The organism is Paenibacillus sp. 7541, assembly GCF_002276395.1.
In the GTDB taxonomy this organism is placed as follows: Bacteria; Bacillota; Bacilli; order Paenibacillales; family Paenibacillaceae; genus Paenibacillus_AQ; species Paenibacillus_AQ campinasensis.
On the sequence record NZ_NQLZ01000005.1, the window covers coordinates 173,015 to 230,685 of the forward strand.

Below are 57,671 nucleotides of genomic sequence, written 5' to 3' on the forward strand. Positions count from 1 at the left end.
TAACGATGTCTGAAAAACAGTGTCCAGCCTTCGCTGGGCGCTGTTTTGTTGTATGCGGCTACCGGCTATGGGGAGACGCGCTAACACCGGGCGATTTCAGGCCGTTTAAATGGACAAGCTTATCGAACAGGCGGTAGGGAGCGCCTATTATAAACCGCCAGTTTGTGCCAAAACGGGAATGAATATTGGCAAGCAAGGACCATTTTCCAAACATAAAGGAAGATCATTCAAAGCATAATGATGACTAGGATATCCTAGCTATTTCGCCGGATCCTTTCGTGCGAATCAAATCACATACCGGAGGTGCGTTCATAATGTCTGACTCCAATCAAGCATCCCAGTCAAGCTTAAGCCAGATGAGCTCGGATGAATATAAAGCCATTGCCAAAAAACACGAACCTTCCCGACCGGTCATTCGAAACTGCATTCGGGCGTTTCTGGTCGGAGGTCTTATTTGCTTGATTGGTCAATGCATTCAGGAGTTTTTTATGTCGGTGTTTGACATGACCACCAAAGAGGCAGCCAGTCCGACCGTGGCGGTTCTTATTATTATCTCCGTCATTCTGACCTGCTTTGGCGTGTATGACAAAATCGCCCAGTGGGCGGGTGCAGGCAGCGCTGTGCCCGTGACCGGGTTTGCGAATTCCATGTGTTCCGCCGCTTTGGAACATCGTTCGGAAGGGCTGGTTCTGGGTGTGGGGGCCAAAATGTTTAAACTGGCTGGTTCCGTTATTGTATTCGGTACAGTGGCTGCTTTCATTATCGGCATCATCTATGCCCTGCTGGGCTTCGGTGGAAGGGGGTAAGCGGACATGAAGGTAACCGGACAGACATGGGAATATGAGAACAAACCGGTCATTATCGGAACAGGCACCATTGTAGGTCCTGAGGAAGGGGAGGGGCCGCTGGCCGAAGATTTTGATTATGTCTACGATAACATTCGGATCAATGAGAAGACTTGGGAGAAGGCCGAGCGGAGACTGCTGGAAGAAGCCGCCCGAAAGGCTGCCGAGAACGCTGGAATCACGGAAGACGAAGTTCAGTTTTTTGTTGGCGGAGACCTGATGAACCAGATTATTAGCAGTTCATTTGCCGCCAGACAGATGGGCGTGCCTTATCTGGGCGTGTTCGGCGCATGTTCGACCTCGATGGAAAGCCTGGCCGTTGCGTCCATGATCGTGGATTCGGGCGGGGCGAAATATGTTATGGCCGGCACGGCAAGTCATAACTGTACGGTTGAGAAGCAGTTCCGATATCCGACGGAGTACGGTTCCCAGAAGCCGCCCTATGCGCAGTACACCATTACCGGCGCAGGCTGCTCCGTGGTATCTGATCAGGGCGACGGTCCCTCCATAACGCATGCGACGATCGGCAAGGTGATGGACCTTGGCATCAAGGATCCGTTTAACATGGGTTCGGCCATGGCCCCGGCGGCAGCGGATACCATTACGAAGCACTTTAAGGACACAGGGCGCAAAGCCTCCGATTATGATCTGATTGTAACCGGTGACCTGGCTTCGGTTGGCTTGCCGATTGCCAAGGATCTGCTGAAGCAGAACAACGTTGTGATGGACGGAACGATATTTGATGACTGCGGCCTGATGATCTATGACTTGACCAAGCAGAAATTCGTTAACGCCGGCGGCAGTGGCTGCGGCTGCTCAGCCGTGGTTACGTATGGTCATATTCTGAAGCGCATGCGAAAAGGGGAGCTGAAAAGAGTGCTTGTCGTGGCTACGGGAGCGCTTCTGTCGCCGCTTTCTTATCAGCAGGGGGAGACGATTCCTTGTATCGCGCACGCAGTAGCATTAGAGATGGGAGGTTAACGAGATGCAATTTTTATGGGCCTTTATTGTCGGCGGCCTCATCTGCGTTATCGGGCAGCTCATGATGGACCTTATCAAGCTGACGCCGGCGCATACGATGAGCACGCTGGTCGTTGTCGGAGCGATTGCCGATGGCCTCGGCTTGTACGATCCGCTCGTGAAATTTGCGGGAGCCGGCGCATCGGTACCCATCACCAGCTTCGGCAACTCGCTTGTCCATGGCGCGCTGACCGAGCTGGAGAGGGACGGATGGATCGGTGTTGTCACAGGGATATTTGAGGTGACTAGCGCGGGGATATCCTCCGCGATTATCTTCTCCTTTATTGCCGCCCTTCTGTTTCGCCCAAAAGGTTAAGAACTTTTCCTTGAAGCTTTCGGGAAGCCGATTTGCCAAACATGATCCGGCCAACATATCGTTCAAAACTGAATTGCCGAACATAGCACGAAAGCCCTGGTATGTTAAACCAGGGTTTTTTGCTGTGTATTAAAGGAATTTGGCTGTGGACGGCGATAAATAACGCACTTGAATGTACTCCGGCATCCCAATCATGTACAATAGTACTAAACCATCTATTTATTCCCTACAGGAGGTTAGTCATACATGCCCGTAAGCCAAGAATCCATGAAAATCATTTCCTCGGTGCGATCCAATCTGGAGTCGTGCCTGCTAGGCAAAGAATTTGAGATACAGCTGCTCCTCACAGCGCTGCTGGCTGGCGGCCATGTTCTGATCGAGGATGTACCTGGAACCGGCAAAACCCAGCTCATCAAAGGGCTTGCCAAATCGATGCAAGGGGATTACAGAAGAATCCAGTGCAACCCGGATATTCTTCCTAGTGATATTACAGGGGTGTCCGTGTTTCATCCGCGGGATGAACGCTTTTATTTCCGGCCGGGACCCGTGATGACCAACATTCTTCTGGCCGATGAAATCAATCGTGCCACCACGAAAACCCAATCCGCTTTGCTGGAAGTCATGGAAGAGCGCAGCGTAACTGTTGATGGCGAAACCCATGCGCTTCCGCATCCGTTTATGCTATGTGCAACCCAGAATCCGATTGACTTTGAAGGTACGTACATGCTGCCAGAAGCGCAGCTGGACCGCTTCATGCTGAAGCTGAGTCTTGGCTATCCTGATGCCGCAACCGAGAAGGAGCTGATGGTTCGCTCGCGTGAAGGACAGCTGACGGACAAGCTTGCACCGGTCACTCATATGGAAATAATCGCGGCCATTCAGCATGAGATTCGTGAGGTATACCTCGGAGATCCTGTGGCTGATTATTTGTTGAATATAACCCGCGCTACCCGTGAACATCCGGCTGTGCTGCTCGGGGCCAGCCCGAGAGCTACGCTATCGTTCATGAACGCGGCCAGAGCTTATGCTTTCCTGCAGGAGCGCGATTACGTGCTTCCTGATGACGTCAAGACCCTTGCCCCTTACGTCCTTTCGCACCGGATTATGCTGCGTCCGGAGTCCAGGCTAGATAACACCAATGCCGAATCGGTGCTTCAATATATTTTGCGTCAGGTGAAAGTGCCTGTACAGATGGGGAAATAGCATGCGTCGTGCGGTTTTCTTATTACTGAAAGGGATGCAGCCGTCCAAACTGGCAGCGGTGTTGGCGGTATGGGGCATTTGTTTGCTGTATGTGCTCTTTCAAGGCGGCAAAACCTCGCTCATGCTGTTCTCTATGGTAAGTCTGCTTGCGATTTATATTATCGGTGCCGGGTTCGGCGGAGTTAATCGCGTGAAAGCCTCGCGCAGCGTATCCGGCACAGGCAACCGGGAGACGCTGCGCGCCGGGGAGCAGGTGCGCATTCAACTGAACGTGAACGTGCCGGGCCTGCTGCCGATGCCCTACCTCATTATCCGCGAAGTGCTCAAACGACATAATGGCGACACCTGGTCCTTTGAGGACAGTGTCATTCCCAACTTTCGCGGTGAAGGGCGTCTTACATTTCAGACTCCCTCTCTGGAGCGGGGGAGATATGCCTTCTCCAATACCGAATGTATCAGTGAAGATATTTTCGGACTGATGGAACACCGGGGGCGTATCGAGGTGGCTACCGAATTCCGCGTTCTGCCGCGGACGATCCATATTCCGGATTGGCAGCGCAGCATTCGCAACTCCAGGCTTGGTGGCACACAGACGACGATCTCGTCTTCACGCCGGGAGACGACACAGATCAACGGCGTCCGGGATTATGTATACGGCGATCGGATCTCGCGGATCCACTGGAATGCAACTGCCAAGACAGGATCGTGGAAGTCGAAGGAGTTCGAGCATGAGTCTTTTCCGAAAACGATGATCGTTCTGGACTGTACCGCCTCGAGCTATGAGCATTCGCAGCAATTCGAACTGGCGGTATCCGCTGCAGCCTCTCTGATCGAATATACGGGCCGCGAGCATACAGGAACAGGCTTGTTCACGGCGGGCCAGGAGCCGAAGCTGTTTCCGCCAACCGATAACAAGGGCGACCGGATGCGCATGATCCAGCATTTGGTGGACGTAGATAAAGACCGTAAGGGCGATCTTATTACCGCTTTGGAGAAATCATATCGTCATTTTCCTAAAGGCGCCCTGTTTATGCTGATCAGTCCGATGACAGGCCGGGAAGCTGTAGAGGTGCTGCGCTGGGCCGAGACGAGGGGCATGAACCCTTGTTTCTTGCGAATCGAAAGCGCGAATCAGGCGTCTGCGCCGGATGAAACGCTGCAGCTGCTGAAGACGCGGGGGATATCCAGCTACGCCACTTCGACACTGGAGGGGCTTCCTGCCGCACTAGGAGGTGGTGTCACGTGAAGCTATGGGTGGACAAGCTGTCGTCAGTATTCTTTCAGGGGCTGACCATGCTGTGGATATGGATCATTGGCATGCAGTGGGTATCCTTTACGGAAACGATCTGGCTGGATGAGACGACAGCAGTCGTTATTGCAGCGTTGTCCATTACAGCGATCATTGAAGCTTTGATACCGGCAACGTTCGTTTTAAGGATGCTGCTGCAGGTGGCACTCATCGCTTTCTCCGTCCACAGAATTCTGGATGCTCACGGGTTGCCTGTGCCAACGGACATGGTGAGGGGCCTGCTGTCGGACGAAGCATCGTATCTGTTGCCTTACTTGTGGTTTGCGCTGGCGGCGTGGGCGATCGTCTTGCTCATCGTTAGGCTGTCGGACAGCAGAAGAAAGATTCTAATGATCATTGCGATCAACGTCATCAGCTTTACGATACTCGATTCTTTCACCCATCTTGAGCTGTGGGATGAAACGGCATGGATTGCCGCTGCCGGCATGGGCTGGCTGGTGACAAGCCATTTCAATAAATTCAGGGCGCGGTTTCCGCAAGGTTGGCGTCATCTTTCCAAGTCTCCGTTCAAGATTATCGCCAACATCCTGGTTATCTTTTCGTTAATTATATTGGCCGGGGTGAACATGCCCTATGTTCAGCCAACACTGACAGACCCGTATACGGCGTGGAGGGAACTGAGCGGATCACCGCTGTCGGGTACTTCTACAACAGGCACCGGATCTTTGCTCGAAGTGCCGACGGAAAGCACGTCCGGGTATGGCCGGGAGGACAATAACCTCGGGGCTGGATTCAACTTCGACTACTCACCTGTTATGACAGTGAGCTCTGATGAGCGGAGCTATTGGCGAGGAGAGGTCAGAACGCAATACTCAGGGACCGGTTGGGCAGACGGAGGCGGGCGCAGAGGCGGTTCGGATGTCCGCCTGAACGATGACCTGCAAGGCGATTTGTCCACGACGGTATCAACGAAGAGCGTTCAGCAAACAATAACGATGCTGAGCGATGATGTCTATCCCGTATTATTTGGGGCCTACGCCGTTTCTCGCATCGACAGCATGGATGCCGATATCGACCCTGACTTGCTGCGCTGGGTGCCTGAAGGATCGGAGCTTCACATGAGGAGCCAGCAGCGTTATCCGAAGAGCTACACCGTGACATCGGAAATTCCGGTAATTCCTGTGGAAGAGCTAAGTAAACGAACTTATGAAGAGCTGTACTCAAGCTCGGTGGACGATGCTTATTTGCAAATCCCGAGGAATTTTCCGGACCGGGTAGAGCTGCTCGCGGAAGAGGTAACCGCTGCGGGGCAGACGCCTTATGAGAAAGTGGTGCTGCTGCAGGAGTATTTGCAATCGAATTATACCTACACCAACTCGCCGGATCTGTCCCGCAAGCAAAGTCCCGACTTTGTGGAAGGGTTTCTGTTTGAAATCCGGGAAGGCTATTGCGACTACTTCTCAACCTCGATGGTCATGATGGCCAGATCGCTGGATATTCCTGCACGCTGGGTGAAAGGCTACGCACCGGGAAGCGTGTCCATTCAAGAGTTCATGCCGATGGATGGGATGGTCAGCATGGATCCTGGCATGTACACGGTCACCAATGCCGATGCGCATTCCTGGGTGGAAGTGTACTTCGGGGAGTACGGCTGGATTCCAATTGAGGCTACGCCAGGTTTCAGCATGCCGATTCTGACTAGCATGGAGGAATCCGAGCCGGTCATTTCGGAGGAGCTGCTGGAAGAGGAGGAGGCTCTGGAAGAGTCTGCACCGGCTGCGGCACCAGAGCAGGCATCCTCCGGCCTTATGAAATGGATTGTGATGATCGCAGCGGCAATTATCGCCCTGTGGGGGGCCTACATTCTGTGGAGAATGAAGCTCGATCTGCGTTTCGCAGGCGCACGCCTGAAAGCAGGCAAGCCGCTGACACCAGCGGACAAGGTGATTGCCGAGACGGAACGCTGGCTGCGCTTTGTCCATCGGAGAGGGCTTGTGCGCGAGTCACATGAAACTTTGCGGGAATCCATCATGCGCTGGGCGGATACGTATCCGACACTTCGGACTGAACTGCATCCGCTGTTGCGGAAGTTTGAGTCCGCCCGTTACAGCCCTGCCCAGGTGCAGGAGGACGAGTGGCGCGCCGTCCAGGAGCAGGCTGATCTGCTCAAGAAATCGATGAAGAAAGTCAAACTTATTTAAATAAGACCGCCCGGGTTTCCGAAACTGTCGGAATGCCGGGTGGTCTTTTGCTCGAATACAGCGCCTGGGGTTGAAATGAGCCAAGATGTTTTTTTACTAAGGAACCGGAATATGGTATAGTTTTTCGTATGAAATTGAGGTGACGTATCTTGTTTGAAATGCTTGTGCCCAAGCTCCGCGTAAACACCGTGTTTGATATTGATCTGGAGAAGCTCTATCAGCAGGGTTACCGCGGCATCATTACGGATTTGGATAATACGCTTGTCGGTGCGAAGGCGCCGCTGGCTACACCTGAACTGGTTGAATGGTTCAAGAAGGTGAAGGAGATCGGATTCCAGCTGATTATTGTGTCCAATAACCAACTGGAGCGCGTGTCGAAGTTTGCGACGCCGCTGGATATTGAATTTGTTCACCAAGCGCGCAAGCCGACCAATGCGCCGTTCCGCAAAGCGATGACGATGATGGACCTGCCTGCGGACCAGACGGTGGTGGTCGGAGACCAGATGCTGACGGACGTTTATGGCGGCAATCGATTGGGATTGTTTACGATTCTCGTCATGCCGATTGCCATTGGTGACGAAGGCTGGTTCACACGCCTGATCAATCGCCGGATCGAGCGGATCGCATTGACGCGGCTCCGCAAAAAGGGATTATGGTTTGAGGAGGAAAAGAATACATGACAGAGCCTTGGAGCGGACAAGACATCAAGAAATGCAGCGGCTGCGGCATTCGTCTTCAAAGTACAGCGCAGGGCGAGCCGGGATATTTGCCGGATAAGGCCTGGGAGCGGGAGCCGGTCATCTGTCAGCGATGTTTCCGGATTAAAAACTACAACGAGGCATCTTCCGTCGCGGTGGATCAGGATGAATTTTTGCGGCTGCTGGGACAGATCGGCGGCAAGAATGCGCTCGTTATTCATATTGTGGACCTGTTTGATTTTGAGGGGAGCCTGATATCGGGGTTGCAGCGGTTTGTTGGCAATAACCCGGTCATTCTGGCTGTTAACAAAACAGACCTTCTTCCGAAGGTGACCAACTGGAACAAGGTGCTCAACTGGGTACAAAAGAGCTGCAAGGAGCATGGCCTGAGAACGGTTGATATCGTGCTGTGCAGCGCCAAGAAGAACCAGGGCTTTGATCGGCTGCTGGAGTCGGTCGCAGCCCGCAGAGGAGACCGGGATGTCTATGTCGTGGGGGCTACCAATGTAGGCAAATCCACGCTGATCAACCGGCTGATCCGGGATTACAGCGATCTGGATCAGGAGCTTACGACATCGCGTTATCCAGGGACGACGCTCGATATGGTCAACATCCCGCTGGATGACGGAAAATTCATCATTGATACACCGGGGATCGTATACCCGTGGAGATATAGCGAATTGGTGAGCCGTGAGGATCTGGGCGCGATCATGCCAGGGAATCCGCTCAAGCCGATGGTTTATCAGCTCAATGAAGGGCAGACGCTGTTCTTTGGCGGGCTCGGACGGTTTGATTTTGTACAGGGGGAACATCAATCGTTCACCTGCTTTGTGAGCGGAAGGCTGAAGATTCATCGCACTAAGCTGGAGCGGGCGGATGAGCTGTTCGAAGAACATGCGGGTGAGCTTCTGTCTCCGCCGACGAGAGAGCGGCTGGCCGAGATGCCGGAATGGACCCGACACGAGCTTCGGATTCCGAAGGGATCCCGTCTTGATGTGTTCATGTCCGGTCTTGGCTGGGTTAAGGTGAACAGCGATCAAGGCGCGCTCGTAGCGGTTCATGTGCCGCGAGGCGTCAAGGTGCTGCTGCGCCCGTCCTTGATCTGACAGCAGGATGGAGACGGTTATTGATGGAGGCGGAGAAATGAACGGTAATATTATGCACGGCACTGTAGACGGCAGCAGTTGGCTGCTGCTCGGTGTCATGGGCGATCCGATCGCTCACTCCAAATCGCCGGTCATGCATCAGGCGGCGTTAGCCGAGCTTGGCCTGCAAGGCGCTTACGTCCCGCTTCACATACGTCCGAAAGGGCTTGCGGATGCAATTTCGGCCGTGCGTTCCTTACATTTTCGCGGTGTGAACGTGACAATTCCGCACAAGGTTGAGGTCATGAAGTACTTGGATGAAGTGGATGAAGGCGCAGCCCAGATCGGGGCGGTGAACACGATTGTGAATGACAATGGCAGGCTGAAGGGATATAATACGGACGGCATCGGATACGTCCGTTCCCTTAAGGACGAGGCGTGCCCGGATCTGTCCGGCAAGCGGATCGCGGTTCTCGGAGCCGGGGGCGCAGCCCGCGCTATTGTCTACGCGTTGATCGCCGAGCAGCCTGCAGTGATTTCGATTCTGAACCGGACGGAAGCCAAAGCGCGGGAGCTGGCCGAGGAATGGAGCAAGCTCGCGGACATCCGGGGGTTTGGCGAGGAGGCAAGCTGCGAAGTTCTGGCTGCTGCAGATGTCGTCATTAATACGACCTCGGTCGGCATGCATCCGAACATTGGAGATGTTCCCGTCAATCCGGACTTCATTCGCGAGGGGGCTGTCGTCAGTGACCTGATCTACAATCCGCTGAAGACGTCCCTGCTGCGCGAAAGCGAGCGAAGACAGTGCACCGTTCACGGCGGGCTTGGCATGTTTGTCAACCAGGGCGCTTACGCATTTGAATTCTGGACTGGGCTGGATGCCCCGGTGACGGCCATGCGGGAAGCGGTGCTTAACAGCTTTCGCTCAGGGTAAACTAGGGTTAAAATAAATAAAGACACTTGGATTTCAATAGATGAATCATTAAGGAGCACGTATATACATGTTAACTGGAAAGCAAAAGCGATTTTTACGGTCTCAGGCCCACCATCTGGATCCGATCTTTCAGGTCGGCAAAGGAGGAAGCAATGAGCATTTGATCAGACATGTGTCTGAGGCGCTTGAGAAGCGGGAGCTGATCAAGGTATCGGTTCTTAACAACTGCCTGGAGGATCCGCGTGATATTGCCGAGGAGATTTCGGCTGGCGCACATGCGGAACTGGTTCAGGTTATTGGCAAAACGATTGTGCTGTACAAGGAATCGAAGGATCACAAAACGATCGAGCTTCCTTGACGCATAAAAGCCACCTTGGTGCATAAGGGGATTCGTGATGAAGATAGGTATTATGGGAGGCACCTTTGATCCGATTCATATCGGACATCTGCTGGCCGCCGAAGCTGCCCGCGATGCCCACGCCCTGGATGAAGTATGGTTCATGCCGAGCCACATCCCTCCGCACAAGGAGGACGCAGGCATGACCGGCCGCGTGCGGCTTGCGATGGCCGCTGAAGCGATAGCCGGTCATCCGTCCTTTCGCCTGCTCGATTGGGAAGTGAAGCGGGGCGGGATTTCCTACACCGTTGATACGGTGAAGGAGCTGAAGGAGGTATATCCCGATCACAGCTTTGCTTTCATTATCGGGGCCGATATGGTCAATTATCTCCCAAAGTGGAACCGGATTGAGGAGCTTGCCGGGATGCTGACTTTTATTGGCGTCAACCGTCCGGGTTCGAAGCTTGCGGTTGATCAGCTGCCAGACTTCCTGCAGAAGGCGGTAGTGACGGCGGATATGCCGCTTGTCGATATTTCGTCCACGACGATTCGCGAGCGGGCGGCAGCGGGTAAATCCATTCGTTTTATGGTGCCGGACCGGGTATATGATTATATTGTTAGGAGCGGTATTTATGGTGTACAGCCGTGAGCAGTTGATGGAGGCGGTATCTGCCCAGATGCCAGCCAAACGATGGGCGCATACCCTTGGGGTTATGGAGACGGCAGTCCGGCTGGCGGAACAATACGGCGCGGACCCCGTCAAGGCGGATCTGGCGGCGATTTTGCACGATGTTGCGAAGTATTGGCCGGTACAGAAGCTGGAGCAGATGATCAAGGATCACGGCTTGTCTTCAGAGCTGCTGGATTATGACAAACAGCTGTGGCATGCCGAGGTGGGCGCTTTTGTAGCCAGGCAGGAATACGGTGTGGAGGATCAGGAAGTGCTGGATGCGATCCGATATCACACCTCTGGCCGCGTCGGCATGACCCTGCTTGACAAAGTGGTCTGTCTGGCCGACTACATCGAGCCGGGACGCGATTTTCCCGGGGTGAATAATATTCGCGATCTGGCCAACCATAGCCTTGAGGAGGCGCTGGTTGCCGGATTCGAGTCAACAATACAATTTCTTCTGTCGAGAAGGCAGATCATTTTTCCATTAACGTTTATGGCACGCAATGATCTTATTAAGCAATTGGAGGCGAATTCATGACATTAGGTCCAAATGAATTGTTACAAGTGGCCGTTCAGGCTGCAGAAGACAAAAAAGCAATGGATATCGTAGTTCTCGATCTAAAAGGGATTTCGCTGGTGGCTGACTATTTTGTCATCTGTCACGGTAACTCGGACACCCAGGTACAGGCGATTGCAACTGAAATTCGCAAGCGGGTGCATGAGGTTGGAGCTTCCCTGCGCGGTCTTGAGGGAATGGATGCCGCGCGCTGGGTGCTGATGGATATCGGAGATGTGGTCGTTCATATCTTCCACCGGGACGAGCGCGAGTATTACAACATCGAGCGTCTGTGGTCTGACGCCAAAGTGGTGGAGAAAGTATGAGCCTGCTCGCAGGGACCATCGTTGAGCTTGAAGTATCCCGAGAGGTATCTCCGTATGGATACTTTCTGAATGCCGGGGATCGGGATGTTCTGCTTCATTACTCGGAGATTATCGGGAAAATTCAGCCTGGCGACAAGGTTGAGGTGTTTATTTTCTTCGATACCGAGGACCGGCTCGCAGCTACGATGAAAAAACCATACTTGACTCTCGGCGAGACAGCCAAGCTGATGGTGGCTGACGTTCACCCGAGACTGGGCTGCTTTCTGGAGATGGGACTTGGCAGACAGCTGCTGCTTCCGATTCGGGAGCTTCCGGAGCTGCGCGAGCTCCATCCGCAGGTTGGCGACCATGTGTTTGTTACGATGGAGCATGACAAGCAGGGCCGTCTTCGGGCCAAGCTGGCCGGAGAAGAGCAACTGGCTCCGCTTGCGTTCCATGCACCTGACTCCTGGAAGGGAGAATGGTTCAATGCGCTGGTGTACAAGCCGCTTCAGATGGGAACGTTTGTCATCGTGGATGGCGGGGTCATCGGATTTGGCGTAATCGGCATGATTCACTCCTCGGAACGGACGCGCCTTCTTCGCCTTGGTGAGGAGGTCCGTGTGCGGGTAAGTCATATTCGTGAGGATGGCCGGGTTAATCTGTCGATGGTGCCGCGCAAGGAAGTCAGCCGTAACGATGATGCGGATCGGCTGCTTGCTTTTCTGAAGGAGCGTCCGGGGCATGCGATGCCTTATTCCGATGAAACACCGCCAGATATTATCAAACAGCGGTTTGGGATCAGTAAATCGGCTTTCAAGCGGGCGCTTGGGAAACTGATGAAGGACGGTCTCGTTACCCAGAAGGAAAGCTGGACCTACCTTGTGAATAAAGACGAGCCTGAGTCCCCAGATACAGCCAAACCGACGAAATAATTAAGCAAAGTTTCAGAAAGTGGTGCCGTCATGATGTCTTATCGCAAGTTCGCCTACGTATATGACCAACTTATGGAGGATATGCCCTACCCGGACTGGATCAGGTTTGCCAGAACGGCATGGGAGAAGCACGGGATGCCGAAAAGCGTTGCGGAGCTGGGCTGCGGCACCGGCAGCATTACAATTCCGCTGGTCAACTCCGGATTCGAGGTTACCGGGATCGACTTGTCTGCCGACATGCTGTCCGTTGCCCGTCGCAAGCTGGAGGACACTGCGGGCGGAAGCCGGCTGTACCGGGAAGGCAGCATCCGCTGGATTCAGCAGGATATGCGCTCCTGGGAGCTGCCGGAGCAGGTGGACTCCGTCATCTCCTTCTGTGACTGCTTCAACTATTTGCTGGAAGAGGACGATATCCGCTCCGCATTCGACAGAACCTATGCCGGTCTTAAGGAAGGCGGCACGTTTCTGTTTGATGTTCATCATCCGAACACATTTGTCCGCTACGATGAAGAGCAGCCGTTTGTGCTGGATGAGCGGGGCGTTTCCTACATATGGACCTGCGCACTGGATGAAGCCCGCTGCGAAATCGAGCATCATCTCTCGATTTTTGCGCGCGATGAGAAAGATCCATCCATCTATCGCCGGTTTGAAGAGACACATGTCCAGCGGGGTTACGACCCTGAATGGATGAGAACCGAGCTGGTCAAGGCCGGGTTTCGCGACGTGCAATGCTACGCGGACTTCGAATGGATCGAAGCCGGGCCGGATGCGAGCCGGCTGTTCTATGTTGCGATCAAGTAATGCGGCGGCATGCACGCGTTCTTAAATGAAATCGATGGGCATAAAATACACCTTCGTATAGCGTTCCAGCGCTGTGTGAAGGTGTTTTTGTATGCAGCCGGATTAATTGAAAGATGCGAATGCGCATGTTTATTTGACTGTGGTTAAGATGGAGCGGAAACGGTATAGGTTTGGCGATGGGACTGTGATAGGATGATCAAAAAATCAACGCACCTGTCATTGTCACGGATCTGTTGATGATGGATCACCGACGGGAAAGGATGGTATACGAGCATGAAGCTATCTGTTTTTACCGTAGCAACCCCGGACTTGACGCCGGAAGAGCTGGCCAAGGCAGCCATGGATGCCGGGATTGAAGGCATTGAATGGAGATTCAAGGAGGTGCCGCCGGAGGCTGCCGATGAGAGCCCATCCTTCTGGCGGAATAATCGCTGTTCCATCGACCCCGGGGGCTCCGAGGAGGAATGGCTTCGATTCAAGCGAGCAGCAGAGTTATATGGACGTAAAAGTCTGGCGGTGGTCCCTTATTTGACATGCGGGGATCTGGAAGCGACGGACAGCGTTATGAAAGCGGCTGCATTACTGGACGCCTCCTTCATTCGTATCGGGATTCCAGGTTATGACCGGACGTCCAATTACAATGAGCTGTATGCCCAAACGGTGGCCTATTTAACTGAAGTGGAGCAGATGGCTTCCTCTTACCGGCTGAAGGCGCTGGTGGAGACGCATCATCAGACGATTGCCCCGAGCGCCAGCTTGGCGTACCGGCTTGTCCGGCATTTTCACCCCGACCACATCGGCGTGCTCTACGATCCAGGTAATATGGTGCATGAAGGATATGAGAATTACAGGATGGGGCTGGAGCTGCTGGGGCCTTACCTGGCCCATGTTCATGTCAAGAATGGAGGTTACCACCGAGCGACCGCAGGCGGTCCGGGCAAAGCGGTCTGGGGTACGTCATGGTCTCCGCTCGATGAAGGTGCTGTTCCATGGGCACAGGTGATTGCGGATCTGCAAGCGGTGGGATACGACGGGTATTTCGGAATTGAGGATTTCAGCGGCACTCATGCATCCCGAGAGATGCTGATTCAATTTGCAGAGAAAATGGGGTTATGGACCAGCCTCAAAACGGTATAAGCAGCTTTTAGATAAAGAGGAGGAATGCACATGAAACAGGTCAGAATCGGTGTCATTGGACTTGGAATGGGATTCTCGCATGCGAAATCGCTGGCTTCCGGAGCCATAGCCGGGGCGAAGCTGACTGCAGTATGCGATATTAATCCGGCGAAGCAGCAGGCGGCTGCAGAGACGCTGCCAGCCGATGTAAAGGTGTGGAGCGATGCGGAAGCGATGGCGGCCTCGGGCGAGGTTGATGCTGTCGTGATCGCGACGCCGCATTACGGACATCCGCAGGAAGCGATCCGGTGTCTGAACAAAGGGCTGCACGTGCTGATCGAAAAGCCGGCCGGCGTATATACGAAGCAGGTGCGGGAGCTTAACAAGGTCGCTGCGGACAGCGGCAAGGTGTTCTCGATTATGTACAATCAGCGCTGCAATCCGCTGTATAAAAAGCTGCGCGAGCTGATCGCTGCCGGAGAGCTGGGGGAAATCCGCCGCACCAACTGGATTATCACCAATTGGTACCGCTCCCAGAGCTATTACGATTCCGGAGGATGGCGGGCAACCTGGGCCGGCGAAGGCGGCGGCGTGCTTATCAACCAATCCCCGCATCAGCTTGACTTATGGCAGTGGACGACCGGCATGATGCCTGTCCGGGTTCGCGCCTTCTGCGCCTTCGGAAAGTATCGCAACATTGAGGTTGAGGATGATGTAACGGCCTATGTGGAGTATGAAAACGGGGCGACGGGGGTCTTTATTACGACCACGGGCGAAGCGCCGGGGACGAATCGGTATGAGGTGAACGGGGACCGCGGCAAAATCGTAATTGAGGACGGCAAACTGACATTTTGGCGGCTTCGTGTTCCGGAGCCTGAATTCAATCAAACCTATAAGGGCGGCTTCGGCGAACCCGAATGCTGGAAATGCGACGTTCCGGTAGATCCGCATCATCCTCAGCATAACGGAATTTTACAAAATTTCACCGACGCGATTCTGAAAGGCACTCCGCTGATTGCTCCCGGAGAAGAGGGAATTCATGGCCTGACCCTGTCCAATGCGATGCATCTGTCCACCTGGACGGACAACTGGGTTGAGCTCCCGCTGGATGAGGAACTGTATCATAGCATGCTGCAGGAGCGGGCAGCGAACTCGGTCAAGCGCAAGCCGGTTCAGGAGATTGAATCTGTGGATATGAGCTCAACGTTCGGCTCTTATTGATGCTGAAGCAAGGGAGGAGGAAAGGTGATGGATCGCAGCAACGGAATGATGTATGCGCCCGAGGGCAAGCCGCAGCCGGTATGCAAGCCAGGCGAGTTTGTAATCGCGGCGATGGCGTTGGAGCACGGGCATATATACGGCATGTGCAACGGATTGATCGAGGCGGGTGCTGTGTTGAAATGGGTGTATGATGCGGACCCGGCCAAGGTGCAAAGCTTTTGTGATAAATATCCCGGTGTGAAAGCGGCATCCTCGGAGGCGCAAATCCTGGAGGACCCTGAAGTTGCGCTTGTGGCAGCGGCTGCTATTCCTTCGGAACGCTGTGCGCTGGGCCTCAAGGTGATGTCCCATGGAAAGGACTATTTTACAGACAAGACGCCATTCACAACGCTGGAGCAGGTAGCTGCTGCGCGTGCGAAGGCGGCAGAGACCGGAAGGAAGTACATGGTCTACTACAGCGAGCGCCTTCATGTGGAGAGCGCGGTTCATGCGGGGAAGCTCATTCACGACGGGGCGATCGGCAAGGTCGTCCAGGTGATCGGCACGGGACCGCATCGCTTGAACGCCGGGTCCAGGCCGGACTGGTTCTTCAAGCATGAGCAGTATGGCGGAATCTTATGTGATATCGGTTCTCACCAGATTGAGCAGTTTCTTTATTATACAGGCAACAAGAATGCGAGAATTGCCGGCAGCAAAGTGGCTAATTACGCCAACCCGCAATATCCGGAGCTGGAGGATTTCGGTGACGCTTCCCTGATCGGCGACAACGGAGCAACGGGCTACTTCCGCGTCGATTGGCTGACTCCCGCCGGACTTGGCACTTGGGGGGACGGGCGAACGATCATTCTCGGCACAGCAGGGTATATCGAGCTTCGCAAATATATTGATGTGGCCCGGCATCCGTATGGGGATCAGCTGTATCTCGTAAACGGCGAGGGCGAGTTCCATATGGATCTGCGGGGGAAGGTAGGTTATCCGTTTTTCGGGGAGCTTATTCTCGACTGTCTGAACCGTACGGAACACGCGATGACGCAGGAGCATGCATTTAAAGCCGGGGAGTTATGTGTACTCGCGCAAAAAGAAGCCGTGCGAATTCAATAATTGCTATATAATGAAGATCATGGAGAGCCCGCTCAGGCAAGAGGGGCAGCGGTGGTATAAGGAGGGTTGCTCATGACTTCATCATCCGATTCCGGGCGCATCTCGCTCTTCGATCCTATGGGGCAGCAGGAGCCGTTCGATTTCGGTTACCATGTGGATTCCCCGATGACCGGAGGCCAGTTTCATTCCCATTCTCTGTATGAAATCTATTATTTTCACGAAGGGCGCTGCACATATCTGATCGGGGATTCGATCTTTGTGCTGAAGCCTGGCGACCTGCTGCTGATGAACGGACTGACGCTTCATTGTCCGAAGGTTGAGCCGGGCACGCCTTACATAAGAAGCATCATCCATTTTGATCCCGCTTGGGTGTGCAGGGATATGCCCGAGTCTGTAAGAAGCGCTTTGCTTGAACCCTTTGCTTCCCTGCTTAATTACCGAATGACGCTGGAGGGAGCAAGGAAGGCTGAATTCGAGAGCATGCTGGCTGGCATGCATCGGCTTGGACTGTCGAAGAACAGGTTCGTTCGGGAGCGTATGGCGCTGAGGCTGCAAGAGATGATGTACATGATATCAGACTGGTGTCAGGGCGCGGTTCAGGACCAGGAAGCCGTTTCGGATAAGGAGCGGCATGTGCAGCATGTTATTTCATTTGTAGAGCAAAACTATATGTATGATTTGACCCTGGACCAAATCGCCAGGGAGGCGCATGTGACCAAGCATTATCTGTCCTCCCTCTTTAAAGAGATTACGGGCACGAGCGTGTTCAAATATGTATACAATCGCAGGATCAACCAGGCCAAAATTTTGCTGAGACTGAATCCCGATCTGAGCATTACGGAAGTCAGTCAGGCTGCAGGGTTCAAACATCTGGCTCACTTCAGCCGGATGTTTAAAGAGATGGTAGGCGCAACGCCGGAGCATTACCGCAAAAGCGGGGTCGACATTCATTGACTTCACCTTGCATTTTGGTTATAATAGCCACATTAAAATGATACACATGGAATGCGATGATGAGGACCAGTAATTCTGCATTGATCATCCAGAGAGCCGGCGCTTTAGGTGGAAGCCGGTTGACGATGGGAATGAAACTCACCTCGGAGCAGCGGTGTCAACCGGTGTCAGCAGCGCTAGTCTCGCTGAAGTGACCGACGAAGCATTGCCGTCTCATCCGCGCTAAGGATGCAAAAGTGAGTGAAAGGCGAAGCATGCCTTTGACTAACTAGGGTGGTACCACGGGAATCTAACCTCCCGTCCCTAGCGATCGACGCTATGGACGGGAGGTTTTTTGGTTTTAACCCTATCATCAAGCTGCCATCAAGACGCTGTTGGCTAGCTTGAGGATAGCGAAAGCAAGAGACCGCGTCTATGATGCGGTCCGGTTTCAGCAACCTGCGTCGATCGGCGCAGGTTGCAATGGCACGGCGCAGGCGCGCGTGCCCGACTGTGAAGGAGGAGCAGGAAGTATGACGGATCATCAGCAATCAGGATACGGCTACCAGCCGACGCAAATCGAGCCCAAGTGGCAGAAGTATTGGGACGAGCACAAAACCTTTAAAACCGAAGAGCAATCTTCCAAACCGAAATTTTATGCACTGGATATGTTCCCGTATCCATCGGGTTCAGGCCTCCATGTAGGGCATCCCGAGGGTTATACGGCAACTGATATCGTATCCCGCTACAAGCGTATGCGCGGATACAATGTGCTTCATCCGATGGGCTGGGATGCATTCGGTTTGCCTGCCGAGCAGTATGCGATGGATACGGGCAAGCATCCGCGCGATTTCACACTGCAGAACATCGATAATTTCCGCAGACAGATTAAGTCGCTGGGCTTTTCGTATGACTGGGATCGGGAGATCAGCACCACCGACCCGGACTATTATAAATGGACCCAGTGGATTTTTATACAGCTTTACAAGCGGGGTCTTGCCTATGTGGCCGAAGTTCCGGTGAACTGGTGCGAAGCACTCGGCACGGTTCTCGCGAATGAAGAGGTCATCGACGGCAAGAGTGAACGCGGCGGCCATCCGGTTGTGCGCAAGCCGATGCGTCAGTGGATTCTGCGCATTACGGCATACGCTGATCGCCTGCTTGAGGATCTGGATGAGCTGGACTGGAGCGACAGCCTGAAGGAGATGCAGCGCAACTGGATCGGCAAGTCGACCGGTGCGGAAGTCCGGTTTGACATCGAGGGCCATGACAGCCAGCTCGAAGTATTCACGACTCGCCCGGACACCCTGTTTGGAGCGAGCTACTGCGTACTGGCTCCGGAGCATGAACTGGTCGAACGGATTACAACCGAAGAGCAGCGCGAGGCGGTTAAAGCTTACCAAGAGGTGGCTGCTCGCAAGAGCGACCTGGAGCGGACAGATCTTGCCAAGGACAAAACCGGCGTATTCACGGGCGCTTATGCCATCAATCCGGCGAACGGTGCCAGAATGCCGATCTGGATTGCCGATTATGTGCTCGCAGGCTACGGCACAGGCGCGATTATGGCCGTACCGGGCCATGATACCCGCGACTGGGAGTTTGCCAAGCAGTTTGGCCTGGACATCATTGAGGTGGTGAAGGGCGGCAATGTGGAGGAAGAGGCCTATACGGGCGATGGAGAGCATGTCAACTCCGACTTCCTGAACGGATTGAACAACGAAGCGGCCATCAACGAAATGATCGCCTGGCTGGAGAAGAACGGCAAAGGTCAGAAGAAAGTGACCTATCGCCTTCGCGACTGGCTGTTCAGCCGCCAGCGTTACTGGGGAGAGCCGATACCGATTCTCCATCTCGAAGACGGATCGATGAAGCCGGTTCCTGAGGATCAGCTTCCGCTTCTGCTTCCGGATGTCGATCAGATCAAGCCGTCCGGCACCGGTGAATCTCCGCTTGCGAACGTGACGGAATGGGTGGAGACAGTGGATCCGGAGACCGGCATGAAGGCGCGGCGCGAGACCAATACGATGCCGCAATGGGCCGGCAGCTGCTGGTACTATCTGCGATACATCGACCCGAAGAACAACGAAGAACTGTGCTCGAAGGAGAAGCAGAAGGAATGGTTGCCGGTTGACCTGTACATCGGCGGTGCGGAGCATGCGGTGCTGCATTTGCTGTACGCCCGTTTCTGGCATAAGGTGCTGTATGATCTGGGTGTGGTCGACACCAAGGAGCCGTTCCAGAAACTGGTGAACCAGGGGATGATCCTGGGGACCAACAATGAGAAGATGAGTAAATCCCGCGGCAACGTCATCAATCCGGATGATATTGTAAAGGAATACGGTGCTGACACCTTGCGTGTATACGAGATGTTCATGGGGCCGCTGGAAGCGACCAAGCCATGGAATACGAACGGAGTGGAAGGCACGTACCGCTTCCTCTCGCGCGTATGGCGCCTGTTCATCGGAGAAGATGGCAGCCTCAATCCTAGAATTGTGGACGCTGAGGGTACCGACGAGTTCAAGCGTATGCTGCACAAAACGATTAAAAAAGTAACCGACGATTTCGAGCATCTGCGCTTCAACACGGCGATCAGCCAGCTGATGATCTTCATTAATGAAGCCTACAAAACCGATGTGCTTCCGCGCAAGGCGATGGAGAACTTCGTACAGATGCTGTCCCCGCTTGCGCCTCACTTGGCTGAGGAGCTGTGGAGCCGACTTGGTTACAGCGGCAGCATTACCTATGTATCCTGGCCGGAATATGACGAGGCTTGGACCGTGGAAGCTGAAGTCGAAATCGTCGTTCAGGTTAACGGCAAAATTGTGGAGCGCACCAAGGTTGCGCCGGACATGAATCAAGAAGCCATGCAAGAACATAGCCTCTCCCTTCCAAATGTCAAGCAGGCGCTGGAAGGGAAGAGTATTCGCAAAGTAATCGCTGTACCGGGTAAACTGGTCAATATCGTGGCCGGTTAATTGTAAAACCAAAGGCGGCGTCGAGTTTTACCAAATCCTCATCATATTTGTCATGTGTCGTTTGGATTAATTGGTAAAACAGCCCGTTCAGATGACCGTTAAGCAGGCGCAGCGCCTGAGCGGTGATGCCGCCTGGAACCGCTACACGTTCCTGAAGCTGCTCAGGGGAGAAACCTTCTTCCGTGAGCAGCTTGCCGGTGCCAAGCAGCATTTCACCGGCCAGCGTGTTCAGCGTTCCGCGGTCAGCCCCGGTTAGTTCGACGGCAGCGTCGATCCATTTTTCCACAAACAAACTCAAAAAAGCAGGCCCGCAGCTGGAGAAATCGGAAGTGATTCGCGTGTGCGATTCCAGTATCTCAACGGGCCTGCTGATATAAGACAGGAGGCTTTCAATAAGCTGCCTGTCTTCTTCTTTTATTCGGGAGCCATACATGCATAACGTCGCTCCGCCTCCCGTTTTGTTGGTGATGCTGGGTATAATTTTAGCCACCTTGCATGGCAGCGACGATTCCAGGTGGATCAGCTGGACCGGGCTGGTGATCGAAATCGCGATCTGCTCGGGCCTGAGCGAGGACTGGATTTCATCAATGACAGCCTTAAATTCCAACGGTTTGATACATAAGAAGATGAGGTCGCTTTCCGAGGCGGTTTCCGAATTACAGCTGCAAACGCTTAAGCCGGGATGCCGCTCCGCCAGCAACAACGCTTTTTCAGGGCTCCGATTGCTGACAAGAATTTGCTTAGGCTGGAGTGCACCCAAGTGGATGAAGGAATCGATCAGCAGGCTTCCCATACTGCCCGTACCGATAAAACCGACCTTCATGGTTACTTCCCTCCTTTCGCGCGTTACGGCAGAAATGTACCGTTCTTACGTCTAATGTATGTGAGAGTCGGCGAATCATGACCAATTTCGCAGCATTTAGATTACAGGATTTGCGTTAGCAAGGAAGTTCTTTCAGTGAAGTTGAATTGAAGAACAGGAGTGGTGTAAATGAGACGAATATCTCACGGGTTCATGATGGCAGCAGGCATTGTCGGCTGTGGACTTATTTTGTTTGCCGGAACGCCTTCCAAAGGGATGGAGGGCTGGGAACCGCTTAATGACCGGTTAGAGCAGACGCTGCTGGAGCTGGAGCAGCCGGCCCCTGTAGTTGAAGCGAGCGGAGACGCTGGGCTGCCTGCTTCGATGGCTGCGGCGGATACGAATGCGAAGGCGCCGCAGAACAATAGCGGTGAAGCAGCTTTGGCCCAGCATCAGGGAGCCGCTTCACAAGAGCAGGAGATGCCTGGTCCGGATGAAGCGGGCGGGCAGCCAGCGCCCGCTGGTGCGATCCCGAGCACAGTCCCGCCAGCTGAAGCCCTTTCCCAGGCTGAAGGGAGTACTGGTTCGCCGCCGGTCGCCGCCGCTCCATCTGTTCAGCCCGCTGACCTGGCTTCGAGTTCGTCCGGCATAATCAACATCAATACCGCATCCGCGGCACAGCTGATGGAACTGCCAGGCATCGGCGAGAAGAAAGCCCAAGCGATCATCGAATACCGCAACCGGTCCGGACCTTTCCGGAATGCCACCGATCTGATGAATGTCAAAGGCATCGGACCGAAAATGATGGAGAAGATGATGCCTTACGTTGGACTTTAGCTGTGTGCTACAATAAAGGCAAGACAGATTACTGATAAGGGAACAGGTGACATTACAATGAGTACGGATCAACGTAAAGATTGGGATACCTATTTTATGGATATCGCCTACATGGTATCGACCCGCTCCCAGTGCCCCCGTCGTCATGTGGGCGCCGTGCTGGTACAGGGCAAGAAGCTGCTGGGCACTGCCTATAACGGGGCGCCAATGGGTGTGCCGGACTGCTCGGAGGCAGGCTGCATGATTTCGGAGGAATATGAGGTTGTGAACCAGGACGGGCAGGAGTTCATGGTGAAAAAACAGCGCTGTATCCGCACGATTCATGCGGAGCAGAATCTGCTGCTGTTTACCGATCGGATCGACAGGGAGGGCAGCACCGTCTATGTGACGGATGAGCCCTGCTGGACATGTGCCAATATGCTAGCGAACAGCGGCATCGTTGAAATTGTGTATCATCGCCCGTATCCTAAGGATACGGAAAAGGTATCGCGGATGATGGAGCAGAAGGGGATTCAATTCCGCCAGTTCCTGCAATATGAACCTCCGCGCGAGACGTTGATGAGTGTGGTCGAATGAGACTGCTTTAATAGATCATTCATACAGTTTGGGGAAGTACCCTGGTCTGCTTTTTTTAAAGCGGATCAGGGTTTTTTAGTGAGCTGGGACAGGAAAGGTGGGTGGAATGATATGAAACGAAGACCTCTTCTGGCGTTTACCGTGATGTGGGTCATCGGAAGCGGGGCGGCAAGCATGTGGTCGGGCTCCCGGCTTATGCTCGTGCTGGCAGGCATGCTGATGCTGGTCCTCGTCCTTTGCTGCCTGGAAGAGGCAGGGCGAGGAATAATGCTGTGTATGCTATTGTCACTGTCTCTGGGGACTCTGTATTGGGAGATGCATGATGCGGCCAATGTGAGCCAGCTATCGTCCAGCGCAGCGTCCGGGGATGAGATGGTGACGATTACCGGCTCGGGTACGATTGCATCTCCGGTTGAGATGGACGGAGATCGGGCCAGTTTTAGAGTTATGCTGCGTGAAGCAGATATCGGCGAGAGTGACGGCAGCGTCTTGGCAGCCGCAGACCCGCAAATGGATGCCGGGGTTGATGAAGCTGCCGATGTACAAGGGGGCGGAGCGGACACATCAGGACGATCCGTCAAGGAAACGGTGATGGTTCAGGTCAAACTGCTGAGCGTTGATGAAGTCCAGGTGGTCCGAGCTTGGCAGCGAGGGGATACGATTTGGCTTCAAGGAGAACTACAGCAGCCGGGGGAGGCGCGTAATTTTGACGGTTTTGATTACCGGGCGTATTTGCGGACCGAGAAGATCCATTGGATCGTTCGGATGAATGGTGTGAGCCAGGCTGAGGTGGCGGCACCAAAGTCATGGCGTCCTGGTCATATATTAAGATGGAATGATTCGATCAGGCAGAGGCTCGGAGACAAGCTGGACCAGCTGTATGACGGCGTGCATGCGGGCTTTATGAAAGGCTTGGTCATCGGCAACCGCGATGATCTGGACCCGGAGACGTTTCGCGAGTTTTCACGTCTGGGGTTGACCCATATATTAGCGATATCCGGAATGCATGTCGCGGTAGTGACAGGATGTTTGCTGTTCATCTTGTCTGCCATGAAGCTGACCCGGGAAACTTCATTGACGGTTGCCATGTGGCTGCTTCCCTTGTACGTGTTGTTGACAGGAGCCAGTCCATCTGTGGTGCGGGCTGGCATGATGGGGGTCATCGGGCTGTATGCAGCCAAGCGACGATTGCTGAAGGACGGATTGAACATTTTAAGTGCGGCCGCGCTCATAATGCTGATCTGGAATCCGTATTATTTGCTGAATGTCAGCTTTCAGCTCTCGTTTATTGTCACCGCAGGGCTGATGATTTTTGTTCCGATGATGATGAGACTGTTCTCGAAATTACCGGCATGGCTGGCAGGATCGGCAAGTGTAACGGTGGTCGCCCAGCTGGTCTCTTTTCCGCTCACGATCTATTATTTCAACCAGTTTTCGCTGCTGTCGGTGGCGGCCAATCTGGTTCTGGTTCCGCTCATCAGCATGGTCGTGCTGCCGCTGGGGATGATCTCGCTGCTCCTGGGCTGGCTATGGATGGAGGGGGCAGGATGGGTGGCACGGGCGGCAGAGCTGATCAATGGACTCACGTTTGGCATTGTAGAATGGATGAATGCGCCTCTAAGCTTCAGGACGATTTGGGCATCTCCTTCATTCTTATGGATTGTCGGATATTTCGGTCTGCTGTACGGCTTGCTTTATTTGTTGAAAAAGAGAGCCGAGGATTTGGCGCCGGGCAGCCAACCTTCGGATGACACGGTCCCTCTCCTCGTCCCTGCGTCGAGAAGGGGGGATACAGGAGCGACAGGCTATGCGCCGGGGACGCGCGGACTTGCCCCGCCGGCGGGCGCCGGGCTGCCGCCCGTTATAGGCAGGCTTATCTCCAGCCTGATGCTTGGCAGGTTCTACGCTGCGGGGCAGCTGCTGGAGCGTTATGGATACCGGGTGCTGACAACGTGCTGTGCAGGCGGCTTGCTGCTGCTTTTGTACAGCGGATATCAGTCGCCATCCACTCACGGAGCTGGAGTGGTGCAGTTTCTGGACGTGGGACAGGGCGATTCGATTCTGGTGAGCACCCCGGAAGGGAAGTTTATTCTTATCGATGGCGGCGGGACACTGAACTTTCGCAAGGAGAGCGATGCGTGGAAAGAAAGAAAGGACCCTTTTGAAGTGGGGAAAAATGTGGTCGTGCCGCTATTGAAGAAGCGCGGTGTTCATCAGCTGGAGGCCGTGCTTGCAACCCATTTTGATCAGGATCATGTGGGCGGTTTGCTGGCGGTGATCGAGGAAATTCCGGTGAAGTCGATATGGATCAACGGAACGGCCGCGGATTCCAGTGCCTTTACAGCGTTCATGGCGTCCGCCGTGTCAAAGAGAATTCCGGTATATCCCGGAAAGGCCGAGTCAGGGGCATGGAGGATCGACAAGGATACCGAGGTGCGGTTTCTTGCGCCCAGCCTGCCGGAGGGAACAGGAAATCATAGCCTGCTGCCGTTGATTAAGGAACAGAATCATGCTTCACTAGTATTTGAGATGGAGATGAGCGGAGGACGATTTCTTTTTACCGGTGATACAGATGCGGCCGCAGAGCAGAAATTATTGCTTCAGCAAGGACGCGACCGTGTGATGGCAAAGGGGCCGGTCGATGTTATGAAGGTTGCGCATCACGGGAGCAAAACATCCACTTCGGATGCCTGGCTGAGCGCCTGGCGGCCCAAGGTGTCGGTCATCTCGGCAGGCGTTAACAACCGGTACGGCCATCCCCATCCGGATGTGGTCCATCGGCTTGAAAAGAGCGGAACGCTCATATATCAGACCAATCTTCACGGGGAAATTCAGTTGAGAATAAAGGATGGTTTGTTCGAGGCTAGAACGAGATTGACAGCCTCCGACGAATCGTGACATGTTTGTATTAGCCGCGTTACAGGAATTGGTCGAAGGCAGCCTGATGACGTTGCCTTTGATATTTGGTATAGTTAGATGAAGTTTCCTGAAAATAATAGGTTACATAACGCAACATTTTTGTCATCATATCCGTCTGTATGTATGCAGGGAGAGGGGGATCCACTGTGGTGGAGCAGGGACTCATCAGAGCCGCTCAATCGGGCGATCGCGACGCTCTAATCACCCTATTGCGAGAAATTGAACATCATGTTTACCGAACGGCCTACTATATTTTAAACAATGAACAGGATGCGTTGGATGCGGCGCAGGAAGCGCTGATACGCGTGTACACCAAGATCAACTCCTATGAGGAGAAAGCGCAGTTCAAAACCTGGGTGCAGCGTATTGTCACCAATATATGCATCGACAAGTTCCGCAGAACGAAGCCGACGGTGTCCATCGAGGAGCATGAGATGGTGTTCCAGGATCAGACCGATGTGGAGAGGGAAGTGCTCTCCGGTTATTTGGCCCAGGACATCCACGAGGCCATCAACAAGCTGCCGGATCATCATCGGACCGTCATCGTTCTAAGGTATTTGCAGGACTTATCCTACAACGAAATTGCTGCTTGTCTGAACCTTCCGCTGAATACGGTGAAATCGTATTTATTCAGAGCCAGACAGCAGCTGCAGAATATGCTCCATGAGCATCAGAAAGGTGGTGTATCAGGATGAATTGTCAAGAGGTGGTGGAGAGCATGCATCGGTATCTGGACCGGGACTTGAGCTCGGATGAGACCGCGCTGATGTATCAGCATATTGCTGTGTGCCCATCATGTGCGGAGACGTTTCAGTTATTGAAGTCCTTATCCAAAGAGCTTGAAGAACTTCCGGCCGTGACGCCGCCCATCAGCCTGGTGGATGCCATTATGCCCCGTCTGGATGCGATTGACCGTGAACGTGGCGAGAGCCCTGCTCCTTCCAAGGAAATCAGCAGCGAGCCCGCCGAGATGACGCCTGAGATTCGGCGCCCGAGACGCCAAGCCAACTGGTGGAGCACGATTGGCGGAAGAACAGCGATCGGCGCGGCCGCTGCTGCTGTCATTCTCGGTGTGGCGATCTTTAGCTTTGAGCCGAAGGTTATCTCCGAGGCTGAGCTTCCGTATGAGGAGGCTGAGACGCTTACCAATGAGACCAGCGCTGCCGGGGAAAATCATGATGCGGAGCAACCGGAAGCAAGCATGATGATGGATGATGCTCCGGCGGGCAGCGTGATGGATTCAGGGGATGATGGAGACGCTGCCGGTGCTGCCGATGCCCACATCTACACGGCTCCGTCCACGACAAGCCAGGATGATGCTCCGGGGCTAACCCCGGATTCGAAACCGGATCATCAGCCCGAAGAGCCTTCAGAGAAAGTTTCCGAGAAGCTGGGACCGCAAGAGTCTGCGCCAAACGATTCAAGCACGCCGAGTGCTTCGAATGATCCACAGGGCACTAACAGCACCCGGAATTCGCAGACCCCAGGGAGCAATAACCCTTCCGAGGGGAGCGAGTCGACGCCGCCGACGGCAGCCGTTCCGCCGCATGCCGCCGAGAGTCTGCCGCCTGAATTTGACGGCAGGGGAGAAGGGCCTTCGAATCAAGCGGAAGTGAACCCTCCGGAAGCGGGCGCGCTGGAGAGCTCCCAGCCCGAAGGCGGGAGGCTCGATATGGGACTGATGGCTACGGTGCCTGCTGCAGTCTGGGCATCTCCGGATGGCAGATATATGATCCAGCTCGAAGCAAATGATTTTATCGTATACAGTGTACCCACAGATTCGAATGTACCGGCAGAGATTGTAGAATCGGTGCCTTTGAAAGGGGAGTGGGTGGCTGGAGAATGGGCTGACAATCAGACGTTCAGGTACCGAGTGAAGGTCGAGGAGCAGACGGTAGAGTCCGTATATACCGTTAAGAAGTCTTCGTCTTCACAGGAGACGTCCGGAACCGGAACAAGTGGTTCTTCCGGAGGACAGAACACGCCTGCCAGACCGTAAGCATCCGAAGCTGTATAAGCCCAATTTTATGTAGAGATATAAGAAATAGCGCACATTATCTGGAGATATGAATACGATATACTAGAGAGAGACACAAGACCAACGTAGCGTCGTATGACCGCCTCGGGGGATGATTCTAGAGCATCCTCTTCGGCGTTTATATAGATGTGTTGGGACAAAGGGACCTTGCTGCTGATAAAGCCGAGGTCCCTTTGTTTTATACAAGCCTCGGACATCGTATCGCCCCGGACCGAGTTTTTTGGTATAGTGTTACACAGAAGGAAAGGGGGAGCGCCGATGGATGCCAAGACGGCGGCCAAGGCGGTCAAGCAGGGAGAAGCCGCATCGGTGTATCTGCTGTATGGCAGCGAGAAGTATCAGATGAATGAATTTGCAGCTTTGTTGGAGGAACAGCTTATTCCGAAGGAAGAGCGGGACTTTGCGATCGTCCGTCTCGATTTGGCCGATACTTCGATTCAAAGTGTGGTAGAGGAGGCGGAGACCGTTCCATTTATGGTGCCGAAGAAGCTGATTTTTGTTCGGGACACCTCGTTTTTCACTGCCGCCAAGGACAATGGGAAGGTTGAGCATCGCCCCGAGGCGTTGCTGGATTATATGAATAATCCTGCTGATTACAGCATCATCGTATTTATGGTGCAGCAGGATAAGCTGGATGAACGCAAGAAAGTGGTTAAAGCGGTCAAAAAAGGCGGAGTTGCCCTTTCGTTTGCGCCGCTCGGTGGCGAGGAACTGCTCGGTTGGGTGGACAAGCAGGCACGCCAGCAGGGCTGTACGCTGGCCGATGGGGCCGCGGATGTCCTTGTGCGAAATGCCGGCACGAACCTTCAATCATTGTCGGCCGAAGTAGAGAAGCTGTGCCTGTATGCAGGTGAAGGGGGCGTCATTGATGTTGACACCGTCAATATGCTGGTTGCGCGCAGCACGGAACAGAACGTATTTGCGCTGGTCGAGGATATTGCGAATCTCCGGCTGGACAAGGCGCTGGCTATTTTTTATGAGCTGCTGAAGCAGCGCGAGGAACCGATCAAAATTGCAGCGCTTATTACGCGGCAGTTCCGAATCATATTGCAGGTGAAGACCTTGTCTTCGCAAGGGTACACCCAGCAGCAAATTGCATCGCAGATCGGACTGCATCCCTATGCGGTGAAAATCGCAGGGGAGCAGGCACGGAAATTTGAAACGGTGCGGCTTGAGCGGATTCTGAACCGGCTTGCACAGCTGGACTATGAGATGAAGACCGGGGCTGTGGACAAGGTGCTCGGTCTAGAGCTGTTCCTGCTCCGGCTGGGTGCGTAAATCGGAAGGTGAGATGGCTCATGTGATCAACTAACCGCCATCACGCAGCGGAACACCCGCGGTGAGAGAGTTTGCAGCATCGTGCGAACAGGCGTCAGTGAAGGGAGCGGCGGATGAGGATAGGATGCCGCCAGCCCTCTGCTGGCGCCTGAGCTTTATACCTTGAGCCCACTGAACTCAAAAAAACCTGAGCGACATAGGTCAGCCCAGGTTTTTTTCAATAATCATATTCAATTAAACGGCTATTACGCTTGGGACGTAAGAGCGTTCAGTCTTTTCGCCAGACGGGATTTCTTGCGGGCAGCTGCGTTTTTATGGATCAGGCCCTTGGTTACGGCTTTGTCAAGCTTTTTGGAAGCGGCTTGGAAAGCAGCTTTAGCAGCTTCGATTTCAGTACCGTTCAGCGCAACGTCAGCGTTCTTTACAGCTGTGCGGAGCGCGGATTTTTGAGAAATGTTAAGCGCGTGGCGTTTGTCACTTGTTTTAACACGTTTAATCGCGGATTTGATGTTTGGCATTACATTCACCTCCTGTAAGGCATTTCAATAGAGCGAAATGATTCACAACTTAAAATATTTTAGCACGAGGGTGGACAAAAAGCAATACTCTATAAGACTTCTGTATAATCCGCTGCATAGTCCCGCACACTATCCTTATCGATGAGGAGGAGTGTGATTGTTTATGGAACTGGATCTTCAAAAATATTCTGTCCGTACTGACCTCGCCGTAGAATCAAGGGAGCTGGCGGGAAATGGAAGTGAGCAGCCGATTGCGGGCGTGCTGGAGGATGTGGTTCAGGAGGACGGCATCAAAATTACGCGCCTTGATGTTCAGGACGATGCGGCTTCTCAGCGAATCGGCAGAGTGAAAGGACATTACGTGACGCTGGAAGTACCTGATCTTCGCAAGGGAGACACCGGACTGCAGGATCAAGTGTCGATGGTGTTCGCGCGCGAGTTCGAGGCATTCATGCAGCGGATCGGGATTGGTCCTAAAGCGACTGTGCTGATTGTCGGATTGGGGAACTGGAATGTAACCCCGGACTCCCTCGGGCCGATTGTTGTAGAGAATGTGATGGTTACACGCCAATACTTTGAGCTGATGCCGGAGCGGGTCGCCCCGGGTTACCGGCAGGTCAGCGCCGTGGCTCCGGGCGTGCTGGGAATGACGGGCATTGAGTCCAGCGAGATTGTGCAGGGCATTGTGGAGCGCACACGGCCTGATCTGATCATTGCCATTGATGCGCTGGCATCCCGGTCGCTGGAGCGCGTAAATACGACGATCCAGATTGCCGATATCGGCATTCATCCCGGCTCGGGCATCGGCAATAAACGCAAAGGGCTCACACAGGAAATTTTGGGCGTGCCTTGCGTCGCCATCGGTGTGCCAACGGTCTGCTATGCGTCTACCATTGTGAACAATGCGATTGAGATGATGAAGTCGCATCTTGGCAGTGAAACGAAGGAAACGGGCAAAATTATGGGCATGCTGCACGATCTTCCCGAGCAGGAGCGCCTGGCGCTGGTAAAGGAAGTGCTGGAGCCGCTCGGACATGATCTGATCGTCACTCCGAAGGAAATCGACGAATTTATAGAAGATATCGCGAACATCGTGGCGACCGGACTTAACGCCGCGCTTCATGAAGCGGTAGATCCCGGCAATGTCGGGGCGTACACCCACTAAGCGAACGCAACTATCCATTAAAGCTCCGAATCTAGCGGGGCTTTATATTTTTTTGGCAGACTATAGGTTCTATCGAAACAACCCTGTTCATAGATTGGGAGTATAAGAGATTTCAAATTCGCGTGGGCACGGCTGGAATCTGCTTCACGCTCCCGAGAACGATGAGGAGGACTCGATATGAACAATCAGAAGTTTCGGATATGGAACATTGCCCGGCTCAAAAGAAAGACGATGGAAGGCTTGAGTATGGGGAAAACGATGATTATCCTCATGCTGGGCTCCCTGGTGTTTTTTATTTTGCTTGGTTTGGCAGGCATGGCGGAGCAGCGGCTGAACACGTCGCCGGTTTCTTCTATGAAAGGTCTAGCAGCGTCTCTATCAAGCCACTTTTTCACGGATATGATCGGGATGGAGATGCCGCATATGGCTGCGTCGAAGGAGAGCTCCGTTTTTTCCGGGGACAAAATGACTACGTTTGTGGTTCAGATGCTGACCAATGTCAATCTTCGGGACCCGAAAAGCCTGCTGGCCGGTGAAATGCCGGGCATGAAGGTGAATCAGCCGGTTCAGCTGCGGGGCGGATCGGGCAATGATTCCGGCGAAGCACCGGCGGATTATCGCCCGGATTCTATAGAAGGTGCGGCGGAAGGGACGGGGGAGGAGCCTGCCGAACCCCAGCAACCGGAAGAGCATGTGGAAGACCCCGGCCAAGGGAGCGGAGCAGAGGAGCCGGGTACAGGTCAGGAGGAGCCTGAAGGGACCCCGGATTCGGAGAAAACAACCAATGGCAAAAAGGCGGTGCTCATCTATCACTCCCATCCGCAAGAGGCGTATAATCCGCTGTTAACGCATCCTTCGGACAACCCGGGAGCGGTCTCGCCGCAGAAAAATGTGATGCTGGTAGGGAACTTTATGAAAGAGAGACTTGAGGCCAACGGCATCGGCACTTTGCACGATAAAAGCGACTATCAATCCACCGTAGAAGGATATAACTATAATTATTCATACAAATACTCCCGTGAGACCGTGAAGACGGCAATGGCAAATCATGATGGACTGGATTACCTGATTGATATCCACCGCGATTCTCAGCGGTATAACAAAACAACGGCTACGATTAACGGTCTCACTTATGCAAAGGTGTACTTCATCATCGGTCATGGCAACGAGAACTGGCGGGAGAATGAAGCGTTCGCCAGCAAAATCAACGAGAAGCTAGAGGCTTCTTATCCTGGAATATCGCGCGGCATCTGGGGGAAATCGGCTGATCAAGGGAACGGAGAATACAATCAGTCCCTGTCGCCGAACAGCATTCTGATCGAAGTCGGAGGCATTGACAATACGAGAGAGGAACTGCAGCGGACGGCGGAAATATTGGCAGACATTATCGCCGAGGTATATTGGCAGGAGCAGGAAGCGGAGAAGGCAAGCGTCATGTCAAGTGGCAGCCATAGCGGTTAGGCTTCCTAGGGGCGGACCGGATCAGAGATCTGATATTTTTAGGAGGGGACTATCATGTCAAGAGCTGCCAAACGTTTTGTGGCTTTGCTGATATGGGCAGGGATCGGAGTGCTGATCGGCATGCAGCTGGGGGGCGGACATACACCGGCTAACGAGCTGATCGGACGTGTGCAGGAGCAGGAGCCGGTCACGGAAGATGTGGTATCAACCGGATGGGGAGGCAATGCCCGCCTCCCGCAATCGGTGGAGGGCTACGACGATACCCAGGCAGAAGCGGTGGAGACGAAGCCGAAGTTTGAGCCAGCGCCGCGCGATATTCTGCTCCCGGACCGGCCGAAGCCGCCTGCGGATGTTCTGGCAGACAAAACCGCAGGCCTGCTCCAGGAATTGTCGGATCAGGGGATCCGCTGGGTCGTCTCGATGTTCGGCTCCATCATCGAATAATAAAGCGTACGGCAACGGCATTGCTGTGATCTCCTTCAACTGGTATAATAAATTGATTCAAACATCTGGTGGTTGGTGGGGGTTAGGCATGACTGACGTTCAAGTAAGACAACAAAAAATTCGTAATTTCTGTATTATTGCACATATAGACCACGGGAAGTCGACATTGGCGGATCGTATTCTGGAGTACACAGGCGCGTTAAGCTCGCGTGAAATGCAGGAGCAGGTTCTCGATCAGATGGACCTGGAAAGAGAGCGCGGCATCACAATCAAGCTGCAGGCGGTTCGATTGAATTATAAGGCTGACGACGGTGAGGAATATATCCTGAACCTCATTGACACCCCGGGGCACGTCGATTTTACATACGAGGTTTCCCGAAGCCTTGCCGCTTGTGAGGGAGCATTGCTGGTCGTGGATGCGGCGCAGGGAATCGAGGCCCAGACGCTGGCGAACGTGTATCTCGCTCTTGACAACAACCTTGAAATATTGCCGGTCATCAACAAGATCGATCTGCCAAGTGCGGATCCGGATCGCGTGAAACAGGAGATTGAGGATGTTATCGGTCTGGATGCGAGCGAAGCCGTTCTGGCTTCGGCCAAGGCCGGAATCGGGATCAAGGAGATTCTGGAGCAGGTCGTGCAGAAGGTACCGGCTCCGACGGGCCAATCCGAGAATCCGCTGAAAGCGCTGATCTTCGACTCTCACTACGATCCTTACAAGGGCGTTATCGTCTATGTGCGGGTCATCGACGGCAGCATCAAAGCCGGTTCCAAGATTAAAATGATGGCGACGGGCAAAACGTTCGAGGTCATCGAGGTCGGCGCCTTCAAGCCGCGCATGAGCATTGTGGACGAGCTGCAGGTGGGCGATGTCGGCTTTATCGTTGCCGGAATCAAGCATGTCGGCGATACCCGGGTCGGTGACACGGTGACCGATGCGAAGAATCCGACGCTGGAGCCGCTGCCAGGCTACCGTAAGATCAATCCGATGGTATTCTGCGGTCTGTATCCGATCGAAACCTCGGATTACAACGACCTGAGGGAGGCGCTGGAGAAGCTGCAGCTGAACGATGCATCGCTCAGCTTCGAGCCGGAAACTTCAAGTGCGCTCGGATTCGGCTTCCGTTGCGGATTCCTCGGCCTGCTCCACATGGAGATCATCCAGGAACGGATTGAGCGGGAATTCAACATTCCGCTCATTACGACAGCCCCGAGCGTTATCTATCGCGTAGCGCTGACAAACGGTGAGCAGATACAGATCGACAACCCGTCGCATTATCCCGAAATCGGCAAGATCGATTATGTCGAGGAACCGTATGTCAAGGCTGCCATTATTGTGCCGAATGATTTTGTAGGTGCTATTATGGAGCTCTGTCAAGGCAAGCGCGGTGAATTCATCAACATGGAATACCTGGATACAACGCGTGTCACGATCACCTATGAAATTCCGCTGTCGGAAATCGTGTACGATTTCTTCGACCAGCTCAAGTCGAGCACGAAGGGGTATGCTTCCTTCGATTACGAACTGTCCGGCTACCGGCGATCGAATCTGGTCAAAATGGACATTCTGCTTAACGGCGAACAGGTGGACGCCCTGTCCTTCATCGTGCACAGGGACCGCGCTTACCATCGCGGCCGCAGCATTTGCGAGAAGCTGCGCGAGCTGATTCCTCGCCAGATGTTCGAAGTGCCGATCCAGGCATCGGTCGGCACGAAGGTTGTTGCGCGCGAGACCGTCAAGGCAATGCGCAAAAACGTGCTTGCCAAATGTTACGGCGGCGACATTTCGCGGAAACGGAAGCTGCTGGAGAAGCAGAAAGAAGGTAAGAAGCGGATGAAGCAGGTCGGCAGCGTTGAGGTGCCTCAAGAGGCGTTTATGGCCGTATTGAAAATCGACGACAAATAATGCAGCTGGGAAAGCCGGTATCGGCTTTCCTTTCTTTCTTCTTATTTAATATATGAATATAGCAAGTAATAGAGGCAGCAAGGAGGGTTTAAGGATGCGATCCATGAATCAACAGACGGAAGCGGTATATATCCATATTCCGTTTTGTACGAATAAATGTTTTTACTGTGACTTCAACTCCTATGTGCTGAAAGATCAGCCCGTAATGGACTATCTGAGAGCGCTCGATAAGGAAATGGAGCTGACGGTGAAGGAGAATCCTCCGGGCAGGATCAAAAGTATTTTTGTAGGCGGCGGTACACCTACCGTGCTGAAACCGGATGAGATGGCGTATTTTTTACAGAGTGTTAAAACGCATTTCCCGGACTGGGCGGAGGATATCGAGTTCTCGATGGAGGCGAATCCCGGCACGACCGATTTGGAGAAGCTGTCCGTCATGCGAGCGGGAGGCGTCAACCGGATCAGCTTCGGGGTTCAGGCTTTCCAGAACAGCCTGCTGACCGGGATCGGACGGATTCACGATACGGATGACGTCTATCGCAGTCTGGAGAATGCGAGAAGCGCGGGCTTCTCCAACATCTCGATCGACCTGATGTTTGGCCTGCCAAACCAGACGGTGGAGATGCTGTCCGAAAGTGTAACCGAGGCGCTCAAGCTCGGACTGCCGCATTATTCGATCTACAGCTTGAAGGTGGAGGAGAACACGCTGTTCCATACCCTGTTCCAGAAAAACCAGCTCCCGCTTCCCGATGAGGAGGATGAGCTGAACATGTATTTGCTGTTGATGGAACGGATGCGCGAGGCCGGTTATAAACAATATGAAATCAGCAATTTTGCCAAACCGGGCTTTGAAAGCCGGCATAATATGACCTACTGGCGCAATGAGGACTATTACGGGCTGGGCGCTGGGGCGCATGGTTATATCGGGCGAAAGCGGCATATCAATATTAAGGGGGTTACCCCGTATATTCAGGCGGCCCAAGCTGGCTTGCCAAGGCTGGAGAGCTATGAAATTACACACGAGGAAGCGATGGAGGACTTTGTGATGGTCGGCTTGCGTGTGCTTGACGGCATTTCGCGCAGCCGGTTCGCACAGCAGTTCGATGCTTCACTGGACGATGTGTTTGCAGGGCCGCTCGGAAGAATGACGCAACGCGGCCTGCTTGAGTCGACCGATGAGGGCTACAAGCTGAGCAGCAAGGGCGTTCTATTCGGCAACGAGGTGTTCGCAGAATTTATCGGCAGCCTGTCCGCAAATTAATCTATTGAACTTCTATACGCCCTGTTGTATATTTATTCATAACATGACGGAGCGTGTAAAGGGGAGACGGAATTCAACATGTCGGCGGTTTGCAGAAAAGCGACACCTGATGATATCGAGCCGCTGTTTCAGATGATTCAGGGCTATGCGGAGAAGGGGATTATGCTGCCCCGGTCCCGCAAGGTATTGGAGAGACAGATCGGGGAGTTCGTTGTAGCGGAAGAAGAGGGGAATGTCATCGGATGCGGTTCGCTGTGCCAGCTTGGCCATGATCTGGTCGAGATTCGTTCACTCGGCATCAACGAAGGGTACAAGGGAAGAGGGATCGGTTCGATGCTGCTGGAAGCGCTCGTAGTAGAAGCCCGGCGGCGGAAAATTCCGAAGGTGATGGCGCTCACCTATGAGGTTTCATTTTTTGTGAAAAACGGCTTTGCTGTCGTCGAAAAGGAGATCTTTCCGGAAAAGGTTTGGACGGATTGCATCCATTGCAAAAAGCAGCATGCCTGTGACGAAATAGCAGTCCTTAAAGTACTGAACTGACTTGACAATACTCAGGTCGGTTTGGTATTTTTGTTATATCGGTTAGCACTCGATGACGTTGAGTGCTAACGAGGTGAATACGAGCAGTCAGCAAGGAGGGGAGCGACTTGTTAACAGACCGTCAGCGCATGATATTAAATGCGATTGTTGATGATTATATCCGTTCGGCAGAGCCGGTAGGCTCAAGAAGTATTTCCAAACGCGGGGATGTAGGATTCAGTCCGGCGACCATTCGCAACGAGATGGCCGATCTGGAGGAGCTTGGTTTTCTGGAGCAGCCTCATACGTCCGCCGGAAGAATTCCGTCGCATAAAGGATATCGCTACTATGTTGATCATCTTACGCAGTCGTTTTCCTTGAATCCTGCGGAGCTGCATATGATGAAGACGTTTTTTGCGGAGAAGCTGAACGCGATGGAACAGATGATTCAGCATGCAGCCAGCATATTGTCCCAAATGACGAACTATACTTCCATCCTGCTTGGACCGGAAGTTTTTCATACGTCTTTGCGTCACTTCCAGCTGCTGCCTCTTCATGAGAATCAGGCTGTAGCGATTATAGTGACCAGCACAGGACAAGTAGAGAACAAGACCGTATCGATTCCGCCAGGAGTATCGGTTTCCGATCTGGAGCGAGTGGTCAATCTCCTGAACAGCAAATTGGTCAACGTGCCTCTTTATAAATTGAAGACCCGGCTGTACACAGAGCTTGGTCAAGAGATGCAGCGCCATATCGAGCATTATGAGGAGATCATGAGCATGCTGGATATTGCGCTGGACAATCAGCCGGATCATCGGGTTTATCTTAGCGGCACCACCAATATGCTGAACCAGCCTGAATTCAAGGACGTCGAGAAGGTCAAGGATATTTTCGAGCTTCTGGAACAGACGCCGCTGCTGACCAAATTGATGGCGCCGGCTCCTGGAGAGCAGGGCATTCAGGTGAAGATTGGCACGGAAAACACGCATGAAGCAATATCGAACTGCAGTCTGATTACAGCAACCTATTCGATTGACGGCAAGGCGCTGGGCACGATCGGGATATTGGGACCGACGCGCATGGAATATGCGCGGGTGATCGGCATTTTGAACATTCTGTCCCATGATCTGACGAAGCTGCTGTCACACTGGTACAAATAAGGGAGTGAGACAGGTGAGCCAAGGACAACAAGGTCATGTGGACGGTGATGACCGATACTCCACGCTGCTGAATAACAGCAATGCCGTTCGGGCGGTAACCTCGGCTGTCGAAGGAACGCTGGGACCTAAAGGGCTCGATGTCATGCTGGTCGGACCGAGGGGCGAGGTTATCATTACGAACGACGGGGTTACGATTCTGGACAAGATGGATGTGTCCCATCCCGCCGCTCGTCTCCTGATTCAGGTCGCCAGAGCTCAGCAGGAGAAGATCGGGGACGGCACTACCACAGCGACCGTGCTCGCAGGGGCATTGGTGCAGGAAGGGGTCTCCCGCATTACGAAGGGCGTTCCCGCCTCGAAAGTGGTGGAGGGCATGCGGCAGGGGGTGGCTACGGCGCTGCAGCTGCTTCGCGATCGGGTCCGGCACATTGACGGTCTGGACGATCCGCTGCTGGAGCGCACGGTATATGTAGCCGGCCGGGAACGGCGCGATATTGTGGAACTGATCATGGAAGCCGCAAGCAAGGCAGGGCTTGCACGTCTGAAGGACCCTGCCTATACGCTTGCGGATCATATTGTTGCGCTGGAAAATGCCGAGAACGAGGTGTTTGAAGGACTGCTTCTCCGGCAAAAGCCCATCTATAACCGGGAGGCCCGGGAGTTTCATGATGCCCGTGTCCTGGTGCTGTTCGATGCGCTGGAGCCGGACGAGATGGATGAAGAAGCGCTGACCACTGAAGCTGGCTTCGCGCAGTATATGGATCTTCGCAAACAGTTTGCTTCCGATCTGGCCAAACTGGCCGATCTGTCGGTGAAGCTGATTCTGCTTGAGAAGGGTGTTCATCCCGATGCGGAGCAGTTCTGCCTTGATCACGGGATTATGGTTGTGCCGCGCGTATCACGGGCTGTGCTGCGCCAGGTGTGTGACATGACCGGTGCGGTTGCCGGACGCCGCAAGGCGTTACATAAAGACGCGGAACCGTTGTTATCGCTGATGGGCCGCACGCCGAAGGTGACCTATGATGAACGGATTGAGAGGGTTCGCCTGGCATGCGGCGGAACGGACGAACGTCTCGTCACGGTGATCGTTGGCGCCAGCACCTCCGAGGTTGTCGGAGAGGCCGCAAGAATAGCCGGGGATGCCGCTTCCGCACTGCAGGCTGCGATTACCGGCGGGGTGCTGCCGGGAGGAGGAACGAGCGAACTTGCCGTTTCCTATGAGCTGGAGCGAATACGCGAGGCTCAGAAAGGGATGGAAGCTTTCGGCTTCGAAGCAGTCTCTTCTGCTTTGCGCAAGCCAATGTCGCAGATTCTGCTGAACGCTGGCTACAACCCTCTTGAGAAGATGGAAGAGGTGCGGGCAGCGCAGATTAACGAGGGCTCGGACAGCATGGGGATTGACTGCGATTCCGGCAGCGTCGTTGATTATGAGACGGCCGGCATTGTAGACCCGGCACCGGTGAAGCTTCACGGACTGCGGGCGGCAGGGGAAGTTGCCGCGGCGGTGCTGCGAATACATCATGTTATTAAGATGAAAGATTTGGGCGATTCTGCTGGTATATAGGACAGGGCAGCGCACAAGATTAGCGGCTACATTATAAGGAGGTGAGCGCATCTTGAATAAGGAGAACAACGAAACGGTTCAAGATACGGTACAAGCAGAACATGCTGAGGAAATGAAAGAAACAGCGCCCGAGACGGTAGAGAATAGCGAGGCTGCAGAGGCTTCAAGCGCTCCGCAATCGGAGCAGGAGCCAGCCGCGGATGCGGAGGCAACCGAAACAGCAGGGAATAATGCGGCGCAGGAGGAAATTGAACGGCTGCAAAACGAGCTTTCCGAGACGCAGCAGCGTGCGCTTCGCGCACAGGCTGACTTTGACAACTTCCGCAGACGCACGCAGAAGGAGAAGGAGGAGCTGGCCAAATATGCTTCTTCCAAGCTCATTCAGGAGCTGCTCCCGGTGATCGACAACTTCGAGCGTGCATTGCAGGCTTCCGGAGACAATCCGGAGTTCGAGTCATTCTCGAAAGGGGTCAACATGATCTTCCGGCAAATGGAGCAAATTCTGGCAGCCGAGGGCTTGACGGCGATGAACAGCGTAGGCCAGCCGTTTAACCCCGAGTTCCACCAGGCAATCATGCAAGTGGAAAGCGACGAGCATGAGGAAGGCATCGTGGTGGAGGAAGTCCAGAAGGGCTATATGCTGAAAGATAAAGTGCTTAGACCGGCTATGGTTAAGGTGAGCATGTAATCGTACCTCGCCAGCCGTTTTATTTAAATAAAGGTTATGAGAAACACATATTAAGCTTCGTTGACTAATGAAGGAGGAATTTTTCCCATGAGTAAAGTAATCGGTATTGACTTAGGTACAACAAACTCTTGCGTAGCGGTAATGGAAGGCGGCGAGGCCGTCGTAATCCCGAATCCGGAAGGCGCCCGTACAACCCCGTCGGTTGTCGGCTTCAAAAAAGACGGCGAGCGTATCGTTGGTGATACGGCTAAACGTCAGGCGATCACGAATCCTGACCGTACCATCATCTCCATCAAGCGTCATATGGGGACGAACCACAAGGAAGTGATCGACGGAAAAGAATATACGCCGCAAGAGATTTCTGCGATCATTCTGCAAAAACTGAAGGCGGATGCCGAGGCGTATCTGGGCCAGCCGGTAACCCAGGCGGTTATTACTGTTCCGGCATACTTTAACGACAGCCAGCGTCAAGCAACCAAGGATGCGGGTAAAATCGCAGGACTTGAAGTGCTCCGTATCGTCAACGAGCCAACAGCAGCGGCTCTGGCATACGGCATGGAGAAATCCGACGATCAGACGATCCTCGTTTATGACCTTGGCGGCGGTACTTTCGACGTATCAATTCTGGAGCTTGGCGACGGATTCTTCGAAGTAAAAGCGACAAGCGGTGACAACCAGCTCGGCGGCGACGACTTCGACCAAGTGATCATCGACTATCTGGTAGCTGAGTTCAAGAAGGATCATGGCATCGATCTGAGCAAGGACAAAGCTGCGGTTCAGCGTCTGAAGGATGCAGCTGAGAAAGCGAAAAAAGAGCTGTCCGGCGTACTGACAACAACGATCTCCCTGCCGTTCATCACGGTGGTTGACGGCGTGCCTCAGCACCTTGAGGTGAACCTGACTCGCGCGAAATTCGAAGAGCTGTCTGCGGATCTGGTAGAGCGCACGCTGGGGCCAACTCGTCAGGCGCTGAGCGATGCAGGATTGACGCCTAGCGACATCAACAAGGTCGTTCTTGTCGGCGGCTCCACTCGTATTCCTGCCGTTCAGGAAGCGATCAAGAAGCTGACAGGTCAAGAGCCTCACAAAGGCGTGAACCCTGACGAAGTTGTAGCACTCGGTGCAGCGGTACAGGCTGGCGTCTTGACTGGGGACGTTAAAGATGTGGTACTCCTTGACGTAACTCCGCTGTCACTCGGTATTGAAACTGCAGGCGGCGTATTTACGAAAATGATCGAGCGCAATACAACGATTCCGACAAGCAAATCTCAAATCTTCTCCACTTATGCGGACAATCAGCCAAGCGTAGAGATTCACGTGCTGCAGGGCGAGCGTTCGATGGCGGCGGACAACAAAACGCTGGGACGCTTCATGCTCGGAGACATTCCTCCAGCACCGCGCGGCGTGCCGCAAATTGAAGTTACGTTTGATATCGATGCGAACGGGATCGTGAACGTGTCGGCTACCGATAAAGGTACAGGCAAGAGCCAAAAAATCACCATCACCTCTTCCAGCGGCCTGAGCGAGGAAGAAGTGGAGAAGATGATGAAGGATGCGGAGCTTCATGCCGAAGAAGACCGCAAGCGCAAAGAGCTTGTTGAAGTTCGCAACAATGCCGACCAGCTCGTATATCAAACAGAGAAAACAATCAAGGATCTTGGCGACAAGGTAGATGCTTCCGAAGTGGATAAAGCAAACGAAGCGAAGGAAAAAGTGAAGAAATCACTGGAATCCGACAACCTTGAGGAGATCAAAGCGGCTACCGAAGAGCTGACGCAAATCGTGCAGCAGCTGTCCGTCAAGCTGTATGAGCAGGCTGCTCAAGCCCAGCAAGGGGAAGAAGCAGGCGGCGAAGGCGCAGCTCAGAACAAGGACAACGTGGTGGACGCTGACTACGAAGTGGTTGACGAAGATAAAAACAAAGGTTAATCTGAATAGATTGTATGGGAAGGTCAAAGCTGCGCATCTTCGCACTTTGACTTTCCTTGTGTCATGCGAGCAGATTGTGTGAAATGGAGGTGAAACCGTGGCTGAAAAGCGTGATTATTATGAAGTGCTTGGTGTCAGCAAGAACGCTTCCGAGGATGAGATCAAGAAGGCGTACCGCAAGATGGCAAGACAGTATCATCCCGACGTGAACAAAGCGGCTGATGCCGAGGCCAAATTCAAGGAAGTGAAAGAGGCATACGATGTGCTGAGCGACAGCCAGCAGCGTGCGCGCTATGATCAATATGGGCACATCGATCCGAACCAGGGTATGGGCGGCGGCGGTTTCTCCGGCGACTTTGGCGGTTTTGGAGATATCTTTGATATGTTCTTTGGCGGCGGCGGCCGCCGGGATCCGAATGCGCCTCAGCGGGGGAATGACCTGCAGTATACGATGACCGTGGAGTTTAAGGAGGCCGTATTCGGGAAGGAGACTGACATCACCATCCCGAGAACGGAGACTTGCGATACTTGTCATGGCTCCGGCGCGAAACCGGGCACCAAGCCGCAAACCTGCTCCGTCTGCCACGGCAGCGGTCAGCAGGAAGTGGTACAGAATACGCCGTTTGGCCGGATGGTCAATCGTCGTAGTTGCTCGAACTGTCAAGGTTCGGGAAAAATCATCAAAGACCGCTGCGGCACCTGTCACGGCAGTGGCAAGGTGAAAAAGCAGCGGAAAATCCATGTGCGGATTCCGGCAGGCGTTGATGACGGAGCACAGCTGCGCATGAGCGGTGAAGGCGAAGGCGGATTGCGCGGCGGCCCGGCAGGTGACCTGTACATTGTCATTCGCGTCAAGCCGCATGAGTTCTTCGAAAGGGAAGGGGACGACATCTATTGCGAGGTTCCGCTGACCTTTGCACAGGCGGCGCTTGGCGATGAGATAGAAATTCCAACACTGACCGAAAAAGTGAAGCTGAAAATTCCGGCAGGAACTCAGACCGGCACGTTCTTCCGCCTGAAAGGCAAAGGAGTGCCGAAACTTCGCGGGATGGGCCAGGGCGATCAGCATGTGCGGGTGGTCGTTGTAACCCCCACTAAGCTGAGCGATGAACAGAAGGATCTGCTCCGCCAGTTCTCCTCACTGGAAGGCGATTCGGGACATGGGCAGGATTCATCCTTTTTTGACCGTGTGAAAAAAGCATTCCGCGGAGAATGACACACGGAGAATGACATAGGTAAGGAAGACCCCGATTTTACTTTGCGATGAAGTGAAATCGGGGTCTTTTTATACGTAATTCCAAGCCTTTATGGCTGAATTTCTGGCTCTATAGGAAGGCTGCCATTGCTTGGTCCCAGCCTCTCCGGTTTAAAAAAATGCATTTATCAAAGTGTTAGGTTTACTCGACAAAGCAGGGGGATTCCCCTTAATATGGACTTGCTTGACGATGCAATTCCGAAACGACAGAGCGGTGCCCCTTTTAGTAAGCGCTTTCCAACTATTCACGGGAAGGGCTGTGAAGGGGAAATCATTTGATGCGCGAGATGCGGCGTACAGACCGCATTCGCGAGATGAAGGAGAGGGAACAAGAATGGTACATGGCGCAACATTTTATAATCCGATCGTTGAACCCGCGGCAGATCCTTGGGTATGGAGACATACCGACGGCTTCTATTATTTCATGCACACGGTGGGCGGACGTCTGGAATTGACGAAATCCGCCCGTTTGAGCCAGCTCGCTGACGGAGAGAAGAAAACGATCTGGACGCCGGAGCCCGAAGGGCCGTACAGCCACAACCTGTGGGCACCGGAAATTCATCATCTGGAGGGAACGTGGTATATCTACTACACGGCCAACGACGGGGGAGGAGACGAGTCCCGCCGGATCTGTGTGCTGGAGAACACCTCGGCGGATCCGCTGGAAGGGGAATGGACATGGAAGGGTGCATTAGAGACGCGTCCTGGTCTCGATGGAACCGTCATGAAGCTGCGGGATCAGCTGTATTTCTTATACGCGGGATACGGCCATTTTCCAGACTATGGCTCGGCCATTTACATATCCCGCATGTCGAACCCGTGGACATTGACAGGGGAGCATGTCTTGCTCACGGCTCCGACACTGGAATGGGAAAAGCAGGGGGGGATGGCGATTAACGAAGGTCCGGCTATTCTTCATCGAAACGGCCGTATTTTCCTGATCTATTCAGCCAGTACCACATGGTCGGAGGATTATGCGCTGGGCATGCTGACGATGAATGAAGGAGGCGATCCAATGAACCCGAATTCCTGGAATAAATCGATGGAGCCGGTCTTTCGCAAAAGCCCGGAGAACCGCATCTATGCAACAGGGCACAACAGCTTTACCCAGTCTCCGGATGGCACGGAGGACTGGATCGTGTATCATGCGCTTCCCGCCCCGGATGCCAAGGTCTCTTTACGCTCTACCCGCATCCAGAAATTCGGCTGGAAGCCGGATGGCACGCCTGATTTCGGTGTGCCTGCCAGCGATGGAGCCGCGCAGCCGGTGCCCTCTGGCGAGTGAAGCGAGGGTCATCCCCTAATATTTGTAAGAAAATCCAAAGTGTTTGAATTACAGATGACTTATCTACAGTTTTGTTGTAGGTAAGTCTTTTTTTATCAAAATTTATTACATAAAGTATGAATGAAAGCGTTGACAAACGAATTTTATAAACTTATACTTCGGTTAAAATACAAAATTATTGTATTAAACAAAGGTGTTCATGAGATGTAATGAGCATTTCGGTACCGAGGGGGGAGCGTATAGAGGGAGCAGATTGGACGTGTCATGAGTAACAGGCTTCTGTAATTATCAATAGGGAGGATTAAGATGAAAACGATTCCGAAACGAATGATTCCTATGCTGTTGACCGCTTTGCTGCTCATCTGGACGGTAACCGCATGCAGCGGCCAAGGTGCAAACAACGAGCCCGAGGCGAAAGAAGAAACCGCACCCCGGGAAAGAAATCAGGTTGAATTTACGGATATAAGCGCGGACATCCGCGGCAACACCTCACCGACCCAAGAGCAGATTGACGAAGTGAACAGCACGCTCAATGACAGCTATCTCGGTGATTTATACGATACCGTCATTCCAAGCGATTATTCGGCTTATCCGTTTGAAGAAGAGGTCGTGCTGGATGTATGGATGCCGGCCAACTCCAACGTGCCGGATATGAACAATCATGCGGTGCAGGCACAAATTGAGAAGCTGACAGGCATTAAAGTCAACTTCATTACACCGCCGGTCGGACAGGAAGCAGACGCTTTTACGCTTATGATATCTTCCGGTGATCTGCCGGATATCATCATCGAACCGGGGCGCTATCCGGGAGGGCTTGAGGCTGGCGTGAACGACGGAGCTTACATCGACTTGACCGACTTGATGGAAGAGCATGCACCGAACTACACCGCATGGCGTAATTCGGATGAAATGAGAAGAAAAACAACGGTGACCGACGACGGCAGATTGCTGGGCTTCTACGGCATTGCTCCATACTCCGAATGGACGTGGTTCGGCATGCTGATCAAGCAGGAGGCGCTGGACAAAACCGGTCTTGATGTGCCAAACACCATCGACGAATGGTACACATTCCTGAAAAAAGCGAAGGAAGTTGGATACAACTCGCCGCTGAATTACGGCTCGTCCTACGGTCAGATTTTTACAGGCATTATCAACGGCGCATTTGGGGTATGGGACTGGACGTTCCTGGATGAGAACGGCAAGGTGGCCTGGGGGCCGGCACAGCCGAAAGCGAAAGAATATCTGGCCACCATGCAGAAATGGAATCAGGAAGGATTGCTGAACCGCGACTGGGCAACAGCTGACTTCAACCAGCGGATGGCGAGCGCGATCTCCGATGATACCGCGGTGATTATGGATTCGCCAGATACGATGTGGAGCTTCTGGAAGGAACAGAACGCCATCGACTTTGTGGGGGCACTGAACCCGGTGTTGAACGCGGGAGACAAGTCCGCCACAACGTATAAAAACTTCATGCGTACCGGAACGGAAGCAGCCATTACGACCCAGTGCGACAACATCGAAGCCGCTATGGCATGGCTGGATTTCAATTACAGCAAGAAGGGCTGGGAAATCATTAACTTCGGAGAATACGGCACCGTTCACCTGGTGGATGAGAATGGCATGCCATATTTACATGAGGACAGTCACATCTACAACGACCCTGATGGTCAGCCGGTAGCCGTGACGATCTGGAAATACCGCTGGCACAGCTGGCCGAACATCCGCGATGAGCATCATTCCAACCCGCTGATTGTGGCCAAAGGAAGCTATTCGGGCGATATTCGCAAATACTGGACAGAGAATATGGATACGAGCATGGCGGTGCCGCCGTTAACGTTCACGAAAGAAGAAGCTTCACGCGAAGCTGCACTGGGCAATCAGCTGTCGACGCTGCGCGGGGAATATTTTGCGAAGATCATCATGGGAGAATTGCCGGTAGATGCTTATGATCAGTTCCTGAAAGAAGCGCAGAACATGGGGCTTGACGAGTTTCTAAGCATCCATCAAGCGGCACTGGATCGGTATAACCAAAGATAGCTTCGATTACTTAAGAACGGGTGGTTAGAAGATGGAGATCATTCGGAGAAACAGGAAGATGAACCAGCCCCACACGGAGTCACAACCGAAAAATACGAAGCTGCTGATCCAGAAGGACCTGAAAAAGAACTGGTTCGTTTATTTGATGGCGCTCCCCGTGATTGCATGGTTCCTGGTCTTCTGTTACGGCCCGATGTGGGGGGTCATGATCGCCTTCAAGGATTTCAAGCCGCTGCTTGGATTCGGGGCGAGTGAGTGGGTAGGCTTTAAACATTTTATTGACTTTTTCGAGGGGCCTTACTTCTGGAGGGTCGTTAAGAATACGCTGATGCTGAATGTGTGGGCCATTGCTTTCGGCTTCACCGCACCGATTATCTTGGCGCTGATGCTCAACGAAGTCAAGTCCTCGAAATTCAAAAGAACCGTTCAGACGATTACCTATATGCCACACTTTATTTCCTTGGTGGTCGTGTGCGGGATCATTCACATTTTTACCGCGGATGAAGGGATCATCACCCAGATTCTGCAGGCCATTACGGGAAAAGACTACTCGTCACTGCTCGGATATGCCTCCTTCTTCCGGCCGATTTATACGTTCTCCGGCATCTGGCAGAGCATCGGCTGGGACAGCATCATTTACCTGGCGGCGATGAGCTCCGTCGATCCCGCCTTGTACGAGGCGGCAGACATGGACGGCATCGGCAGAGTGAAGAAAATGTGGCACATTACGCTGCCACAGATCAGCCCGGTCATTATTATTCTGTTTATTTTTGCGGTCGGCGGATTGATGGCATCCGGCTATGAAAAGATCATTCTGCTATACAACCCGCTTACGTATGAGACGGCGGATGTTATCGCCTCCTATGTATACAGGCGAGGCTTGCGAGAGGCCAGTCTCAGCTATTCCGCTGCGGTAGGCCTGGTCAGCTCTGTCGTCAACTTCGGTCTGCTCTGGCTGACGAACTACATCGTCAAGCGCAGATCGGAAGTCAGCTTATGGTAAGAAAGAGGGAAAGCCATGAATAACAAGCAGCTCAAGGCAAGAGGAAGCTGGAAGCGTAAGTCGATCGGAGACAGAGTATTCGACTTTACGAACTATGCGCTGTTAGCGGCTTTAACACTGGTCTGTTTTTATCCGATTTTGCACATTTTGTTTGCCTCGGTCAGCGATCCGGTCTCATTGATCGCCCATAAAGGCGCGCTGTTCAAACCGCTGGGCTTTACGCTTGATGGCTATAAGCTGGTATTTAAAGACAACAGCCTGTTGAACGGTTACAAAAATACGATTATCTATGTCGGACTCGGAACGCTGGTCAACATGGTGATGACCATTCTCGGCGCTTACGTATTGTCCCGGCGTGATCTCTATTTCAAAAATTACATCATGGTTTTCATTACAATTACGATGTTTTTTGGCGGGGGTCTTATTCCTTGGTTCCTGCTGATGAAAGACATCGGGCTGTACAACAATCTCTGGGCCATGATTTTGCCAACGGCCTTGAATACGTGGAACATCATCATCCTGCGAACAGCATTCCAAGCCATTCCGCGAGAGCTGGAGGAAGCGGCGGTTATGGATGGCGCTGGTCAGGCGAAAATATTGGTGCATGTCATCATACCGCTGTCAAGAGCAACGCTGGCCGTCATTTTCCTGTATTACATGGTGGGCAACTGGAACTCCTGGTTTAACGCCATGGTGCTGCTCAAAGACCGGGAACTGTTCCCGCTGCAGCTGTTAATGAAGGAAATTCTGGTTGCGAATGACTCCACGGCCACGACGATGGGAAGCGCAGGCGGCGTTGTCATCAACAGCGCCCAAAGCTCGAATGCGTTCCGGGAGCTGGTTAAGTACTGCGCGATCGTGGTATCGACGGCTCCGATCTTAATGGTCTATCCTTTCCTTCAGAAATATTTTGTGAAGGGCGTATACGTTGGTTCCATCAAAGGCTGATATATAAAAAAATTAACCATATGTTTAGGAGTGAACATCTTGAAAAATACAGAAGCAAACCATACCGTGTACCCGCGTGCGGAATATCCGCGCCCCCAATTCGTCCGCAAGGCATGGCAGTGCCTGAACGGAGAGTGGGAATTTCAATTTGACGATGCTGGTGTCGGGGAGAAGGAATATTGGTACCAAACGGAGAAGCGCGTCCCTTTTTCGCACAAAATCAATGTGCCCTTTGCTTTCCAAAGCAAGCTGAGCGGCATCGGGGATCCTTCCTTTCATGATGTCGTCTGGTACCGCAGATCGTTCGAAGTCCCGGCAGATTGGAAGAACAAGCGCATCATCCTTCATTTCGGGGCGGTAGACTATATCGCCAAGGTCTGGGTGAACGGTCAGCTGGCAGCGGTGCATGAAGGGGGACACACCCCATTCCAGGCTGACATTACGAGCTTACTTCGGGAAGATGGCAATACGGTCGTTGTGCGGGCGGAGGATTTCAGCCGCGATGTCACATTGCCTCGGGGCAAGCAGTACTGGCGTGAGAAGTCCGAGTCCATCTTCTATACCCGCACGACCGGCATCTGGCAAAGCGTGTGGCTCGAGCCGGTGTCCCCTGCTCATCTGCGCAAAGTGATGATCACTCCGGACATTGACCGGAATGAAATTCGCATCCGGACGTTCGTTGAGGGGTATCCGGCATCCGGAGATTTGAAAGTGCAGGTTACCGTAACCTTCGGGGATGACCGGATTGCGGAAGATCAATATTCGCTGCGGAGCAGCGAGCAGCTGCGGGCCATTGGGCTTGGCGATTTCACCGATCACGGCCAGGGCCGGCTGTGGAGCCCTGAACATCCGAATCTGTATGATGTCGAATTCCGTCTCATTCAGGGCGGGGATGTTGTGGATGAGGTCCAAAGTTATTTTGGCATGCGCAAAGTGTCTATCGAGGACGGAAAGCTGTGCCTGAATAACCGCCCATACTTCCAGCGTCTGGTGCTCGATCAGGGATATTTCCCTGAAGGCATTCTGACTGCCCCGACAGATGAAGCGCTGAAGCGGGATGTTGAATTAACGAAGGAAATGGGCTTTAACGGCGTCAGAAAGCATCAGAAGACAGAGGATCCGAGATTCCTGTACTGGTGTGATCGGCTGGGTCTGCTGGTCTGGGGCGAGGCCGCCAATGCGTATGAGTATTCCGAGGAATATGTCCGCCGCTTCACCAGAGAGTGGCAGGAAATTGTGGAGCGCGATTACAATCATCCGTCCATCGTGACTTGGGTTCCGCTCAATGAGAGCTGGGGCGTGCCGAACGTGCAGATTGATGTGCGTCAGCAGCAGCACGGGCTGGCGATGTATCATTTAACGAAATCCCTTGATGATACAAGACCTGTTGTGTATAACGACGGCTGGGAGCATATGACGACCGATCTGGTCACGATCCATGATTATGAGAGCCGCCAGGAGGTGCTGGAGCAGCGCTACCAAACGGCGGAATCAGCCGTCGAGGCGATGCCGGCCAACCGCAGAATTTTTGTCGGAGGCGCTTCCTACCAAGGGCAGCCGATTCTTGTATCGGAGTTTGGCGGCATCGCCTTCAAGAAGAGTGAGTGGGATGGCTGGGGATATTCCGGCGCGGAGAACGAGGAGGATTTCCTGATTCGTCTGAAGGCGGTCGTGGATCCGATGTTCTCATCCCCGATTATCCAAGGGTATTGCTATACACAGCTGACGGATGTGGAACAGGAAATCAACGGTCTGCTGACCTATGACAGGGAGCCGAAGGCGCCGCTTGAAGCGATTCGCAGCATCATGATGGGACGATAATATGCCTGTCACAGCCGGCTCTGGTTCTAATATTTAATCCGAAAGGAACGTGAATGAATGATGAAGATGAGTTACCGGAATACACTGCTGATCACGGTATGCCTGCTTCTTATTTTTCCGATCGGACCGACTGCGCATGCTGCAACTCAGCAGCATAATTTCTATAACGTGATCATGCAGGATGGTGCAGATCCGTGGGTTTACAAGCACACGGACGGCTACTATTATTTCACGAAGACGACCGGCGGCAACGTGACGATCTGGAAATCACGGAATTTGACAACGGTAGATGCGGCGCCAACCACCGTTGTAGAAACCGGATGCTGCAATATATGGGCCCCTGAGCTGCATTATATCCATGGCGCCTGGTACATCTATTATGCGAAGGATGACGGGGACAATGTCAATCATCGCATGTACGTGATGGAGAACACGTCGCCAGATCCAACGCAGGGCACATGGCAGTATAAAGGCCAGATTACCGATCCGACCAATAAATGGGCGATCGACGGCACCGTGCTGGAGGTAGGCGGGCAGCTGTATTTCATATGGTCTGGCTGGGAAGGTGATACGGATGTCCGGCAGAATCTGTATATCGCGCGGATGAGCAATCCTTGGACGATTGGCTCGCATCGTGTCGAAATTGCAAGGCCAACCTACAGCTGGGAAACCAACCATTCCCCGCATGTGAATGAAGGGCCACAGGTGATCATTCGAAACGGGGTCATCAACCTGGTGTATTCCGCCAGCGGCAGCTGGACGAATGACTACTGCCTGGGGCTGATCACAGCGAGCACGTCCAGTGATTTGCTGAATCCGGCATCCTGGACCAAGCGCAGCCAGCCGATATTCAGATCTGGGAACGGACTGTTCGGACCGGGCCATCATTCGTTCACGAAATCGCCGGACGGCACTGAGGACTGGATGTTATACCACACGGCCAAGTACGACAATGCCGGGTGGAATCGGGAAATCCGGATGCAAAAATTCACCTGGAACGCCGACAACACGCCAAATCTCGGTGTGCCTGTCAATCCGAATGTGCCGATAGCGCTGCCTTCCGGCGAGGCGCCGCACATCCGTTATGAGGGAGAGGAAGGCGTCTTTGGCGGTACTGCGCGCGCGGCGGCAAGCCCGAACGGATCCGGGGGAGCCAAAGCCGGTTATATCGACACAGCGGACAGCTTTGCACAGTATACGGTGCATGTGCCGAGTGCAGGCGAATACATCCTGCTGGCCAGAACGGCAAATGGAACCGCCGGCGGAGGCTGGTCGCATCTTCTTCTCAGCGTCAATGGCGGGCCTTCAAGCCAATTCCATATTACGAATAAAGGCTGGGAGAATTGGACCCTGTCCACTGCCCGGATTCACCTGAATGCCGGTGAGAACACGATCCGGTTTACTAAAGGCGAAGGCTACGGAGAGATTGATTTCTTTGACATCAAACCGGCGAATTAAAGGGAAGAGGGAGCGGCGGATGATGCCGCCGCTGCCCGTGCAATACAAGCTGAATGCTGAGGGGCTCCCGGATTTCCGGGAGCCCTTTTCCTTCCGCGGCGTGCTCTTTGTCAGGCGGCAACCCCTAAGCAGCGCACGAGTGGAAGCCTTTCCGGCTGGATTGTTTTTCGATTCATTACCAAGTAAGATGAAGGTAACGATTAACATAAAAGGGGAGCAAATTCGTGCTGGAACTTAATATTAACGACCCGGAGAAGCTTGTAACGGTGGCTCATGCCTTATCGACGCGTTCCCGCGTGGATATTCTTCGGCTTCTGAACTCCAAAAATTTAAATATTATGGAGATTGCCGAGGAGCTCAAGCTTCCCGTCTCGACTGTAGCCAGCAACGTGAAAGTGCTGGAGGCCGCTGAACTCATACAAACTGAACTGCTTCCTGCATCCCGTGGGGCAATGAAAGTGTGCAGCCGGAATTATGACGACATTCATATTGCCTTGAATTTAAGAACATCCATGCCTAAAGGGGTAACCCATGTCTATGAGGTGGAGATGCCCATCGGGCATTACAGTGACTGTGAGGTGCATCCGACCTGCGGAATGGCCAATACGGAAGGTTATATTATCAAGGAAGATGAGCCGGCAAGCTTCTATCATCCGAAGCATGTCAATGCCCAGATTATTTGGCTGCGCAAGGGTTATCTGGAATACCTGCTGCCGATGGACATTCCGGCCGGGGCGCGTATCGAGTCGCTGGAGCTGTCGATGGAGATGTGCTCTGAGGCGCCGAACTATGATCATAACTGGCCGTCGAACATATCGGTCTGGGTGAACGGCATCGAGATCGGCATGTGGACAAGTCCCGGGGATTTCGGAGACCGCCGCGGGAGGCTGAATCCGAACTGGTGGTATGACTGGGCTACGCAATATGGTCTTCTGAAAAGATGGCGTGTGGATCATGAGAAAACAACGCTGGACATGGAAAAGGTATCCGATGTGAAACTGAGTGAGCTCGGGCTCACGGAGAGCCCGAAATTACGGCTGCGCATCGGCATCAAGCCGGATGCCGTTCACCAGGGAGGGCTGAATCTGTTTGGCCGTCAGTTCGGCGACCATGAGCAGAACATCGTGATGCAAGTGAAGTATACATTGGATCAGGAAGCGCAATCGGTTCCGTTCTCGGGATGATGCCAGATACGCGTCGTAAGCTTGAGGCGAAAGCTCAAGCTTACGACGCGGCAGGCAAAGTCGCCGATTCTTTACTCTGTGAATAGGCACAGCATTCCGGCAATGGCCCGGTGCAGGGACATAAGTTCTTGCACCGGGCTTTTTGACGTGTCCAATCGACGACTGGCCGTGCACACAGTTCCGCAAGAAGCGCCTGGCACAACGAGCGGAATAAAACGGCGGACATTGAAGCAACCTAGGATCGTTCCACCCGAACATACAGAATCCGCCACGAAAATTGAACAGAAGAATTGCAGGTGAAAGAAATGGCAGAGAAGAACATTCTTGCTTACTTCAAAAGTCCGGAGCAAGCCCAGCTCGTCGCCCGAAAGCTGGAGGCGCTGCGGGTGGCTGACATGTCCATCGACCGCTTCAGCGCGTATCCGGGTGGCGAATTGAATGATACGATGCACCCCCTGACCGGGGATATTGACAGTCTGACCTCGATGACCCAGAATGCCGCGTTGTCGAACCGTTCGGCAGGCATTCTTGGCGCCGCAGATCCATCGGCCAGCGGGATGAGCGATGGGCGGCAGGACGGACTTGAGGGCCGCGACATTCTGCTGACTGTCGTGCTGGACGAAAGCGTGTTTGACCGGGCTATGAACATCATTGAGCAGTCTGGCGGGATGGTATAGACAGGGCGGGCTAAGCCTTGATGTTAGCCGCTAGAGTTATGGATCAAGAAAGGAGTCATATACTTATGATGCGAAGAGTAAAGAAAGGTAAAATTCTTAGCAAAACCGAAAAGCTGCTTGCCCGTGAAACGGTGCAGAACGAGGATGTAGAATTTGCAGCAGCCGAGGCGGACGCCGATGATGCGGAGGCGCTTCGTCGCAGCGAGGCGGCTGACAAACGGCAGCTGAGAGAGATTTTGAAGGATCAGCAGGGCCAATGAATGGCCCGGTGCAACATGCGCTATCAGGAACGAAGCCCTCTTGCCCGGAATGGATCTCGGTAAGAGGGGCTTTTTTGTATTTTGGCCGAGTGAAAATAGGTTTGATTCCTTTTGTGTCAAAGGTCCACTATATAGTACAATAGAAGCTATGTACAAATGAGGAGGATCTGCTGCACATGTTATGGCATGAATTAACGATACATACTACGGAAGAAGCCGTAGAGATGATTACGAACTTTTTGCATGAAGCCGGGGCCGGGGGCGTCTCCATCGAGGAATCCGGTACTGTCCATAAAAAAAGGGACACCTCCCTCGGACAATGGTTCGATGAGATCGTCCCGTTTAACAATATTCCCGAGGGCTGCGCCGTCATTAAAGGGTACTTTGATGAGACGGTATCCTTGGAATCGATCGTAAGCGAGATCGCTCCGCGCATTGAGGAGCTTAGCGATTTCGGCATTAACACCGGGGAAGTCCGGTATGAGATGAAGACCGTCAACGAGGAAGAATGGGCGACGGCATGGAAGCAGTACTTCAAGCCGATCCGGGTGTCCGAGCGGCTGACCATCAAGCCGACCTGGGAGACATATGAGCCTGAATCCGAAGCGGAATCGATCATTGAGCTGGACCCTGGCATGGCGTTTGGCACCGGTACGCATCCGACGACCTCGCTTTGTCTGCGGACGCTGGAGTCGGTCATTCAAGGCGGCGAGGAAGTGATTGATGTCGGTACCGGCTCGGGGATTCTGTCCATCGGCGCGGCGTATTTGGGGGCATCCCGGATTCTGGCGCTTGACCTTGACCCGGTGGCGGTATCGAGCGCCAAGGAGAACACGCGCTTGAACGGGCTGGAGGACCGGATTACGATTGTTGAGAGCGACCTGCTGTCCGTGCTCACGGATCGCGAGCACAAGGCAGAGCTTGGCGTAACGCTGCCTGTGCAAATTGTGGTAGCGAACATTTTGGCCGAGGTGATCCTGTTGTTTGTGGATGATGTGTACCAGGCGCTTCAGCCCGGCGGCATCTACATTGCATCAGGCATTTACAAGAACAAGGAAGAGATGGTCGATCAGGCGCTCAAGGCGTCCGGCTTCGAGATTGCGGATATTCGCCGCGAGGATGACTGGGTAGCGTTTGTAGCGAGGAAGAGTGAGTGATGGAGTTTTTAGATCAGCTTTTATTTTATCCGCTGGACCAGCTTCCTTTTTACCTGATTGCTCTGATGATTGCCTTTACGGTCCATGAGTTTGCGCATGCTTATGCGGCTTACAAGTTCGGAGACCCAACGGCCAAAATGCTGGGCCGCGTCACCTTGAATCCGGCTGTGCATTTTGATTTTCTGGGCATCTTCCTGCTGCTTATTGCCGGTTTCGGCTGGGCAAGACCGGTCCCTGTGAATCGCGACAACTTCAGCCGCCCGCGCAGGATGAGTGTGATCGTGTCGGCTGTCGGGCCGCTCAGCAATCTGGCGCTCGGCATTGTGGGGGCGCTGATCTATGCGGCACTGTACCAGTTCGGAGTGATCGACGCGGTCGGAACGAATCGGGTGGATCAAGCGGTTCATATTTTCTTTAATACGTTTATTTTACTGAATTTCTTTCTGTGCTTGTTCAATCTCATTCCGCTTCCTCCGCTGGATGGATATCGAATTTTGTCGGAGGTGCTTCCTCCGCGCGTCAGTGCCAGACTGCGAGTGATCGAGCAATGGTCGATTCTGATCTTCCTGATGATCATCATTGTACCGGCGTTTCAGGCGCATACGATCCGACCGCTGTATAATGCGGCCCATATGCTGTCGATCGAATTTTTGAATCTGTTTATCCTCCTCTTCGGAGGATGATGATGCTTCATTTCGGTGAAGCGGCTAAAATAACGGGATTTTCACGTCTTTTCTCTGGTCAGGCAAGCGGAAAAGTTGTATGATGGGGTTTGGCGATTTTGGAGTTAGGTGAGGATAAGAGATGCAGCGATATTTTGTTGCTCCCGCGCAGTTCGCTGGGGAGCGCGTTGAGATAACGGGCGATGACGCCCGCCATATTGCCAAGGTGATGCGCGGAAGGGCCGGAGACAAGTTTATTGTCAGCGATGGAGAAGACCGGGAAGCGCTGGTGGAAATCGACAGCATCGACTCGGCCGCTGTAAGCGCCGTTGTTGTTGAATATTTGGAGATGACCGCAGAGCCGCGGCTGCAAGTGACCGTTGCCCAGAGTCTGCCCAAAGGGGACAAGATGGAGACGGTGATCCAGAAGTGCACCGAGATCGGTGCGGTGGCTTTTGCGCCCTTTTGGTCTGAGCGGACCATCGTTCAGTATGATGCCAAAAAGGAAGGAAAGCGCCTTGAGCGCTGGCGCAAAATCGCTAAGGAAGCAGCAGAGCAGGCGCATCGCAACCGGATTCCGGTGATCGATTCGCCGGTATCTTTCAAGACGCTGCTGCAGACATTCTCGGCCTATGATGCCGTATACTTTTGTTATGAGAAAGAGCAGGGACTGCACATCCGGGACCGGCTCAAGCCTTTTGTTGAGCAGATATTTGCCGATTCGGGCGCGGTGGCCAGCCTGCTGCTGGTTATCGGTCCTGAAGGCGGCTTTACGGAGGATGAAGTCCGAATCGCCGAAGAAGCCGGAGCGGAAGCTGTCGGACTCGGGCGAAGAATACTGCGCTGCGAAACCGCCGGAATGACGGCGTTGACCTGCGCTTTATATGAATCTGGAGAAATGGGGGGAGTTTGATCATGCCAACCGTAGCATTTTACACACTGGGCTGCAAAGTCAACTTTTACGATACAGAAGCCATCTGGCAGTACTTCAAGAATGAAGGCTACGAGCAGGTGGATTTCGAGCAAACTGCCGATGTATACCTTATTAATACGTGCCACGTGACCAATACCGGAGACAAGAAGAGCCGGCAGATGATCAGACGGGCCGTTCGCCGCAACCCTGACGCCATCGTGGCGGTTACAGGCTGCTATGCGCAAACATCGCCAGCCGAGATTCTGGATATTCCGGGGGTTGACCTCGTAATCGGGAACCAGGACCGGGATAAAATTATGAGCTTCATTCATGATATCGAAAAAACACGCCAGCCAATCAATGCAGTACGCAACATTATGAAAACGAGAGTGTTCGAGGAAATGGATGTGCCGGATTTTGCTGAGCGCACGCGGGCGTTCCTCAAAATTCAGGACGGATGCAACAATTTCTGCACTTTCTGCATCATTCCTTGGTCGCGCGGCCTGTCGCGCAGCCGGGATCCGAAGAGCATCCTCAAGCAGGCCAACCAGCTTGTGGAAGCCGGGTACAAGGAAATTGTGCTGACCGGCATTCACACCGGCGGTTACGGCGACGATATGGAGGATTACAAACTGTCCGATCTGCTGTGGGATCTCGACCGGGTGGACGGCCTGGAGCGCATTCGCATCAGCTCCATCGAAGCCAGCCAAATCGACGAGAAGATGCTCGACGTGCTTAACCGCTCCAGCAAAATGTGCCGTCATCTACATATCCCGCTGCAGGCGGGCGATGATACGGTTCTGAAGCGGATGCGCCGCAAATACACAACCGAGGAATTTTACAACAAGATGGGCTTGATTCGTCAAGCGATGCCTGATGTGGGCATCACGACCGATGTGATCGTCGGCTTCCCTGGGGAGACGGACGAGATGTTCCGCAACGGCTACAACCTGATGAAAGAAATTCAATTCTCGGAGATGCATGTCTTCCCTTACTCGAAGCGGACCGGCACTCCGGCTGCCCGGATGGAGGATCAGGTGGACGAAGAGGTGAAGAACGCGCGCGTTCATGAGCTGATCGACCTGTCTGAACAGCTTCAGCTGGCGTATGCCAAACGCTTTGTCGGCCAGGTGCTGGAAGTGATTCCGGAGCGCGAGTACAAGGGCGGTTCCGGGAAAATGCAGGGATACAGCGACAACTATCTTCAACTGGTATTCAACGGATCGTCAGATCTTGAAGGCCAGATGTGCCGCGTAAAGGTGACCAAGGCCGGAGTCAATGAGTGCGAAGGCGAACTGGTCAGCGTTATGCACAACGGATTAACGGCAGCCGCCCAGTAATCTTTCGGCTTGGCCGTACCTGACAAGGATTTCATTTCCCGAATTCAACCGGAAGTGAAATCCTTGTTGCACATGAAGGAGGATGCAGACATGACACGA

Annotated in this window: 54 protein-coding genes and 1 other annotated feature (1 of these 55 cut by a window edge); of the genes, 52 read left to right on the forward strand and 2 right to left on the reverse strand. The window is 53.5% G+C overall.

Annotated features, from left to right (window positions below; translation table 11 throughout):
• Positions 1 to 314: 314 nt before the first annotated feature.
• The 20 genes from spoVAC (at position 315) to leuS (ending at position 20,504) form a co-directional block, all read left to right on the forward strand.
• Complete coding sequence (gene spoVAC, locus CHH75_RS03040) at positions 315 to 806, forward strand: stage V sporulation protein AC (RefSeq protein WP_095263060.1); 492 nt, start codon at positions 315 to 317, stop codon at positions 804 to 806.
• 6 nt (positions 807 to 812) lie between these two features.
• Complete coding sequence (spoVAD, locus tag CHH75_RS03045; RefSeq protein ID WP_095263061.1) at positions 813 to 1,826, forward strand: stage V sporulation protein AD; 1,014 nt, start codon at positions 813 to 815, stop codon at positions 1,824 to 1,826.
• 4 nt (positions 1,827 to 1,830) lie between these two features.
• Entirely contained in the window at positions 1,831 to 2,181 is a 351-nt protein-coding gene (gene spoVAE, locus CHH75_RS03050) for a stage V sporulation protein AE (RefSeq protein ID WP_095263062.1), read from the forward strand.
• 246 nt (positions 2,182 to 2,427) lie between these two features.
• On the forward strand, positions 2,428 to 3,384 hold the full coding sequence (locus CHH75_RS03055; RefSeq protein WP_095397423.1) for an AAA family ATPase: 957 nt from the start codon (positions 2,428 to 2,430) through the stop codon (positions 3,382 to 3,384).
• A gap of 1 nt (position 3,385) precedes the next feature.
• Complete coding sequence (locus tag CHH75_RS03060; protein WP_095397424.1) at positions 3,386 to 4,630, forward strand: DUF58 domain-containing protein; 1,245 nt, start codon at positions 3,386 to 3,388, stop codon at positions 4,628 to 4,630.
• Positions 4,627 to 6,834 (forward strand): DUF4129 domain-containing transglutaminase family protein, encoded by a 2,208-nt coding sequence (locus CHH75_RS03065; RefSeq protein WP_330163908.1) that lies wholly within the window; start codon positions 4,627 to 4,629, stop codon positions 6,832 to 6,834. Before CHH75_RS03060 ends, CHH75_RS03065 begins: the two co-directional genes overlap by 4 nt.
• Before the next feature lie 149 nt (positions 6,835 to 6,983).
• Positions 6,984 to 7,514 carry a YqeG family HAD IIIA-type phosphatase gene (locus CHH75_RS03070; protein WP_095263065.1) on the forward strand — a complete coding sequence of 177 codons (531 nt, stop codon included), beginning with the start codon at positions 6,984 to 6,986 and terminating at the stop codon, positions 7,512 to 7,514.
• Positions 7,511 to 8,638 carry a ribosome biogenesis GTPase YqeH gene (gene yqeH, locus CHH75_RS03075; protein WP_095397425.1) on the forward strand — a complete coding sequence of 376 codons (1,128 nt, stop codon included), beginning with the start codon at positions 7,511 to 7,513 and terminating at the stop codon, positions 8,636 to 8,638. The genes CHH75_RS03070 and yqeH overlap by 4 nt, the downstream gene beginning before the upstream one ends.
• A gap of 37 nt (positions 8,639 to 8,675) precedes the next feature.
• Positions 8,676 to 9,551, forward strand: a complete 876-nt coding sequence (gene aroE, locus CHH75_RS03080; protein ID WP_230875541.1) for a shikimate dehydrogenase — start codon at positions 8,676 to 8,678, stop codon at positions 9,549 to 9,551.
• A gap of 67 nt (positions 9,552 to 9,618) precedes the next feature.
• A complete protein-coding gene (gene yhbY / locus CHH75_RS03085) occupies positions 9,619 to 9,909 on the forward strand; it encodes a ribosome assembly RNA-binding protein YhbY (RefSeq protein WP_095263067.1) in 291 nt (96 codons plus the stop codon).
• Positions 9,910 to 9,946: 37 nt separating this feature from the next.
• Positions 9,947 to 10,537 carry a nicotinate-nucleotide adenylyltransferase gene (locus CHH75_RS03090; RefSeq protein WP_095397426.1) on the forward strand — a complete coding sequence of 197 codons (591 nt, stop codon included), beginning with the start codon at positions 9,947 to 9,949 and terminating at the stop codon, positions 10,535 to 10,537.
• The gene (gene yqeK / locus CHH75_RS03095) at positions 10,521 to 11,099 is read left to right on the forward strand and encodes a bis(5'-nucleosyl)-tetraphosphatase (symmetrical) YqeK (protein ID WP_095263069.1); all 579 of its coding nucleotides are present in this window, start codon (positions 10,521 to 10,523) and stop codon (positions 11,097 to 11,099) included. The genes CHH75_RS03090 and yqeK overlap by 17 nt, the downstream gene beginning before the upstream one ends.
• The gene (rsfS, locus tag CHH75_RS03100; protein WP_095263070.1) at positions 11,096 to 11,443 is read left to right on the forward strand and encodes a ribosome silencing factor; all 348 of its coding nucleotides are present in this window, start codon (positions 11,096 to 11,098) and stop codon (positions 11,441 to 11,443) included. Before yqeK ends, rsfS begins: the two co-directional genes overlap by 4 nt.
• Positions 11,440 to 12,357 carry a CvfB family protein gene (locus tag CHH75_RS03105; RefSeq protein WP_095263071.1) on the forward strand — a complete coding sequence of 306 codons (918 nt, stop codon included), beginning with the start codon at positions 11,440 to 11,442 and terminating at the stop codon, positions 12,355 to 12,357. Before rsfS ends, CHH75_RS03105 begins: the two co-directional genes overlap by 4 nt.
• Positions 12,358 to 12,387: 30 nt before the next feature.
• Positions 12,388 to 13,158, forward strand: coding sequence for a class I SAM-dependent DNA methyltransferase (locus CHH75_RS03110; RefSeq protein ID WP_095263072.1), 771 nt, complete (start codon positions 12,388 to 12,390; stop codon positions 13,156 to 13,158).
• Between the two features lie 273 nt (positions 13,159 to 13,431).
• A complete protein-coding gene (locus tag CHH75_RS03115) occupies positions 13,432 to 14,295 on the forward strand; it encodes a sugar phosphate isomerase/epimerase family protein (RefSeq protein WP_095263073.1) in 864 nt (287 codons plus the stop codon).
• A gap of 30 nt (positions 14,296 to 14,325) precedes the next feature.
• Complete coding sequence (locus CHH75_RS03120; RefSeq protein ID WP_095263074.1) at positions 14,326 to 15,495, forward strand: Gfo/Idh/MocA family protein; 1,170 nt, start codon at positions 14,326 to 14,328, stop codon at positions 15,493 to 15,495.
• A 27-nt stretch (positions 15,496 to 15,522) separates the two neighbouring features.
• Positions 15,523 to 16,596 carry a Gfo/Idh/MocA family protein gene (locus CHH75_RS03125; protein WP_095263075.1) on the forward strand — a complete coding sequence of 358 codons (1,074 nt, stop codon included), beginning with the start codon at positions 15,523 to 15,525 and terminating at the stop codon, positions 16,594 to 16,596.
• Positions 16,597 to 16,668: 72 nt separating this feature from the next.
• A complete protein-coding gene (locus CHH75_RS03130) occupies positions 16,669 to 17,550 on the forward strand; it encodes an AraC family transcriptional regulator (protein WP_095263076.1) in 882 nt (293 codons plus the stop codon).
• Between the two features lie 47 nt (positions 17,551 to 17,597).
• Positions 17,598 to 17,858, forward strand: a binding site (T-box leader).
• A 204-nt stretch (positions 17,859 to 18,062) separates the two neighbouring features.
• Complete coding sequence (leuS, locus tag CHH75_RS03135) at positions 18,063 to 20,504, forward strand: leucine--tRNA ligase (protein ID WP_095263077.1); 2,442 nt, start codon at positions 18,063 to 18,065, stop codon at positions 20,502 to 20,504.
• Here the strand turns inward: leuS and comER are convergent.
• On the reverse strand, positions 20,485 to 21,327 hold the full coding sequence (gene comER / locus CHH75_RS03140) for a late competence protein ComER (RefSeq protein WP_095263078.1): 843 nt from the start codon (positions 21,325 to 21,327) through the stop codon (positions 20,485 to 20,487). The two genes, leuS and comER, sit on opposite strands and share 20 nt — an antisense overlap.
• Positions 21,328 to 21,495: 168 nt before the next feature.
• Here comER and CHH75_RS03145 point away from each other — a divergent pair, with 168 nt between their 5' ends.
• From CHH75_RS03145 to holA, 6 genes are all read left to right on the forward strand, one after another.
• On the forward strand, positions 21,496 to 22,143 hold the full coding sequence (locus CHH75_RS03145) for a helix-hairpin-helix domain-containing protein (RefSeq protein ID WP_095397427.1): 648 nt from the start codon (positions 21,496 to 21,498) through the stop codon (positions 22,141 to 22,143).
• Positions 22,144 to 22,200: 57 nt separating this feature from the next.
• Positions 22,201 to 22,719, forward strand: a complete 519-nt coding sequence (locus CHH75_RS03150; protein ID WP_095263080.1) for a deoxycytidylate deaminase — start codon at positions 22,201 to 22,203, stop codon at positions 22,717 to 22,719.
• Positions 22,720 to 22,830: 111 nt separating this feature from the next.
• On the forward strand, positions 22,831 to 25,617 hold the full coding sequence (locus tag CHH75_RS03155; RefSeq protein ID WP_095397428.1) for a ComEC/Rec2 family competence protein: 2,787 nt from the start codon (positions 22,831 to 22,833) through the stop codon (positions 25,615 to 25,617).
• A 167-nt stretch (positions 25,618 to 25,784) separates the two neighbouring features.
• Positions 25,785 to 26,333: an RNA polymerase sigma factor gene (locus CHH75_RS03160; protein WP_095263082.1), complete on the forward strand. Its 549-nt coding sequence runs from the start codon at positions 25,785 to 25,787 to the stop codon at positions 26,331 to 26,333.
• Positions 26,330 to 27,637 carry an anti-sigma factor family protein gene (locus tag CHH75_RS03165; RefSeq protein WP_095397429.1) on the forward strand — a complete coding sequence of 436 codons (1,308 nt, stop codon included), beginning with the start codon at positions 26,330 to 26,332 and terminating at the stop codon, positions 27,635 to 27,637. The genes CHH75_RS03160 and CHH75_RS03165 overlap by 4 nt, the downstream gene beginning before the upstream one ends.
• 297 nt (positions 27,638 to 27,934) lie before the next feature.
• Positions 27,935 to 28,954, forward strand: coding sequence for a DNA polymerase III subunit delta (gene holA, locus CHH75_RS03170; protein ID WP_095263084.1), 1,020 nt, complete (start codon positions 27,935 to 27,937; stop codon positions 28,952 to 28,954).
• A gap of 245 nt (positions 28,955 to 29,199) precedes the next feature.
• Here the strand turns inward: holA and rpsT are convergent, their stop codons facing one another.
• Positions 29,200 to 29,472, reverse strand: coding sequence for a 30S ribosomal protein S20 (gene rpsT / locus CHH75_RS03175; protein WP_095263085.1), 273 nt, complete (start codon positions 29,470 to 29,472; stop codon positions 29,200 to 29,202).
• A 163-nt stretch (positions 29,473 to 29,635) separates the two neighbouring features.
• Here rpsT and gpr point away from each other — a divergent pair, with 163 nt between their 5' ends.
• The 26 genes from gpr to CHH75_RS03305 all read left to right on the forward strand — a co-directional run.
• Complete coding sequence (gene gpr / locus CHH75_RS03180; protein ID WP_095263208.1) at positions 29,636 to 30,637, forward strand: GPR endopeptidase; 1,002 nt, start codon at positions 29,636 to 29,638, stop codon at positions 30,635 to 30,637.
• A gap of 177 nt (positions 30,638 to 30,814) precedes the next feature.
• On the forward strand, positions 30,815 to 32,098 hold the full coding sequence (locus CHH75_RS03185) for a stage II sporulation protein P (protein WP_095397430.1): 1,284 nt from the start codon (positions 30,815 to 30,817) through the stop codon (positions 32,096 to 32,098).
• Between the two features lie 54 nt (positions 32,099 to 32,152).
• Entirely contained in the window at positions 32,153 to 32,542 is a 390-nt protein-coding gene (locus tag CHH75_RS03190) for a hypothetical protein (protein ID WP_095397431.1), read from the forward strand.
• A gap of 88 nt (positions 32,543 to 32,630) precedes the next feature.
• The gene (lepA, locus tag CHH75_RS03195; RefSeq protein WP_095263088.1) at positions 32,631 to 34,448 is read left to right on the forward strand and encodes a translation elongation factor 4; all 1,818 of its coding nucleotides are present in this window, start codon (positions 32,631 to 32,633) and stop codon (positions 34,446 to 34,448) included.
• A 103-nt stretch (positions 34,449 to 34,551) separates the two neighbouring features.
• On the forward strand, positions 34,552 to 35,709 hold the full coding sequence (gene hemW, locus CHH75_RS03200; RefSeq protein WP_413773579.1) for a radical SAM family heme chaperone HemW: 1,158 nt from the start codon (positions 34,552 to 34,554) through the stop codon (positions 35,707 to 35,709).
• Positions 35,710 to 35,787: 78 nt separating this feature from the next.
• Positions 35,788 to 36,249, forward strand: a complete 462-nt coding sequence (locus CHH75_RS03205) for an N-acetyltransferase (RefSeq protein WP_095397433.1) — start codon at positions 35,788 to 35,790, stop codon at positions 36,247 to 36,249.
• A 107-nt stretch (positions 36,250 to 36,356) separates the two neighbouring features.
• Positions 36,357 to 37,388 (forward strand): heat-inducible transcriptional repressor HrcA, encoded by a 1,032-nt coding sequence (hrcA, locus tag CHH75_RS03210; RefSeq protein WP_095263091.1) that lies wholly within the window; start codon positions 36,357 to 36,359, stop codon positions 37,386 to 37,388.
• A gap of 13 nt (positions 37,389 to 37,401) precedes the next feature.
• Complete coding sequence (locus CHH75_RS03215; RefSeq protein WP_095397434.1) at positions 37,402 to 38,952, forward strand: TCP-1/cpn60 chaperonin family protein; 1,551 nt, start codon at positions 37,402 to 37,404, stop codon at positions 38,950 to 38,952.
• A gap of 52 nt (positions 38,953 to 39,004) precedes the next feature.
• Positions 39,005 to 39,640 carry a nucleotide exchange factor GrpE gene (grpE, locus tag CHH75_RS03220; protein WP_483310909.1) on the forward strand — a complete coding sequence of 212 codons (636 nt, stop codon included), beginning with the start codon at positions 39,005 to 39,007 and terminating at the stop codon, positions 39,638 to 39,640.
• Between the two features lie 87 nt (positions 39,641 to 39,727).
• Positions 39,728 to 41,569: a molecular chaperone DnaK gene (dnaK, locus tag CHH75_RS03225; protein WP_095263093.1), complete on the forward strand. Its 1,842-nt coding sequence runs from the start codon at positions 39,728 to 39,730 to the stop codon at positions 41,567 to 41,569.
• A 97-nt stretch (positions 41,570 to 41,666) separates the two neighbouring features.
• A complete protein-coding gene (gene dnaJ, locus CHH75_RS03230) occupies positions 41,667 to 42,785 on the forward strand; it encodes a molecular chaperone DnaJ (RefSeq protein ID WP_095263094.1) in 1,119 nt (372 codons plus the stop codon).
• A 373-nt stretch (positions 42,786 to 43,158) separates the two neighbouring features.
• Positions 43,159 to 44,109 (forward strand): glycoside hydrolase family 43 protein, encoded by a 951-nt coding sequence (locus CHH75_RS03235; RefSeq protein WP_095397435.1) that lies wholly within the window; start codon positions 43,159 to 43,161, stop codon positions 44,107 to 44,109.
• Between the two features lie 306 nt (positions 44,110 to 44,415).
• Entirely contained in the window at positions 44,416 to 46,149 is a 1,734-nt protein-coding gene (locus tag CHH75_RS03240; protein ID WP_095397436.1) for an extracellular solute-binding protein, read from the forward strand.
• 31 nt (positions 46,150 to 46,180) lie between these two features.
• Positions 46,181 to 47,152 carry an ABC transporter permease gene (locus CHH75_RS03245; protein ID WP_095263097.1) on the forward strand — a complete coding sequence of 324 codons (972 nt, stop codon included), beginning with the start codon at positions 46,181 to 46,183 and terminating at the stop codon, positions 47,150 to 47,152.
• A 15-nt stretch (positions 47,153 to 47,167) separates the two neighbouring features.
• The gene (locus CHH75_RS03250; RefSeq protein WP_095263098.1) at positions 47,168 to 48,100 is read left to right on the forward strand and encodes a carbohydrate ABC transporter permease; all 933 of its coding nucleotides are present in this window, start codon (positions 47,168 to 47,170) and stop codon (positions 48,098 to 48,100) included.
• A 39-nt stretch (positions 48,101 to 48,139) separates the two neighbouring features.
• Positions 48,140 to 49,921, forward strand: a complete 1,782-nt coding sequence (locus tag CHH75_RS03255; protein WP_095397437.1) for a glycoside hydrolase family 2 protein — start codon at positions 48,140 to 48,142, stop codon at positions 49,919 to 49,921.
• A gap of 60 nt (positions 49,922 to 49,981) precedes the next feature.
• Positions 49,982 to 51,379: a family 43 glycosylhydrolase gene (locus tag CHH75_RS03260; protein ID WP_095397550.1), complete on the forward strand. Its 1,398-nt coding sequence runs from the start codon at positions 49,982 to 49,984 to the stop codon at positions 51,377 to 51,379.
• A gap of 19 nt (positions 51,380 to 51,398) precedes the next feature.
• Positions 51,399 to 51,617 (forward strand): hypothetical protein, encoded by a 219-nt coding sequence (locus CHH75_RS03265; protein ID WP_095263100.1) that lies wholly within the window; start codon positions 51,399 to 51,401, stop codon positions 51,615 to 51,617.
• Positions 51,604 to 52,563, forward strand: a complete 960-nt coding sequence (locus tag CHH75_RS03270; RefSeq protein ID WP_095397438.1) for an ArsR/SmtB family transcription factor — start codon at positions 51,604 to 51,606, stop codon at positions 52,561 to 52,563. The genes CHH75_RS03265 and CHH75_RS03270 overlap by 14 nt, the downstream gene beginning before the upstream one ends.
• Positions 52,564 to 52,868: 305 nt before the next feature.
• Positions 52,869 to 53,240 (forward strand): hypothetical protein, encoded by a 372-nt coding sequence (locus CHH75_RS03275; RefSeq protein ID WP_155617435.1) that lies wholly within the window; start codon positions 52,869 to 52,871, stop codon positions 53,238 to 53,240.
• A 65-nt stretch (positions 53,241 to 53,305) separates the two neighbouring features.
• The gene (locus CHH75_RS03280; RefSeq protein WP_095263103.1) at positions 53,306 to 53,500 is read left to right on the forward strand and encodes a YfhD family protein; all 195 of its coding nucleotides are present in this window, start codon (positions 53,306 to 53,308) and stop codon (positions 53,498 to 53,500) included.
• A gap of 176 nt (positions 53,501 to 53,676) precedes the next feature.
• Positions 53,677 to 54,657, forward strand: a complete 981-nt coding sequence (gene prmA, locus CHH75_RS03285) for a 50S ribosomal protein L11 methyltransferase (protein WP_095263104.1) — start codon at positions 53,677 to 53,679, stop codon at positions 54,655 to 54,657.
• Positions 54,657 to 55,340, forward strand: a complete 684-nt coding sequence (locus CHH75_RS03290) for a site-2 protease family protein (RefSeq protein WP_095263105.1) — start codon at positions 54,657 to 54,659, stop codon at positions 55,338 to 55,340. Before prmA ends, CHH75_RS03290 begins: the two co-directional genes overlap by 1 nt.
• Positions 55,341 to 55,461: 121 nt before the next feature.
• Entirely contained in the window at positions 55,462 to 56,232 is a 771-nt protein-coding gene (locus tag CHH75_RS03295; RefSeq protein WP_095263106.1) for a 16S rRNA (uracil(1498)-N(3))-methyltransferase, read from the forward strand.
• Between the two features lie 2 nt (positions 56,233 to 56,234).
• Complete coding sequence (gene mtaB / locus CHH75_RS03300; protein WP_095263107.1) at positions 56,235 to 57,572, forward strand: tRNA (N(6)-L-threonylcarbamoyladenosine(37)-C(2))-methylthiotransferase MtaB; 1,338 nt, start codon at positions 56,235 to 56,237, stop codon at positions 57,570 to 57,572.
• Positions 57,573 to 57,662: 90 nt separating this feature from the next.
• Positions 57,663 to 57,671, forward strand: the beginning of a protein-coding gene (locus CHH75_RS03305; protein ID WP_095263108.1) for an NUDIX hydrolase. The gene runs 429 nt beyond the window's last position; only the first 9 of its 438 coding nucleotides appear in the window; its start codon is at positions 57,663 to 57,665; its stop codon lies off the right edge, out of view.

Coding starts and splice junctions, on each gene's coding strand:
- spoVAD (WP_095263061.1), top strand. CDS start 813: ATGAAGGTAACCGGACAGACATGGGAATATGAGAACAAACCGGTCATT.
- CHH75_RS03090 (WP_095397426.1), top strand. CDS start 9,947: ATGAAGATAGGTATTATGGGAGGCACCTTTGATCCGATTCATATCGGA.
- CHH75_RS03265 (WP_095263100.1), top strand. CDS start 51,399: ATGATGCCGCCGCTGCCCGTGCAATACAAGCTGAATGCTGAGGGGCTC.
- CHH75_RS03185 (WP_095397430.1), top strand. CDS start 30,815: ATGAACAATCAGAAGTTTCGGATATGGAACATTGCCCGGCTCAAAAGA.
- CHH75_RS03240 (WP_095397436.1), top strand. CDS start 44,416: ATGAAAACGATTCCGAAACGAATGATTCCTATGCTGTTGACCGCTTTG.
- aroE (WP_230875541.1), top strand. CDS start 8,676: ATGAACGGTAATATTATGCACGGCACTGTAGACGGCAGCAGTTGGCTG.
- CHH75_RS03250 (WP_095263098.1), top strand. CDS start 47,168: ATGAATAACAAGCAGCTCAAGGCAAGAGGAAGCTGGAAGCGTAAGTCG.
- CHH75_RS03280 (WP_095263103.1), top strand. CDS start 53,306: ATGATGCGAAGAGTAAAGAAAGGTAAAATTCTTAGCAAAACCGAAAAG.
- gpr (WP_095263208.1), top strand. CDS start 29,636: ATGGAACTGGATCTTCAAAAATATTCTGTCCGTACTGACCTCGCCGTA.
- CHH75_RS03245 (WP_095263097.1), top strand. CDS start 46,181: ATGGAGATCATTCGGAGAAACAGGAAGATGAACCAGCCCCACACGGAG.
- dnaK (WP_095263093.1), top strand. CDS start 39,728: ATGAGTAAAGTAATCGGTATTGACTTAGGTACAACAAACTCTTGCGTA.
- CHH75_RS03235 (WP_095397435.1), top strand. CDS start 43,159: ATGGTACATGGCGCAACATTTTATAATCCGATCGTTGAACCCGCGGCA.
- CHH75_RS03165 (WP_095397429.1), top strand. CDS start 26,330: ATGAATTGTCAAGAGGTGGTGGAGAGCATGCATCGGTATCTGGACCGG.
- mtaB (WP_095263107.1), top strand. CDS start 56,235: ATGCCAACCGTAGCATTTTACACACTGGGCTGCAAAGTCAACTTTTAC.
- CHH75_RS03060 (WP_095397424.1), top strand. CDS start 3,386: ATGCGTCGTGCGGTTTTCTTATTACTGAAAGGGATGCAGCCGTCCAAA.
- CHH75_RS03055 (WP_095397423.1), top strand. CDS start 2,428: ATGCCCGTAAGCCAAGAATCCATGAAAATCATTTCCTCGGTGCGATCC.
- CHH75_RS03125 (WP_095263075.1), top strand. CDS start 15,523: ATGGATCGCAGCAACGGAATGATGTATGCGCCCGAGGGCAAGCCGCAG.
- holA (WP_095263084.1), top strand. CDS start 27,935: ATGGATGCCAAGACGGCGGCCAAGGCGGTCAAGCAGGGAGAAGCCGCA.
- CHH75_RS03190 (WP_095397431.1), top strand. CDS start 32,153: ATGTCAAGAGCTGCCAAACGTTTTGTGGCTTTGCTGATATGGGCAGGG.
- spoVAE (WP_095263062.1), top strand. CDS start 1,831: ATGCAATTTTTATGGGCCTTTATTGTCGGCGGCCTCATCTGCGTTATC.
- hemW (WP_413773579.1), top strand. CDS start 34,552: ATGAATCAACAGACGGAAGCGGTATATATCCATATTCCGTTTTGTACG.
- CHH75_RS03115 (WP_095263073.1), top strand. CDS start 13,432: ATGAAGCTATCTGTTTTTACCGTAGCAACCCCGGACTTGACGCCGGAA.
- spoVAC (WP_095263060.1), top strand. CDS start 315: ATGTCTGACTCCAATCAAGCATCCCAGTCAAGCTTAAGCCAGATGAGC.
- CHH75_RS03290 (WP_095263105.1), top strand. CDS start 54,657: ATGGAGTTTTTAGATCAGCTTTTATTTTATCCGCTGGACCAGCTTCCT.
- CHH75_RS03275 (WP_155617435.1), top strand. CDS start 52,869: ATGGCAGAGAAGAACATTCTTGCTTACTTCAAAAGTCCGGAGCAAGCC.
- CHH75_RS03205 (WP_095397433.1), top strand. CDS start 35,788: ATGTCGGCGGTTTGCAGAAAAGCGACACCTGATGATATCGAGCCGCTG.
- yqeK (WP_095263069.1), top strand. CDS start 10,521: ATGGTGTACAGCCGTGAGCAGTTGATGGAGGCGGTATCTGCCCAGATG.
- yqeH (WP_095397425.1), top strand. CDS start 7,511: ATGACAGAGCCTTGGAGCGGACAAGACATCAAGAAATGCAGCGGCTGC.
- comER (WP_095263078.1), bottom strand. CDS start 21,327: ATGAAGGTCGGTTTTATCGGTACGGGCAGTATGGGAAGCCTGCTGATC.
- rsfS (WP_095263070.1), top strand. CDS start 11,096: ATGACATTAGGTCCAAATGAATTGTTACAAGTGGCCGTTCAGGCTGCA.
- CHH75_RS03260 (WP_095397550.1), top strand. CDS start 49,982: ATGAAGATGAGTTACCGGAATACACTGCTGATCACGGTATGCCTGCTT.
- CHH75_RS03120 (WP_095263074.1), top strand. CDS start 14,326: ATGAAACAGGTCAGAATCGGTGTCATTGGACTTGGAATGGGATTCTCG.
- yhbY (WP_095263067.1), top strand. CDS start 9,619: ATGTTAACTGGAAAGCAAAAGCGATTTTTACGGTCTCAGGCCCACCAT.
- leuS (WP_095263077.1), top strand. CDS start 18,063: ATGACGGATCATCAGCAATCAGGATACGGCTACCAGCCGACGCAAATC.
- prmA (WP_095263104.1), top strand. CDS start 53,677: ATGTTATGGCATGAATTAACGATACATACTACGGAAGAAGCCGTAGAG.
- CHH75_RS03105 (WP_095263071.1), top strand. CDS start 11,440: ATGAGCCTGCTCGCAGGGACCATCGTTGAGCTTGAAGTATCCCGAGAG.
- CHH75_RS03130 (WP_095263076.1), top strand. CDS start 16,669: ATGACTTCATCATCCGATTCCGGGCGCATCTCGCTCTTCGATCCTATG.
- CHH75_RS03150 (WP_095263080.1), top strand. CDS start 22,201: ATGAGTACGGATCAACGTAAAGATTGGGATACCTATTTTATGGATATC.
- lepA (WP_095263088.1), top strand. CDS start 32,631: ATGACTGACGTTCAAGTAAGACAACAAAAAATTCGTAATTTCTGTATT.
- CHH75_RS03155 (WP_095397428.1), top strand. CDS start 22,831: ATGAAACGAAGACCTCTTCTGGCGTTTACCGTGATGTGGGTCATCGGA.
- CHH75_RS03295 (WP_095263106.1), top strand. CDS start 55,462: ATGCAGCGATATTTTGTTGCTCCCGCGCAGTTCGCTGGGGAGCGCGTT.
- CHH75_RS03110 (WP_095263072.1), top strand. CDS start 12,388: ATGATGTCTTATCGCAAGTTCGCCTACGTATATGACCAACTTATGGAG.
- CHH75_RS03145 (WP_095397427.1), top strand. CDS start 21,496: ATGAGACGAATATCTCACGGGTTCATGATGGCAGCAGGCATTGTCGGC.
- rpsT (WP_095263085.1), bottom strand. CDS start 29,472: ATGCCAAACATCAAATCCGCGATTAAACGTGTTAAAACAAGTGACAAA.